Here is a 57,671-nt window from a genome sequence, read left to right as displayed (position 1 = left end):
TGATTCGGGTTCGTGCAGATCGTGCCCTCACAGGGGACCTCGGAGCCGTCACCGTTCGGATTCGGCATCATCGGGACCGTCGAACCCGGAGCCGCGGGGGCGGTGCGCTGCTGGGTCGGGGCGGCAGGTGCGGCGGGTTTCGCGGTGGACGACGACGTCGCCGGGCTGGTACTCGTCGGTGCCTGCTCGGTGGTCTGACTCCCGCACGCGGCCGCACTGCACACCACAAGCGCGGCCAGGGCTGTGACAATTCTCTGGCTGTAGCTCATGTCAGCCGACCCTAGCAACGTCCTCACGAAATTCTGGGATGTTGCTGAAGATGTTCGGCCGCAAGCGATTTCGCGGCCGGGAACTGAAAAGTTGTGGAGCCTAGGAGATTCGAACTCCTGACATCTGCCTTGCAAAGGCAGCGCTCTACCAACTGAGCTAAGGCCCCGTGCCTGGGATCAGGACGGCTCTGCCGCCTGGTGCCACACCTCTGCGCCGTGTCGGGATCGCCACACGATCACCGCCACAGCTGCCACCGCGAGTGCCAACACCAACTTCATGGTGGACCTCCGGTTGGGCAGTACCGACACGACCGGCAATGCCGGTTCCGTGGGCCTAGGAGGACTCGAACCTCCGACCTCTTCGTTATCAGCGAAGCGCTCTAACCGCCTGAGCTATAGGCCCTTATTGGGGACGACCGAGCGACGAGATTACCGTACCGATGCCCCGTCTCCCAAACCGGTTGATTCCGGCCGGTGAACCGGCCGTCAATCCCGGTCGGCGAGCGTCACCTCGATACCGCCGACGAGGTCGGTGGTCAGGTTGTAGATGAACGCGCCGATCGTGGCCATCGCCGTCAGCACGACGATGTTCACCAGGCCGATCAATGCCGCGCCGCCGAAGATCGTGCCGCTGGACACGAGTTCTCCGCCGGCGTTGCCGCCGCTGCTGGTGAGCAGGTCGCCCACGTTGCTGTTGAGCTTGCTCCACACGCCCATGCCGCCGAGCACGAGGTACAGGAACGCCACCGCGATCATCCACACGAAGAACAGCGCCGAGGACAGCACCAGGGCCACCTTCAGCACGGTCCACGGGTCCACGCGCCGGATCTGCATGCTGGCCCGGAGGGGCCCCTTGGTCGACGTGCGGCTGGCGACCTGGATGCGGCTGGTGGCACCCGAGGACGACGAGCGCGACGCCGCAGGCGCCTCAGCAGCCTTGCGCTGCGGAGGCCGTGGCGTGGGCCCTGACAAGTCAGGGAGCTCGCTGGCGTAGGCCTCGGTGCGTCCCGGTTCCGATCGTGACGCGTCGGAACGAGGAGCCTCCGTACGGGGTGGCTCCGGGCGTGACGGCTCGGGACGCGTCGGCTCAGGACGCTGCCGTGGCGGCTCGGCCTCGGTCGCCTCACCGCCCGACACGAAGCGCTGCAACCGCGCCTCGACGCCGGCGGAGTGGCTCCCAGAACTGCGGCCGCTGTCCTGACGAGGCTCGGCGGGCCGGGCAGCCTTGCCCCGCTGCCACGGTGGCACCTCACCCGTCTCGGTGATGTTGCCCGTCGGCCGGGGCACGTTACCGACGCCCCCGCCCTCGGATCCTGAGCCGTTGGTACCGCTGCCGGGCCGGTCGCCCGTACGCGGGTACCCCGGCTCGCTCGGTGAAGTCACCTAACAGCTCCTTAGCTCAGGCCGAGGGCCAGGTGCCTCGGCGGCTGCGTTACGTCTCAGAGGACTCGGCGGACTCGGTTTCTTCCGCATCGGGTTCCTCTTCGGCATTGCGCGCAATCGCAATCAGTGTGTCGCCCTCACCCAGGTTCATCAAGCGGACCCCCTTGGTTTGCCGCCCGGCCTTGCGAACCTGGCGGGCCGCGGTCCTGATGACGCCACCGCCTGAGGTGATGGCATACAGCTCCGTCTCGTCGTCGACGATCAGCGCTCCGACAAGGTTGCCACGACGACGGTCGTACTGGATCGTCAGGATGCCCTTGCCGCCGCGGCCCTGGACCGTGTACTCCTCGATCGCCGTGCGCTTTGCGTACCCGCCCGACGTCGCGACCAGCAGATATGTGTCCGGCTGGACCACGTTGAGCGACAGCAGGCGGTCATCCTCGTTGAACCGCATGCCCTGCACGCCGGACGTGGCCCGGCCCATCGGCCGCAGCGCCTCGTCGGTTGCCGAGAACCGGATCGACTGCCCGTTGGCGCTGACCAGCAGCAGGTCGTCCTCGGCCGAGCACAGCACCGCACCGACCAGCTCGTCGCCGTCACGCAGATTCACCGCGACGATGCCGCCCGACCGGTTGGAGTCGAAGTCGGTGAGCTTCGACTTCTTCACCAGACCGTTGCGGGTGGCCAGCACCAGATATGGCGCATCCTCGTAGCTCTTGAGCTGGATGACCTGAGCGATGCGCTCCTCCGGCTGGAAGGCCAGCAGGTTGGCGACGTGCTGGCCGCGCGCGGTGCGCGAGGCCTCCGGCAACTCGTAGGCCTTGGCCCGGTACACCCGGCCCTGCGTGGTGAAGAACAGGATCCAGTCGTGCGTGGAGCAGACGAAGAAGTGGTTGACGATGTCGTCGGCCTTGAGCCCGGCGCCCTGGACCCCCTTGCCGCCGCGCTTCTGGCTGCGGTACAGGTCGGTCTTCGTGCGCTTGGCGTACCCCGTCTCGGTGATCGTGACGACCACGTCCTCGCGGGCGATCAGATCCTCGTCGCTGACCTCGCCGTCGGCCGGAACGATCCGGGTCCGACGGTCGTCGCCGTGCTTCTCGACGATCTCGGCCAGCTCGTCGCGGACGATGGCCCGCTGCCGCTCGGGCTTGGCCAGGATGTCTTCCAGGTCCGCGATCTCGGCTTCGATCTTGGCGAGATCGTCGACGATGCGCTGGCGTTCCAGGGCAGCCAACCGACGCAACTGCATGTCCAAGATGGCCTGGGCCTGGATCTCGTCGACGTCGAGGAGCTCCATCAAGCCCGACCGGGCGACGTCGGCGTTGGCCGATGCCCGGATCAACGCGATGACCTCGTCGAGCGCGTCGAGCGCCTTGACCAAACCGCGCAGGATGTGGGCCCGCTCGTTGGCCTTGCGCAACCGGTAGCGGGTGCGCCGCACGATGACGTCGAGCTGATGGTCCACGTACAGCCGGATCAGCTGGTCCAGCCGCAGCGTGCGCGGCACGCCGTCGACGATCGACAGCATGTTGGCACCGAAGCTGGTCTGCAGCTGAGTGTGCTTGTAGAGATTGTTCAGCACGACCTTGGCGACGGCATCGCGCTTGAGCTCCACCACAATTCGGATGCCGACGCGGTCGCTGCCCTGGTCCTCGATATTCGAGATTCCGGCCAGCTTGCCGTCGCGCACCTGCTCGGCGATCGAGGTGATGAAGTTGTCGTGGTTGACCTGATACGGCAACTCGGTGATGACGATCGAGGTGCGCCCGCGGGAGTCTTCCTCGATCTCGACGACGCCACGCATCCGGACCGAACCACGGCCCGTCTTGTAGGTGTCCTCGATGCCCTGCGAGCCGACAATCAAACCGGCAGTGGGGAAGTCGGGACCCTTGACCCGCTCACACACCGCGGCCAGGGTGGCCTCTTCATCGGCCTCGTAGTTCTCCAGGCACCAGTACACCGCCTCGGCCAGCTCGCGCAGGTTGTGCGGCGGGATGTTGGTCGCCATACCGACGGCGATGCCGCCCGAACCGTTGGCCAGCAGGTTGGGGAACCGGCTCGGCAGAACCGTCGGCTCCTGCACGCGCCCGTCATAGTTCGGAATGAAATCGACTGTCTCCTCATCGATTTCACGCAGCATCTCCATGGCCAGCGGAGTCAGCCTGGCTTCTGTGTACCTCATCGCGGCCGGCGGGTCGTTACCCGGCGAGCCGAAGTTGCCCTGGCCGTCGACCAGCGGGTAGCGCAACGACCACGGCTGGGCCATCCGGACCAGGGTGTCGTAGATCGACGCGTCACCGTGCGGGTGATAGTTGCCCATCGTCTCGGCAACCGAACGCGCGGACTTCGCATGGCTGCGGTCCGGCCGGAACCCGGAGTCGTACATCGCGTAGAGCACCCGGCGGTGCACCGGCTTGAGACCGTCGCGCACCTCCGGCAGCGCGCGGCCGACGATCACGCTCATGGCGTAGTCGATGTAGCTGCGCTGCATCTCCTGCTGAATGTCGACCGGTTCGACGCGGTCTGAGGCGCCGTCGCCAGGCGGCAACGTGGTGTCTGTCATCTAATCCTCGTTCGTCAGGCACGCCCGGGCGACCAGAGCAACCTCGGGCAACCCCCAAAGTCTAGTTGGTCAGTAGCTCAGCACCTCCAGACGCGTCGGAGCAATCTCGTCAAAAGGTTTTCGGGTGCGGCCGACGGAAGGCCTGTGCACCTGCGCTAACAGCCGGTGTTACAGAAGTTGCACAAGTCACATCAGCCGGCTTGTGCGACGCGCGCGCGTTCGCGTACGGAGGCGACCACACCGCCGTCGTTGAGGATGTCGGTGCCCGTCAGATAGCCGGCCCGGTCACTGGCGCAGAACGCGAACAGCTCGGCCATCTCTTCGGGCTTGCCCCACCGCGGCACGGCGGCGTCGGCGACCATCGCGCCGGCACCGGCCTGCTCCTCGAGCCGGCCCATCTCGGTGTCCACGGATCCGGGGGACACCGAGACGATCCGCAACCCGCGGGAGTTGAACCGCTCGGCCTGCGACGAGCTGTACCACTTCACGAAGTTCTTGCTGACGGCGTAGGCGAGCCCGGCGCGGGCCTGCTCACCGCCGATCCCGCAGGCAGCGGCCATGCCGCTCATGAACTGCTCCTCGTCGCGCAGGGCCAGCGGGAATTGCGCGGCCGGGATCAACGCATCGGGCAGCAGGTGCGCGGCCATCGACGCCACGTTGACGATGGCGGCGCCTTCCGGAGCAGCGGCGTAGAAGACCTCGTTGACGTTGACCGTGCCGAGCGCATTGGTCCGCATCACGTAATCACCGTCGCCCATGCTGGGGCTCACGCCCGCGGCGTGGATCACCGAAGCGACGGGCCCGAGGCCGGAAGCGGTATCGAACAGCTCGTCGACCGCCTGCCGGTCGGTGACGTCGCAGTTGACGGCGGTGGCATCGATGCCGAGGTCACTGAGTTGAGACAGCGCGGTGTCGAGCCGGTCCTGCCGCACATCGCACAGAACGACGCTGTGATCGCGGCCGACGATCTTGGCGGTGGCAGTGCCCATGCCGCCCGCGCCACCGGTGATCACCGACACTCGAGTCATACCGCGGACCGTAACGAAATCGGCCCGATCTGTCACGCTTCGAGTTACCTGCCCGACTTGCTCTGGATCACCCCGGCGCGCGCCCCGACGTCGTACTCGTTGGTCCATTGCTCGAGGTCGATGCCGTAGGCGGCCTTCAACCGGTCCTTGAGCAGCTCCTGTTCGGTCAGGCCCTGAACCACAAGACGAACGTCACCGTCGGGCTCGGTCTCCCGCAGGGACGCCAGCGCCGGATCGTTGACGACGGCGGGGTCCCTGCTCTCCAACCCGTTGAGCACGTTCTGCATGGTCACGCTCGAGTCGACCTCGTTGGTCGCGTGCTGGTACGGCACGCCGTTCTGCGGATTGGTCACGGCCTGCTGATCGACAATGCCCATCAGCGCCAGCTTGGCCTGCGGGGCGATGATGTCGACGGCCCACTTCGCCGGTTTCATACCGGCTGCGTCAAATGCCGTGGTGGCCACGGATTTCGCGGTGTCGAAGTTCGCGGAGTTCACGGCGTACTGCCACTGCGCGTTGTAGACGTCGTTCTGGCCCATGGTCGTCTTCGCGTCGAGGGTGCCGTCGACCAGGGCGCTGTGCATCTGCCCGGCGAGCTGACCGTAGGTGCTCACGCCGTTGCCGCTGCCGTACTGCGCTGCGAGCGCATTCTCCTGCGCGTAGGTGTAACTGGCAGCCTTCACACCCGCCTCGGGGTCGCTGGCCAGCACCGCGTACATGTTGGCCAACTGGCTTTTCTGCTCGAAATGATGGACGCCCGGGATGGTTTCGGCACCGGCGAACGTGCTGTAGTACGGCGCCAGATCGTCGGCGAGGTTGCGCATCAGATCGGGATTGAGCTGACCGGCCGACATCTTGTCCTGATACCCCGGGACCCGCAGCAGGTCCTTTTTGTGATCGGCCATGTAATCGGCTGTGGCTTCGGCGATCTGGCCGTGCAGCTGAGCGTTCTTGGTGTCCACCGGATCACCTGGCTTGGCGACGGCATCGTCAGCGGTGGTGTGAAACAACTCGGACACGGTCTTGCCGTTGTCGGGCCATTCGTGCTGAAACACGTCGCCGACCAACCGCTGACCGGTGTGCGGATCGGTCACAGCCGCAGCGACGGCGAACTTGTCGTCGGCGACCGCGTGGAACATCGGCTCGGTGATCTGCTCCTTCTTCGGGTCCGCACCGTGACCGTCGATCGAGAACATCGTCGTATCCTTCGGGCCCGTCTCGGCACGCACCTGCGCGTCGAGATACTGCCCCGCGACATCCATCACCTTGCCGTCGAGGCTCGAGCCGGCCCGCATGTTGGCGTCGCCCATCCCCGCGATCCGGGCGATGGCCTGGTTGGTGCCGACCCCGTTGACGTTGACGGTGTTGAAGAGAATCGGGAACCCTGTGCTCTGGGTGCCTGCCATGGTGGATCCGTACTGCACCAGGTCTTTACGGGTCAGCGAGTCACGCATCTTCTGCGGCAACAGGTTGAAACCGCCGCTGGTCGGGACGTCGACGTTGCCTTCGACCGACGCCGTCACCCGCCCGTTGGACGCGATCTGGAACGTGTTGGCCATGCCCGTGCGGGCATCGGTGGGCAGCGAGTTGAGGAGCTTCTCGATGTCTTCGGGCGACTTGCCGTCCAGCGAGCGCATCAGGGCGTTGATGTACTCCATCTGCGAGGCAGGAATGTCCACGGGCTCACCGGATTGCAGCGCTTTGAGCTGTTCGGGAGTCAGCGATCCCGCTTCTTTGAGGCGCTGCAGCACATCCGGCGGGATCTTGCCGCTCTGCAACGCCTGTCCATCCGAGGTGCCCTGCTGGCCGCTCAGCGACGTCGGATTGGTGAACTTGGCGATCAAGTTGGCGGCCAGCCCGTTGATGGTCTTGGCCCCGTTGGAATCGGCGGTGACCAATGCGTTGACCAGCGTGGTGAGTTCCCCGGCGTACTGGCGGGCCAGCGCCGCACGCTGCCCGGTGTCCTGAATCCCGGACGTGTCGGTCACCGACCAGTTGTCCCAGACCGTGAACTGCTGGGCCGAGATCGCGACGACCTTGTTGAGGACATTGGTGCGGGCCGTACCGATGTCGGTGGCAACGCCGCGCGCGGTCTTGGCGGCGCCTTGCAGCTCGTCGACCAGTTTCACCGCGACCTTACGGTCGTCGCCAGCCCGGTTCTGCGCGGCCTCGGCAGCCTTGCCTTCCCAATAACCGCCACTGGCAGTGTTTTTCACCAGGGACACATACGAGTCGAACTTCTGCTCGAGCGTCGTACCGAGCTTGTCCCAGCCGGCGGCGATGTTGGAGACGACGTTGGGGTCCATGCTCTGGACCTGGGATTTGGTGAATCCCACTGTCATTCACCCCAATTGCCGGTGGCATTGGTGAACATGGTGACCATGTCCAGCGTCTTGGTGTCGTCGGCGTTCTTGAACTTGTCGGCACAGTTGACCATGATCTCGCCGGTCTCCGACAGACGCTCCGAGAACGACGGGATCAACGTGGTGTTCAGGACGTCGTACTGGATGTGCTGCATCGCGCCGACGGATTGCAGCGCCGCGGAATCGGTGCCCAGCATCATGGGCCCGAACTTGAGCCCCGTCACCTCGGCACCCAGTGTCGCCAGATGCCCGGCGACCGTACGCATTTGGTCCAAATCCGCTTTCAACGTCACAGCTGACCCCTACCGAGTCGAGTTGGTACTGAGTTGGGTTGGTCTTCGGACGGTCGCCGCGGGATCGCCCGGCACAGCGCTAGCGAAAACTGTAGTCTCCGAATCTTTTGGCATGCAACAGTCATGACGCCTCCGGTGCCTCATCTGGCAGGGGTTATCGGGACGAACTGGCCATGTTCGCGATAACTGAACGCGTCGGCCACCGTCGCCGCCAACTCGATGAACGCGTCCTGCGTCTTACGATTCATCAAGCTCAGGACCACTTCCGACCCCTCGGCCAGATGATCGTCGAACGGGATGAAATGAACAGCACGTGAACGACTTTGGAAATATTGCATCAGCTGCTCGATATCCATCGACGTGGCGCCGGGGCGAGCGGAACTGACGACGACGACAGCGTTCGCCACAAGATGTTCGTATCCCTGGTGGGCCAGCCAGTCCAGGGTGCCCGACGCGCTGCGGGCCCCGTCCATGGCCGGTGACGTCACCAGGATGATGGCGTTGGCCTCGTCGAGAACCCCGGTCATCGCCGAATGCATGAGTCCCGTACCGCAATCGGTGAGGATGATGTTGTAGAACCGCTGCAGCAGCGAGATCACCTGCCGGTAGTCATCTTCGGAGAACGCCTCCGACGCGGCAGGATCGCGTTCGGAAGCCATGATCTCCAGCCGGCTCTCACTCTGCGAGGTGTAGGCCCGCACATCGGAGTACCTCCGGATCGACGTGTCGGCAAGCAGATCGCGCACCGTGGCCCGGGTCTGATCCGGCCCACGCTGTGCCAGCGTCCCGAAGTCGGGGTTGGCGTCGACGGCGATCACGCGGTCCCCGCGAACCGACGCCAGCGTCGCACCCAAAGCGACCGTGGTGGTGGTCTTTCCGACACCACCCTTGAGAGACAGCACCGCGATGCGATAGTCCCCGCGCACCTGCCGGTTGACCCGGGCGACCAGCGCACGCCGATTGCGCTCGTACGGGGATTCACCCGGATTGACCGCCCCGCCGGTCAGGGCATACACCAGCCTGCGCCAGCCGCGCGTCGGCCGACGCTGCACCGGCGCGATCAGCCGCAGGTGCTCCGGGCCCGGAACGACCGGTTGGCCCATCATCGCCCCCGGATGGTGTCCGGTGACGAACGGCGTCTGCAACGGAACCGGCGGCGCCGGCACGTAGCGGACCGGAGGACCGGCGGGGCGCACGATGAACTGCGTCGGATCGTCCGGACTGAACGTGCCTGCCTGCTCGAGATTGCGCGGGATCAGCCGCGTCGGGTCGTCGTACTCGTGGCTCATGCGTCGGCCTTGTGCATCTCGAGGACGTTCTTGAGCGCCGCCCGCATGTCGGCGAGCTCGATGCGCATCAGGAGGTCTTCGCTGAGTGCCTCGAGATCCACGTCAGGATCCTCACTGAGCCGGAATGCCCGCTCCTCTTCGGCGGATTCGACCACGTTGCGCACGAAGCGCCCGTTGCCGGCGATGTCGATGGCGCGGCGGGCCACTCCGGTCTGGTCGATCGCCTCGGTGTCGCACAACTGCTGGCAGATCAGGATCAGCTCCTGGTAGGCATCGTCGGTGAGTTCGGAGTCGCGTGCCTTGGCGATCATCTGGGCGATATCGCCGAGTTCTGTGGCGCTGTACGAGCTGAACCGGATCCGGCGCGAAAAACGGGACGCCAGCCCCTCATTGGCCGCGAGGAAGCGATCGATCTCCCGGTCATAGCCGGCGATGATGACGACCAGTCGGTCTCGGTCGTCCTCCATCCTGGCCAGCAGCGTGTCGACGGCCTCCCGGCCGAACGCGTCGCCCCCGGCCAGACCGGACTGGATCAACGTGTAAGCCTCGTCGATGAACAACACCCCGTCGAGCGCCCGATCGATGAGTTCGGAGGTCTTGATGGCAGTGCTGCCGAGGTGCTGGCCGACGAAATCGGCACGCGTGGCCTCGACCACCGACGAGGTTTTCAGCAACCCCAGCCCGCAGTAGATCTTGGCGATCACGCGAGCGATGGTGGTCTTGCCGGTACCGGGCGGCCCTGTGAAAGCCAGGTGCAGGCTGCGCGGCACCGAGCTCAGTCCCTTGTCCTCACGGACTTTCGCCAGCTTGGCCGTCGACCGGAGTTTGGCGACCTGGGTCTTCACCTCGGCCAGCCCCACCTGGCGGTCCAGCTCGTCCTGGGCCTGGCGCAGGTAGTCGTGGTGGCGGTCGGCGGCCTCCTCGTCGGCGATCTCCACGCGGGTACGCGCAGACTTGGGATCCCACCTGTCGGTGCGCGAATCGATGGTCTCCTGATCGGTGATGACGAGCCGGTACTTCGGATCGCGCAGCGCGACGATGTTCGCGGTGAAGCTCGGATCCTCGCTGTAGATCCGTTCGAACACCGCCCTGGCGTCGTCCTCACGCCCCATCTCGCGCAGGGTGAGCGCGCGGCAGAACTCGGAGGCCTGGCGCGCGGCGGGGATCGGGCCTGCCGCTGCCAGCTCGAGCCGACGCACCGCTTCGCCGAACAATCCGAGCTGGGCACATGCGCTGCCCACCATCATGTTGGCGCCCGCCCCGATGTACTCGTCAGTGAAGCTGGCCGAATTCGCCAGTGTGACAAGCACATCCGGCCAGCGCTGGGTGAGAAAGTGTAGAACACCTCGAATGTAGGTGCAGATCTCCGTGGAATTCGCGTCGCCGCCGGGCATTCTGGCGCGGATGCGGTCCAGCTCGTCGAGCGTGCGCTCGGCTTCGCTGTAATCGTGGCCGGCGATCATGCTCGCGGCGTACGCCAGCCAGATCTCGGTGAACGAACTCAGGTCGTAGTCGATGTAGAGGTTGGTCTGGAAGCGGCCCGCCAGTGCCCGGCCGGGCAGTCCCAGCCTGCGCTGTTCCCGGAACAGCGTCAGGGTGCTGGTGCGGTAGAGGTGGTAGATGATCTCGGGATTCGATTCGCCCGCGGCAACGCGACCGAGCCAGGCGTCGCACATATCGGGGTCGTATTCGGTGGCCCGGGCGAATGCCAACTTCGCGTACTCGATGTCGCGGTCCGCCTCGACCCCGTTGATGGGAATCCCCAGCGAGAGAACCCCCGCGTCGAATACCCGCTGCGCGTCTCGGGTGCGTCCACTCATGGCGTCCTGACTGTGTCGTCGTTCAGACGTTCGGCCGAAGCAGGCCGAACTTCTCCGAAATAGCCCCGGCCAGTTCGACATACGCCTCGAAGGTCGCGGGCTTGAGCAAGTCCACGTCGATTTCTCCACCTTCGGCCAAATGGAAGTCGAACGGAATCAGGTGAACAGATCGGCACCTGGACTGGAAATGCTCGTAAACTTTCTCCATATGCACGGCCGAAGCGCCGGGCCGCGCCGCGCTGAGTACCAGGTGTGATTCCTGTGCCAAACCCGAATAGCCGTGCTGGGTCAGCCATTCCAGGGTTGCCGAAGCGCTGCGCGCAGCGTCGAGAGCCGGCGAACTCACCAGGACGACGGCGTGCGCCAGATCCAGAACCCCGGCCATCGCCGAATGCATGATGCCGGTGCCACAGTCGGTGAGCACGATGTTGTAGTAGCTCTGCAAGATGTCGATGGTCCGGCGGTAGTCAGCCTCGCAGAACGCTTCGGAGATCGCCGGGTCGATCGGACTGCCGAGTACCTCCAGCCGGCTCTCCGACATGCGCGTGTAGGCACGAACATCCGAATAACGCGTGATGTTCGGATCGCTCAGCAGGTCACGCACCGTGGCCCGGGACGGGTCGTCGACGCGCTGCGCCAGCGTGCCGCGATCGGGGTTCGCATCGACGGCGATGACCCGATCCGTGCGGATCCGGGCGAAGGCCGAACCGAGGCCCAAGGTGGTCGTCGTCTTGCCCACCCCACCTTTGATGGACAGCACCGCGATCCGGAAGTCACCGCGGACGGGTTGGCGGATGCGCGCGTACACCTCGTCGCGCCGACGGTCTCGCGGCGAATCACCTGGATTGACCCGACCCGCGCTCACGCGGTAGACGGCGCGACGCCACCCCGACCGGGGCGCGAACCGACCCCGGTTGGCGATGGCGGCCTCATCGAGGGGACGAAGCGTGTGATGCGGCGAATGCTGGGGGTAGGCCGCAGCGGCGGGGGTCTCCCATCGCGGCACGTCCCACTCAGGGACTGCACTGTGCTCGTGCACGGTGGCCGGCTGCTGGACCTCGACGCGCTGTTGCGGTTCCTCATCGACCGGTGCGTCAACCGCCGGCCGATTCTGACCCAGCAGTCTCAGCAGTTCCGCGGCTCGTGCCTCGACGGGGTCATGCGGGTCTGTAGATGAATCACTTTGTGATGCCACGGATTCAGAAGCCGCGTCAGTTTTGTCCCACTGCCCGTTATCCGAATTGACAGGTGTGTCAGCAACTTCCGAGTTCTGACAAGAATCGCCCCTGACCGGTATTTCCGACGGAAAGTCGTCAGCAGGCAACGACGGCAGCGACCCGTTGAAACGCGGCGGGTACCCCTGCAACCACGGCGGCTGGGCAGGCGCCCCATGGTGTTTGGCCAACGTCGTCCGGTCCTTCCACGTCGTAGATCGGCGCCCGATTGGTATCGTACTGAATCAACCGGGCCGGGAGCATCCGGCGCAAATCGCCGTTATCTGGCTGAGTAGCAAACTTTTTCACGAGGAGCCCGCTGGTGGATTTCCCGTCTGCACGCTCCCGCACGGGCGGGATCAGTGTCACCACAACCGAACGCGGCCTGCCACTGGCACTCAAAATTGACGCGCGCGAGATGACCAAGGATCCGCGACTGCTTGCCGAGGAAATCCTCGGGCTGTGCCGGCTGGCCGCTGCGCGCGCTCAGGTGGCCCGGCGCCGCGAGTTGTCTGCACACAATGTCGACCCCGTCGTGATCCGAAACCTGCAGCTGGCCACCGAAGATGACCTGCGCCGCGCCGAAGCTGCCGCCGATCGCGACGACGAGGTTCTTCCCGACAGCTGGCTGAGGTCCGTGTGACCGGGTTGGCCGACCGCGTCGTCGCCCGCATCGCGCGGCAACGCGATCTGCTGCACAGCCTCAACGAGCACTGCGATGCCATCCGAGTCCGGGCCACCACGCGCAACCGCGCGGTGTCGGTGGAAGTGGACGCCATGGGCGGACTGACCGACCTGACCCTGGGCAGCGCAGCAACGCAGTTGAGCCCCAACGATTTATCTGAATTGATTGTGAACATTGGGCAGACGGCGGCCAAAGCCGCGTTGTCCCGGCGTGATCAACTCGTCGCACAGTTCCGGGCCGAGTTCGACCAACTGCGGGCCGATCCGTCGGATGAGCCGCACGGAAACCCCACCTAGATCGCCTGCGAGCCCGCATGACAGTGGGCTTCCCCGGATAGCCTGCGCGCCGCGATCACTGCAGCTTCCGCTTCATCTGGCGCACAACGGGTTAACGGCGGTGTCTCGCCAAAGAGACTGGTGCGGGCTAGACTTCGAGTTCGGGTGTCACCCTGATACCGCCCTCTGCAACGGTGCGGCTGCACACAGAACGAAACAAAACTTGGGGAGTTTTGGCGTGAGTTCCGGTTTGACCGCTGTCCCAGCGGGGATGGATGCGTTCGCCGCGGCGAACGCCGTCGCGGGCGAGCTCATCAGTACGGCCGGGTCGGCCGACTCGGCGGCCATGCTGACGGCAGCGGCGGTGGCAATAGGCCCGATCGGGGCCACATACCTGGCCGCGTTCGGGCATGCGCAGGCCAACAACTTGGCCGGCACCCTGCTCGTCGGTGCGGTTCATGCCGGCATCAGCGGCACCACCTCGGCCGCCAAGACCGCCCTGACCGCTGCCGATTCAACGTCGTCGGCCTAGGACTCGCTGTGGGTGCCACTCCTGCGCCGATGGTCGCGGTCACCGCGCCCGACCACCCGACAGCTCAATTTGCCCAGCAGTTACCAGGTTTCGATGCGAGTGCCGCGATAGCAGCTCAGGAACAGAACCTGCGCGAGTACCTCAACCGCCCTGTGCACGAGATCCTTGCCCAGCTGGGTTACCCCGCACCGGATGCCGCATCCGCTCAGCCGCCGGCTCAACCCCCTGGCCCGATGGATCCGACCGCGCTCATCCAGCCCATCACCGACGCGCTCGGCACTCTGGGCACCGGCATGTTCCAGGCGCTCGACCCCACGACCATGTTCCAGGGCATATCTCAGGCCTTCGACGCGTCCTCGGGCAATCTCACCAGTGCCATGGGCAGTCTGGCGGGCAACTGGGAAGGCGCAGGCGCTACCTCCGCAGCCGCGAAGACCGTGGCGGCGATGAAGAACGGCACCGATCTCAGCACGCAGGCGCAGGCGCTGCGCAGTTCGCTGACGGCGGCGGCCGCGGCCGTCAGTCAGACCGAAGCCCGGCTGATCGCGATCATCAACCAGTTCATGGCGACGCTCGCCGCGATCGGCCCGAACATCATCTTCCCGTGGGGCTGGGCGGCGGTGGTGAGCGCCGCGACCGACGCTGTGACCCAGGCCGTCGAAGCCATGACCGAATTGCAATCGGAACTTTCCGGCCAGACCGCGCAGGTCACCGAAGCCGGCCGCGCGTTGCCGGTGACCGAGGCACCGACGACGGCCGCGACCAGCGCCGCGCAGTCGGCTGCGCCGGCTGCGGCATCGTCATCCGGTGGCTCCCAAGGTCTTTCCGCACTGATGAACAGCGTCAGCCAGGCCGCACAACAGGGCACTCAGACGGCCTCGCAATTGGCGTCCCAGCTGGCCGGTACCGGAGCCAAGCAGGGTGTCGGCGATCCGTTGGCGGCCGCGACACCGGCCATCACTCCGGCCGCCGCCGGGCTCGCCCACGCCTCCGGCGGTGGTGGAGCCGGTGGTGGCGGCGCGGCGCTGGGTGCGACAACGTTGGCCGCGCGGTCCACACCGCCGGTGCCGCCGGTCAGCGAGGACGCCGCACGCGCCATCGGACCGGCCCGGACCGGCGCGGGTCTGTCCGGAACGCCGATGATGGGCAGCCCGATGGCACCGATGGCCCACGGCGCCGGTGCCCGCCCCGGCGGGCATCACACCGCACCGGCGTTCCTGCACACCACCGACCACGGTGACGAGATCCTCGGCGACCTGGGGACCGCAGCGCCGCCGGTCATCGGTGAAGCCGAACCGGTGAGCACCAGGAGCTCGTGATCGACCGAAGCGCCCGGCTTCGAAACTGATTGGGGGATGACGATGTCCGGATTGTCCATCGAGACACAGCAATTGACGGAGGTCGGCGCAAGGCTGGATGCGATCGCAAGCCGCCTCGCCGATCTGCTGCAGGCCGAACGAGCCCACCTGGACACCGTGCCGGTGGGTCGTGACGAAGTGTCGACGCGGGTGTCGTCGACGTTGAACACCGTCCACGCGTCGTATTCGGAGTCCGCGGAGGCAGGCATCGCCGAACTCCGGGAGATCGCCGCAATCCTGCGGACCAATACCGGCAAGGTGATCGACGCCGACGCGGAGTTCACTGCCTGACCGGCAACCGATTCGAGGGGTTCCGCCAACGTGGGTTACACCGGTGTGGTGTGGGAGTCGCGCAGTGCCGAGCAGTTGGCACGCGACCTCACCGACGGCCCTGGTCCATCGTCGGTCGGCGACGCGGGCGCCGCGTGGCAACGCGTCGCGACCGGCTTTGCCGCGGCCGCCGACGAGTACACCGAACTCCTTGACCAGCTCCGCACGTCGTGGGACAGCGCGCACACGCCGACGGTGCTGAGCCGCCTGCAAGAGCTCGGGGATTGGTTGCGGGCCAAGGCACTCAATGCCGCGGCCAACGGGCAGCGCGCCGAGGAAGCCGCCGTCGCCGCCACCTCGGCCATCATGTCCATGCCCTCTGTCAGCGAGGCCGTGGAGGCGCGGGCGCAGCGCGACATGATGGCCTCGCTGGCGGCCTACAACGGCGCGGTCCTCAGCGGTCAGTTCGCCGAATTCGATGCCGCCGCCGCAGCCGCCCAGGCCGACGCGGCTGCAGTCATGCATCAGTACGAGGATGCCACCGCACCCCTGGCCACGGCGTGGGACGAACCACCACCGCCGCCGGTCGTCCACGGTGGCCATGCCGGCGCGGATCCAAAGTCCGACGCCGCATCCGGTTCGTCCGGAAGCGCTTCCGCACACGGCGGGGCGGCTGGCTTCGCGCCCATCACCCCCGTCCTGCCGCTGAGCCCCCGCACCGCGCGTGATGTCCCGGGCTCCAAAGAAGTTCAGCCATCGACTCGGGTGTCCGCAGTGAGCGCGGCGTCAGCATCCGGGTATGCCGGCGCGCCCTACGCCCCGATGGCGGGCATGGCCCGCGGGTACGACAGCGGTCGCGACTACGAGTCGCAGCGTCCACCGGAAGCTCTCGAGGGTGGCGGCGAAGCGGGCCTATCGGCCGCCCCGGCGTCGTGGTTACCCGCCGCGCAGGTCAACGACGAGCCGATTCTGCTGCAGACGACCGGCACCACGCTTTTCGACGGCCTCGTCGATCCGGCGCCGCAGCTCGACACACCTGACGAGACCCCGCCCGCCCCTGAGCAGATCGCCCACCGGTGGGTGGCGGTCATCGGCGGCGAGAGCCACGACTCATGAGCGCCCCGGCCACACCGCTTTTCGAGCTGAGCGACGACGAGCTCCACGCCGTCGGCACCCAGCTGGGTATCGCCGAGTTTCCGGTGGTGCTGGCAATGCGGCCACGGCATGACACCGTCGGCGCACTCGAACGGGCCCATCGGGCCGCCGGCCGCAGCCTCGCGTCCCGCGGTTTACTCGACACCGACGGCGTGCTGCCCGAGCTGGCCGACCTCGTGCAGATCCTGCGGCGGCCATCGTACGAACTGGCGCTGCGCCTGGTGACGCCCGCGGGCGTGGCCAGGGTGTGTATCGCCCGGGCCGGCAGCATGTGCGTATCTGCCCGCCGGATCGGCGACGCGGTGACGTTGCGCCCGCTCGCCTCCCGGGCCGGCCTGTCCGAGCTCATCCGTGCGGTGCTGGCCGAACTGCCCGCTGCCGAGCCGGCGTCGGTCGACGGATTCGGTGCGCCCACCGACGAACTCGCCGAGTGCCTGAACGGAGGGCACGACGCCACATATCTGACCGACCGGCTGCGTGCGCTCGGCGCGGGCCTGCAGGTAGCCATGACGCTCGGCGCCGCGTTCGCGTCCCGCCTGGCGTTCGGCGAGATCGTCTGCCACGCAGTGGATCCGTCGACTGATCGGGTGGTCCGGACGCCCGGAGCGGTTGCCGTCTATTACACCAAGCGCGGCAGGCTCGTCTGCGCGCCGAGCCTGTCGCCGACCAGTCAGTTGTGGACCACCATCAAGCCCGGATCGGACCACCGCGTGGCACAGGCGGTTTCCCAACTCGCCGAGCTGGTGCCGACCGGGTGGGGGGAGGCCGCCCAGTAGCCGACGAAAGAGTTGACACCACACAGACCTACGAAACCGCATCGGGTAGCACAACTCAGGAACCAGACAGGAGAACCATCACATGGTCGTTGCACTTACCCCTCAGGAAGCAGCAGCCAAGATCACCCAGATCGATGAGGCCATGGGCCGGGCCCGCAGCATCGTCGCCAAGATGACCGGCGAGACCGAGACCATGGTCAGCGGCCCGTGGAACGGCGTTGCGGCAGGCAAGTTCAGCAGCATGAAAACCCAGCAGCATGACGAGTACAACGCGCTGATCCAGACGCTCACCAACATCGCCGAAAAGGGCAAGACCCACATCCACAGCATCGCCAACGCCGATCAGGCCTAGACCGGAAAGCAGGAACTCCCATGTCATTCGACGGCAGCACCATCAAGTACGACTTCGGCCAGAACCACATGCACCTCGACAGCCTCGACTCGAGCCTGTCCGACGCCCGGGCCCTGCAGCAAGAGGTCGACACCGTGTTCAAGGTGCTTTACAGCGTGTACGAGGGTCAGGGTGCCCAGGCCCTGCAGAGTGCACACCAGCAACTCGCCAATGTGATGGAGTCTGCTGTGCAGGAGATGACCGCGGGCAACCACCGCGGCCGCGATCAGCAGGACCTCATGGCAGCGCTGGACCGCGCCAACGCCGCGGATTTCTGAGTCACCCCGAGCGGGGCGTTCGGTGATGGCCGAACGTCCCGTTCGTGCTATCTCCTGCGGTAGGCGACAGACACCGCCCACGCGAAAACCATTGCGGTCACGCATCCGCCTGCGACGATGAACGAAATCGTCCGAGCGCGGGTACTGACGCGATCAGGGGTCGGTGGCCCGGCGATCGGCGCTTCGGACCGTGGTGCCGGCGGCTCAGCGGGAAGGCTGGCGCTCAGCGCCGCAACCGGGTCGATCAATCCGTAGCCCGTCGCGATATTCGGTCCCGCGCCCGGAGTGTGAGCGGTCCGTCTGATCCGGTCCATCACCTCAGCCGCGGTCAGCTGTGGGAACCTGGCCCTGACCAACGCGGCCAGCCCCGCGACATACGGTGCCGCATAGCTGGTTCCGTTGAGCGGCGCCAAACCTTGCTGGCCCACAATGGCATTGGTCAGACCCGGGCCGACAGGATTGAGTGACACGACCTGCTCACCGGGAGCCGCCACCTGTATCCACGGCCCGTGGAGACTGAAATCCGACGGCTCACCGTAGGGGGAGAGGGCCGCCACGGTCAGCACGTAATCGGTGAACCACGCCGGGCTGGCCACCGTGCGCACAGTGCGCCACGCGGTCTGCACCGGCAGGTTCGGGTCCGTCATCGTGTTCTGGTTCGCGCACGGACCTTGTTTGTCGACGTTGCCGGCCGCCGCGACCACCACCACGTTGCGTTCGAAGGCGTATCTCAGCGCTCGCCCCAGGTCCGCGTCCTCGACGCCGACCGATGCAGGCGCACAGGCCAATTCGGACATGTTGATGACCGTGGCGCCGAGGTCGACCGCCCGTGCCACGGCCAATGCCAGGGTGTGGGTGTTGCCGTAACCGGCGGGCCCGGTGCCTGGGGACACCGCGTTGCGGTCCTCCTGCTGTCCGAATCCTTTGACCGCGAACGACGCGCTGTTCTGCCGGATCGACAGGATCGCGGCGTCGGGTGCCACCCCCGCGAACGCGTCGGAGGGGCTGGGCTTGGCCGCGATGATTCCCGCGATGAGCGTGCCGTGCGCATCGCAATCAGACAGACCGTCGCCGCCGGACACGTAGTCGCCCCCCGGCTCGAGCGTGGGCAGTCGAGGATTCGGGTTGACTCCGGTGTCGATGACCGCCACCTTCTGACCCGCACCCGTCGAGTACGCCCACGCGTCCCGGTAGCGCAGCATCGCCTCCGCGATCGGTGCCATCGCGTAGTCGGTGCCGGGGCGCGTTCCCGTGACCGCGCACACCGTCTTCTGTTCGGTGGGATCTTCGGGGGCGACCGGGCCGGCCGGCGGCGGTCCGGGGGGCACCACCGGGGGATCGACGGCGAATGCTGCTGGGACGTCGAAGGTTCCGATGATGACCAGCACTGCCAGCACACCGGCGATCCGTCGTCCCACGCTCAGCCCGCGCACTGCTACCGACCCGGCACTGCGTCGTACAAGCCGACCACGGCCAGCGCCACCGGGATGAGCGCACCCACCGCGACGTAGCCGAGATAGTCCAACAGCAGTTCTCGCCGGCGCCGGAGACCGGGTCTCGTCGGCAGCACGCCGGTCACCGCACCGCCGGCGAGAAGCGTCCCCAACGCGACCAGGCCGAGGATCGCCACAGGCAACGGTCCGAAGGCCGCCGCCACGACTGTCCGCAACACGACCGCGACACCGAAGGTGAGCAGCGCGGCTTGCTCGGCGGCGCTGCGCGCCGTGCGGAGCTGCAGCGCAAGCACAGTGCCGCACAGCATCGTAAAGACCAGTGCCACCACGCTTGTCGACGAATGCGCCAGCATCTCCGCGCCCAGCGCCAGTGTGGCCCCCGCTGCCGTGTACAACCCGCACCGCACCGCGGCCGCCTCATGCCCGCGCCGCATCACCTCTTCGGCGCTGGGCACGGTGTCGGCGAGCTCGCGGTTCGCCCCGCTGCGCTCGGTGTTGAAGGGGTCGGCGAACGCATCGGTCCGCGCCGAACCATCTGCGGTGGCGCGCACCACGAATCGGTCCCAACCGCGGGTGAGCCAGGGCACCGCGAAGGCCAAGACCAGCGCTGCCAGGCACACCGCCACCCCGAGTTGCCGGTCCGGGACGCCAAATCCGCTACGTAGCGCCCATGCCGTGCCTGCCAGCGCCGCGAAGCCTCCACCGGCGAGGAACCCCCACCGCCCCGTGCCGATCAACCGGTAACAGCCGTAGTTCAGTGCCATCATGGCCGCACAGCTCGCCACCAGACCCCAGCCGCCGGCGCCGGCCAAACCGGCCCGCAGCGCACCGAAGGCGAGCAGCATTGCCGCCCAACCGAAACCGGCCGCGATATGGTCCCGGCGGTAGATCCGGCAGGCCACCGTCGCGGCCGCCACCAGGGCCAGTGCGCCGGCCACATCCAGCCCGACGATGACGGCGTACCGCTCGGCGAACCGCGGATCGACCGCCATCCACACCAGAATCCCGACGCAGGCATAGAGGGCGACCATCGCCATCACGGCCGCCGACGCCGGTCCCCATGCCGCCGATGCGGCCCGATTGAGTTGCGCGGCGGCGTCGACCACATCGTCGTACAGCGCAGGCGGGTGCAACGTCCGCTGTGCGGTCAGGTACAGCATGTCTCCGTGCCGGACCCCGGCGTCCCGCAGGGTGACATCGGCCGGCAGCGGCGCCCCGGCCGCGGTATGCAGCACGGTACGCGACGTCAGCTCAGGGCCCGCCGCGGCCGGTTCGTCGTCCGTGCGTTCGCGCTCGGCGATCAGCCGCGCTAGATACGTTGCGACATCGGCGATCTTGACATCGGCCGGCAAGCTGATGTCGAGCTGGGTGCCCCCGCCCAACACTGCGACGCGGAGGTGCTCGGGCACCGGCGACACCATACGGATCGGCGTGAGTTCGTCGACGCCGGTCGGCCGGTTCCGCGGTGTGGTCACAGGTCGGCCATCCGGGACAACTGAATGACGCCGCCGGGCATGGTCCGTGAGACCAGGTAGCCGCGTCCGGGCGGCATGTCGGTCGGCTTGACCCCGCCGAACAACGTGCCCTCCTCACGCGAACCACTCATGATGAGCGCGTTGCAGGACAGGTCTTTGAGCCTGCCCAGGAAGGGATCGAAGATGGCGCGCCCGGCCCCGCCGCTGCGCCTGGTCACCACCACCCGCAAGCCGATATCGCGGGCCTGGGTGAGGAATTCGGCGATCGGCGCCAGGGAATGGTTCATGGTGCTGACGGCGACGAGATCGTAGTCGTCGATCAAGACGTAGAGATCCGGTCCTGACCACCACGACCGGTCCCGCAACTGCTGCTGGGTGATGTCCGCCGGTGGCAGCCGCTGCTGCAGTATCTCGGCGATGCTCATCATGAGTTCTCCACACGACTGTGCGGAGGTCGCGTAGCCCGCGAGGTGCTCGGTCTCCACAGCGCCGAGCAACGACCGGCGGTAGTCGACCAGATAGATCTTGGCCTGTTCGGGCGAACTGTTCTCCAGCACACCCTGTGCGACCGTGCGCAGGAAGTTGGTCTTACCGGACTGCACGTCGGCGAGGGCGACGAAGTGCGGCTGCGCCTCGAAATCGACCACCACGGGCGCCAACTCGGCTTCGTCGATACCGATCGCGACGCGACCGTGTCCGAGCAGACCGCGCTGCGCGGCCGCCCGGACCACCGGCGCACGCTCGAGGTCATGCGGCAACATCCGCACCTGTGGTGCCGACCGGTCGCCGTAGTGCGCCGCGATCGCATCCGCCGCACGGGCCACGCCGTCGGGCAGATCGTCGACCGCCGAGCTCGAGTCCAGTCGGGGCAGACCGATGAGCAGATGCAGCTTGTCTCGCGAGACACCTCGGCCCGGTACCCCGATCGGCACCAATTCGGCTACTTTACGGCCCATTTCACTGTCGACGGGGTCGCCGAGCCGCAGCTCCACGCGGGTGCCGAGCATGTCCTTGACCGCGGGCCGGATCTCCATCCAGCGGGTCGCCGATACCGCGAGGTGGATGCCGTACGAGAGACCCTGCACCGCCAGCGACTGCAACTGCGGTTCCAGGAATTCGAAGTCGCTGCGAATCGAACTCCAGCCGTCGACCACCAGGACCACGTCGCCGAACGGATCGGCCGCCACCGGGTCACGCGCGGCCTCGGCCGCCGGCACGTCAGCCAAAGCCGCTTTGCGCCTGCGATATTCACGCATCGACTCGATATTTGCCTCGCGGAACAGGGCCTCCCGCCGGCGAAGCAGACTGGTCATCTCAGCCACGGTGCGGCGGATCCGGTCGGCGTCGAGGCGGCCGGCAACCGAACCCACGTGCGGCAGCCGGGACAGGCCGGCCAGGGTCCCGCCACCGAAATCCAGGCAGTAGAACTGCAACTGCTCGGGGGTGTGAGTCGCCGCGGCGGCCATGATCAGGGTGCGCAGAGTCGTCGACTTCCCGGACTGTGGGCCACCCACCACCACGAAGTTGCCCTCGGCCCCGGACAGGTCGACCGTGAGGACGTCGCGGCGCTGATCGTAGGGCCGGTCGATGATGCCCAGTGGCATGCTCAACCGGCCGTTGACATTCAGTGGCGAGTTCCAGTCAGCGCTGGGCAGCAGCTCGTTGATCGCCGGGCTCTCATCCAGCGGCGGCAACCATACTTCGTGCGCCGGGCTGCCGCGCCCGGTGAGCCGGCCGACGACGACATCGAGCAGGGTCGCCTTGACCGGTGCCTGCTGTTCGCCGTCGTCGAGGGGCTCGAGTTCGGTGACCAGTGGTTGCGGGTCAGCGGCTACCGGTGCCGCGGTGAACAGCCGGGGGCGCTGGCCCTGCCCGACGCGCGGGCGGTGCGCTACCGCCCGCGGCTTGACGTATTCGCCTGACACATAACAGGTGTTGAAGCGTGTCGGCTCGTCGGCGTCGAACTTGAGAAACGCCGAACCGGGCACGCTGGGCAGATGGTAGGCGTCCGGTACGCCGAGGACACTGCGGGATTCGCCCGCCGAGAACGTCTTGAGGCCGATGCGATAGGAGAGATGCGAATCCAGCCCGCGCAGCTTGCCCTCCTCGAGGCGTTGCGAGGCCAGCAGCAGGTGGATGTGCAGGGACCGGCCCAGCCGGCCGATCATCACGAACAGCTCCGCGAAATCGGGTTTTTGGGACAGCAGCTCGGAGAACTCGTCGACCACGATGAACAGCGCAGGCAGCGGATCCAGGTCAGCCCCGTTGGCGCGGGCCCGCTCGTACTCGGTGACATTGGGGAAGTTGCCCGCCGCACGCAGCAGCTCCTGGCGGCGGTTCATCTCGCCTGCCAGGGCGTCCTGCATCCGGTCGACCATGGTCAGCTCGTCCTCGAGGTTGGTGATCACGGCCGCGACGTGCGGTGCCGCGTCCAATCCGAGAAACGTTGCGCCACCTTTGAAGTCGACAAGCACGAGGTTGAGCACCTCGGGTGAGTGCGACGTGATCATCGCCAGCACCAGGGTGCGCAGGAACTCAGACTTTCCCGACCCGGTAGCACCGATGCACAGGCCGTGCGGCCCCATGCCGCCCTCGGCGGACTCCTTGATGTCGAGTTCCAGCGGCTGCCCGTTGGGCGTGTACCCGATCGGTACCCGCAGCCGCTCCCGGGGCGAACGTTTCCGCCATACCTCTTCCGGCACGATGTCGGCCGCGTCGGGAATGTTGAGCAGCGTCATCAGGCCCGGGTCGGTGGCCCGGTTCTCCGACTCCAGGCTGACGATGTGGGCGGCGTTGGCCGGTCGGTACCGACCGATACCCCGCGCGACGGCCTCCGCTTCGGCGACGGTCAAACGGTCGGGGGTTGCGAACCGTTCGACATCGGCCGCGGTACGAGCGGCAATCCACTCCGGCTCGACCACGAGGTGCAAGCCGCCCTTGGCCGAGATCTGCTGAGCGGGCGCGTTGAGGTCCAGCAGGGTGGTGTTCTCCATGCCCGCCTCGGTGGCCAGCCGCTCATCGCCTGCGACGTAGCCGTCGTCGAGCACCACCACGAGATGTTTGGTGCCCTGGTTCAACGGCATGGTGCGGCTGAACCTGCCGCGTTGGGCCAATTCGGGCGCCAACACGTGCTCGAGCTCGCGCAGCGAGGAGAACAGCATGCGGCACGTGCCGAGTCCGTCGGTCGCGGTGGCGTGCTGGGTGTGTGGCAACCACTTCATCCACTGCCAGTTCTCGCCGTCCGGATTGGCGGTCACCACAGCGATCATCACGTGCTCCGGTCCGTGGAATGCGGCCAGTTCCAACAGCATCGACCGGACCAGTTGGCGCGTGAGTCCCAGCTCCCCGTCGAAGTCCACGACCGGGAACGCCCGCAGCGAGACCGCCGTCGGCATGGCATGTGCCACCGAATGCGTCCGGACGAAGCGGCGCAGTGCCACTGTGGACACCGGCTCGAGGTCCTCTGCGGGGCCCGTCTCGGGTGCCAGCAGCCGGGTCGCCAGCCGGTGGGTGCCGATGCCGAGCCGAACATGGCAGAAGTCGCTGTCGGCCGGGCGCCGCTCCCACATGCGCCTGGTGCCGACGACCTCCGGCAGTGAGCGGGGATCCGGGTGGCTCCATTCGAGCGCCCGCCGCTGTTCGTCGGCAGTCCGCTCGGCATCGTCGCGCAGATTCGCCAGATACCGGAAATAATCCTTGCGCTCCTCGTTGAGTTCTGCCGCGGCCTTGCCCGAGCGCCCGCCGCCGCCCATGAACATCCCGACCATGGACAGCACCATCATCATCGGGAACATCATCATCATCGGGTTGGTGGCCATGCTGCGGCCGCCAACGGTGAACATCAACGCGATCATGCCGACCACCGCGATGACCATGACCACGGGCAACAGCCGCATCAGCACATTGCCCGGTATGACGCGCGGTACCTCGGGCGGCGCCTGAAGGTTGACCTCGCCACCCGGCATCCGCGGCGCGGCGACGCGCGCACGACGAACGAAACCCTGTGTCCCCACCAACGTCCCCTGCTGCCAAGCCAAATTCTGCAGCTGCTAGTTTCCAGACATCACCATACTGACCGCGCGAAGAATGGGTCGCCTCTGATGACCTCACCGTCCCCACTTCCGCTGCCGCCGGCGGATCTGGAGTTTCCGCCGGGCGCCGAGCACTCCGGTCTGCTCCGGGTTACGGTTCTGGTCGGTAGTTTGAGACTCGACGTGGGACTGCCCGGTGACATCGAAATCGCCAGCTACATAGGCGATCTGCTGGGCATCGCATCGGGCGAACTATCGGCGCGCGGCACCGGTGACACACGGTTCGACGTGGCCGCCGACCGGTGGAGTCTGGCCCCCCTCGGCGGCGCGTTGATCGACCCGGAACACTCCTTGGCCTCGGCTGATGTGTACGACGGCGACGTTCTGGTCGTCCGCGGCACGTCGACGGTGCCGGCGCCGATGTTGTTCGACGATGTCGGATACGACGAGTCTTCGCCTGCCGCGCTGCGGTGGCTGTCGACGCACCGAACACCGTTGTCGGCGTTCGGTATTGCGTTTTCCGCAGCGGTGGTGTGGGCTTGCCTGCTGCCCCGGCTGGGCCTGGGCCCGGGTGCCGCCGCGGTAACTTTGGGTGTCGGGTTGATGTTCGTCGCCGTAGGTTGCGTGGCGTTTCGTCGTACGGATGCGCAGGTGCCGTCGATCGCGTTGCCGCTCATCGCAATTCCATTGTTGTTCATCGGATCGTTGTGCATTGTTCCCAATGGTTTTGCCGTTCCGGCACTTCCGATGGCGTTCGCGGTGATCGCCCTGGCCGCGCAGCTGGCCCTGCAGATCTGTCGGACCGGTCACGTGTTTCACAGCTTCGTGATCGCCCTGGCGGCGCTCGGCGGGCTCATCTCGGTGGTGGCCAACGTATGGCACCCGCAGGCCCGCGTGCTCGGCGCCGCGGTGGCCACGGTCGCGGTGGTGGCGTTCTATCTCGCGCCGCGAGTCACCATACTGCTGGCCCGGTTGCCACTGCCGCGCGTCCCGACGGCCGGAGAACCACTGGACGACATCGAAACCCACGGGGGCATCACCGTCGAGGGCGTCGGGGCGGTGGGTTTACAGACGATTCCCACCGAAGAGCATCTGCTCGAGCGGGTCAGGCTCGCCAACGACTATCTCACCGGAATTCTCATCAGCGCCGGGCTGACGGCCGCCTTCGGGTGCTACCTGGCACTCGATACCGCCGACGGATTCTCCTGGCAGAGCACCGTATTCGCGGTGGCGGTGGCGACGGCGTTGTGCCTGCGCGGTCGCACCCACCATGACCTCGTCCAATCCGCCACCCTGATCGCCTCCGGGCTGGGCATCGCCGTGTTGCTGATCGTCAAGACCGCGGCGCACGTGCCCAACTGGCAGATCCAGAGCGGCTTCGCCGCAATGGCATTGGCATCGCTGTCCGTGCTGTGCGGAATCATCGCGCCGCGGCTGGAATTCTCGCCGGTCATGCGACGCTGGGTGGAACTGCTCGAGTACCTGGCGATCGCGATGGTGTTTCCGCTGTGCTTCTGGATCGTGGGCTTGTACTCGCATGTGCGGGAGTTGCGGCTCTGAGCCTCAAGACGACGGCACTGCGACGGCACTGCCCGCCGCGTCGGCCGGCATACCGTCGTGAGCGATCAGGGCCCCGTCGCGAGACAGTTCCGGGCCGGCCGGCAACAACGAGATCACCGACCACGGCGCCAATTGTGGTGTGGCGCCCTGTACTCCGTCGGGGCCATCCGAACCGTGCACGCCGAGTGCCGACGCCGCGGCCGCGTCCTTGATGTGGAACCGCTGGCCGGTATCGGCGATGTAGAACAGTTGCCCCATGGCTTCGGCGGTGGGCTGCATGCCCACCGCGCGCACGTACTCACCGGTGCCCGGCTTGAAGTACACGGCATCAAGCGCCGGGCCGTTGCCATCCGCACCGGCCAGCGGCACCGTCGCGGCGTCCTGCGCTACGGGCAGCCTGCGGCCCACGATCAGCTGGGTCGCGGCCGTCGTGTCGGTGGTGCTGCGTCGCCAGGTGAAGCACACCACCGGATCAGCGCGCACGCCGGCCACTGTCGGGACAACGGTCGGGTAGTGGTCGACGGCGAGTCGCTTGACCTTGGGCACAGCGGTAAGCACTGCGGGGGAGAGGCTTTCGGGATCCAGCTGCGCGGAGCGGTCACCGTACCGGATGATGTCTGCGGTCGCTGCGCTGACGGGCTGTACACCGTCGGATAGCACGACGTACAACTGTTCACCCGCAGTATCCGAAGTTTTCACGATCGAACCGACGTGCACGGTGTCGGGCAGGGGTGCAGGCGCCGGCGCGCCCGCATCAGGCACGGTGATCGCAGTTATGGGCGCTACCAACGGAAAAGCGTTGAGTAGTCCGACGGATACGTCGCGCACTTCGGCGGTGGTGAGGTGCAGCGCGTTCATCAGCACCGGGTCGGTGACGTCGATGGGCGCCCGCACACCGTCGAAGAGCAGGTAGTGCTTGTTGTCGGCGCGCACCAGCACGACCTCCGACGCGGCCGCGGCATGCGTATCGCCGCTCAATGCGGTGGGACCCGCGAGGACCGTCGTGCGCACCACCCGGCTGCCGATGCCCTGTACCGCCGCCGGGAATTCCGTTGTGTCACAAACAGTCCAAGTGGAGTTCACCGGATCGACACCTGGTGCGATCGCCAGGGGTGCACCGACGATGCCCACTACCGGACCACGGTCGAGCGCAGCGAGTTTCTTGTCATCGACCACCACGGGCGACTCACTGCTACCGGTGATGAGGCGCGCCGACGCCAGATTGAGCACCGGATATGCGCGGTCACCCATGCGGACGAACATGGCGCCGTTCGATTTACTGAGCAGGATGTGCGCGTTGCCGACAGCCGGCGCGGGTTTTAAAAATGCCAGCACACCGCACCCGCCGACGATGACCATCGCGATAACCAAACCGACCAGAAGAGAACGGGTTTGGCCCCGCATCGGATCATGGATCATCCGGGAATCACCGCGGATCAGCGCATGCTCGAGCCGTCGCAACAGAAAGCGGTACCCGTTTACCTGCGCTCTGGTGGTGATTTGCGCCGGCACTCGCGTTCCCCCCGTCGGATCGGCGACCGGAGCCGACTTTACACTGGGCTCAACTACTTCTCACGGTGCTTCCCGACCCTGAAGACAGGACTCGTCACTGTGGCCGCAACCGTTGCGTCATCCCGTCAGAAGACGTCAAACCACCTGCCGCCGAGCTCTTTTGCCACATCGACGCGGATCCTTCCGCATCGCATCCTGCCGCTGAAAGAGCTGATGCTGCTGGAAATCGTGCTGGCTCTCGGTGTCGCGGCGTACTTCTGGGTCCCGTGGTGGGCATGCGTCGGTGTGTGTGTACTGGTGATGTTGTTGCTGACGGTGCGCCGGCACGGTACCGGCTTGGTGCAGGCGGCGACGGCCCGGTGGGAGTATCGCCGGGGCCGTGGCCACCGATCGACCTATGTCGATGTTCCGGAAGCATTCGACTGCCCCGGCGACGACGACATCGCGTACGGATTCCGCTGGGACGGGCGGACTGCCATCACCGTCATCGGTATCGAGGACGACCCCGAGGATCTGACAGTCCTCGAGCCGGGGGCGACTGTCTCCGGGGACGTGGTCCGGTTGGACGTCGTGGCGGAATGCCTGCGGCAGTTCGATGTCGAACTTGATGCGGTCGACGTGATCAGTCACGGTTCGCGTTCACAGGGCCACACCCAGGTCGCGCATGTCTATGACGCGGTGCTCGGGCCGCTACCCGCGATCGCACATCGCTCGGTGTGGGTGGTCATCCGGTTCGATCCGACCCGATGCCCGCAGGCGGTGGGACTGCGCGGTGGCGGTCAATCCGGGATTTTGCGCACCGCGGCGGTGGCCACCCGCCGCGTCGCGAACCGGCTGACCGAATGCGGTCTCCGTGCTCGAGTGCTCACAGCTGCCGAGGTCGGCCAGGCGGTGAGTCAACTGTGCGGTGGCGCGAACCTCGCGAATCTGCACGAGGATTGGCAGTACTGCTCGGACGGCAATTTCCGGATGACCAGCTTCGGGCTGTCCCGTGACATGTTGACGACACAGGCGCTCGGCGAACTGTGGACCGTGCCCAGCTACGCCACCACGCTGGCGATCTCGCTGCGCAACGTCTCGGCCGAGCGGGTGGGCGTCACCGGAACCGTGCGGTTCGATTCGTTCGGGCCGATTGCCGGTAGCGGTATTTCGGCGCTGACCCCGCTGCCCGGACGGCAGTTTCTTGCGCTCATGTCCAGCCTGCCGATGCCCCGGCCGGAACGTGACATCACGCCGTGGAGCTTCGCCGGCTCGAGCGCCGACTTCATCGGCCTGCACGTCCCGGCTGCGGGTTGTGGTCAGGTGATCGGCGCCGATCACGCGGGCCGCGCGGTCGCCCTTCCGGTGTTCGGGCCCCGGATCGGCCGTGTCGAGATCCGTGGTTCATTGCACCTGGCACAGCAGGTGGTGCTGCGGGCGCTGGCGTTGGGCGCGCGAATCCTGGTGCGCACCAATCGCTCCGGACAGTGGCGCGACATGGTGGGCAATGTCGACGACGACCGGCTGCTGTGGGTCACCGATTTCAACCGGGGATCGCTGCAGGCCGGGGCGGACCGGAACTACACGCTCGCGGTGTTCGACGGTGTCATCGAATCCGGCGTCCGCAGCGGCGTGACCGCGATGGTGATCGCGCCGCCGACGGCACCTGCGACGACTCTGCCTGCTGGAACGGACGTCTTGCTCGACGAACTGCAGGACGGCTCGGACCGCGTCGTCGTGCGAACCCGCTCGACCTCGACGGTGGTCGCGATGGTCGCGACGGCCGACGAGCTCCGGTATATCGGGCGCTCCTTACAGACCAGGTAGCCGACCCTCGCCGCCGCGCGGGTAGTTGCGGCTCGGATCCGGTCCGGCACCACCGCTCTGCCCTCGATCCGGCTGCACCGGCATGGTCTGTCCCCAGCCGCCGGGAGATTCGTGCGACGGGCCCTGCCGCGCAGGTTGGGCTCCGCTTCCGGCGGGGGATGCGGGCGGGACGAAGTCCGGGTGGTCGCGGTACCCGGGTGGCGGTCCTTGTTGCGGCGCATGCTGCTGCGACGGCTGGGACTGCTGCGGCGCGTTCTGTCCGGTCTGATAGCCCTGTCCGTAGGACATGCTCCGTGGCGACGGGCTGCCGACGCCGAATCGCGTTGTCACCTCACCGAAATCGCGGTGCGCCGGTGGGTGTTGTTCGTGCGGGCCGGGATCCGGATGTGCCGGTTGGTCGGGCAGTGTCTTGGTGGCCCGCACCGCGAGGACCGCCACCACGGTCTGCGCCAGGGCCAGCACGACGATGACGTAGAGCGCCCAACCGACCACGGTCTCCGGCGGTGGATTCAGCAGCCCTATCACCAGGCCCATCACGACCGCCAGGAACCCGAAGGCCGACAGCACCGCGGCGATGATGCGGTAGTGGTGCGCGGGCACCTTGGTGCCGGGGATCGCCAGCAAGCCGGCCAGAAGCAGGGCAAGCCCACCCGCACCGGACCAGGTGGCGATCGGCTGTGCAGCCAGCACGTCGGCACTCCTGCCGGTGTACACCGGACCCGCCTGCATGCCGAAACCGATGACCGCCAACGCGGTGACGCCCAGAACGCCCGGGGCCGTCAGGTCACGTGCTACCGGCTGGACGGTTATCGGATCGCCGATGCCCATTGGTTGGCCCGGGTACGCCATGGTGGTCCTCCTCGCGGCAGCTATCCACTGGGATCGAACCTAGCGCACCAGGCTGTGACTCCTGGGAAAACGTCGCCGGTCATCTGGTGTCGGTTCTGACTTACACGTCGAGGAAGCGGACGTCCTTGGCGTTACGGGTGATGAAGCTGCGCCGGGCCTCGACATCCTCGCCCATGAGGATCGAGAAGAGTTCGTCGGCCGCTGCCGCGTCGTCGAGGGTCACCTGACGCAAAACCCGCACGCTCGGATCCATGGTGGTCTCCCACAGTTCCTTGGCGTCCATCTCACCAAGACCCTTGTAGCGCTGGATGCCGTCGTCCTTGTTGATCTTCTTGCCCGCTGCCAGACCCGCCTCGAGCAGACCGTCGCGCTCGCGGTCCGAGTAGGCGAACTCGGGTTCTTGGCGCTGCCACTTCAGTTTGTACAGCGGGGGCTGGGCCAGGAAGATGTGCCCGTTTTCCACCAGCGGCTTCATGAACCGGAACAGCAGCGTCAGCAGCAGCGTCGAGATGTGCTGGCCGTCCACGTCGGCGTCGGCCATCAGCACGATCTTGTGGTACCGCAGCTTGGAGATGTCGAATTCGTCGTGGATGCCCGTGCCCAGCGCGGTGATGATGGCCTGGACTTCGGTGTTCTTCAAAACCCGGTCGATGCGGGCCTTTTCGACATTGATGATCTTTCCGCGCAACGGCAGGATCGCCTGGAACATCGAGTCACGGCCGCTCTTTGCCGAACCGCCTGCTGAATCGCCCTCCACCACATACAGTTCCGACTTGCTCGGATCGGTGGAGCGGCAGTCGGCCAGCTTGCCGGGCAGCCCGCCGATGTCGGTGGCGCTCTTGCGCCGGACCAGCTCACGCGCCTTGCGCGCGGCGATCCGGGCCTGAGCCGACGAAACCGCTTTGTTCACAACAGTTTTCGCCTCAGCGGGATTGGCCTCGAACCAGTGCGTCAGCTGCTCGTTACAGATTTTCTGCACGAACGACTTGACCTCGGTGTTGCCGAGCTTGGTCTTGGTCTGGCCTTCGAACTGCGGCTGGGCGACCTTCACCGAGATCACCGCGGCCAACCCTTCGCGGATGTCGTCACCGGTGAGGTTCGGATCCTTGTCCTTGAGGAGCTTCTTGTCCTTGGCGTACTTGTTCACCACGCTGGTCAACGCCGAGCGGAATCCCTCTTCGTGGGTACCGCCCTCGTGGGTGTTGATGGTGTTGGCGAAGGTGTGCACCGATTCGGAATAGCCGGCGTTCCACTGCATCGCGATCTCGACCTCGTGACCCTCACCCTTGCCGTCGAAGTCGATGACGCTGGGCTGGATGGCGGTCTTGGTCCGGTTGATGTGCTTGACGAAGTCCACCAGGCCACCGGGGTAGTGGAAGGTGCGGTGCTTGACCTTGTGCGGGGCGGCTGCCTCTGCCGCCTTCTCGTCGGCGGTCTTGGGAGCAGCGGCCGTATCGGAAACGACCTCGTCGACGACCTGCTCGGGGGTGACCCGCTCATCGGTGAGTTCGATGGTCAGGCCCTTGTTGAGGAATGCCATTTCCTGCAGGCGCCGGGCGATGGTCTCGAAGTCGTAGTCGGTGGTCTCGAACACATCGGGATCCGCCCAGAAGCGGATGGTGGTTCCGGTCTGCTTGGTTTTTTCACCCTGCTTGAGCGTTCCGGGCACCGAATTCTCGTAGGTCTGGAACCACTCGAAGCCGTCGCGCCGAATGTCGGCTTCCAACCGGGTCGACAGGGCGTTGACCACCGAGACGCCCACGCCGTGCAGACCACCGGACACCTGATAGGCGCCCTCTTCGAACTTTCCGCCCGCGTGCAGCACGGTCATCACGACGTCGACGGTCGGGACGCCCGTGGCGTGCATCGCGACGGGGATACCACGGCCGTCGTCGGTGACCTGGACCCCGCCGTCCTCGAGAATGCGCACGTCAACCTTGGTTGCGAAGCCGGCCATCGCCTCGTCGACCGCGTTGTCCACGACTTCCCACACCAGGTGGTGCAGACCGCGCTCACCGGTGGAACCGATATACATACCGGGCCGTTTGCGGACCGCTTCGAGGCCCTCGAGCACCTTGATCGAATCGGCACCGTACTGATCTTGGGCAGCCACGTCGGACGCGTCTCCTTGGGGTTCACGGGAGGCGGTGGATGCACCGCCTCAGATCCTCGAACAGTCTACCGTCATCCGACGCCAGCACCGATCCTACGGCGACGTTTTCACCTAGCTATATGCGCCGTGCGCTGAATTTCACGGCATCGGGTGCGTGAGGACGCCCCCGGCGGCGGTCGCGCACCGCCTCGGCGCTCTCAGCGGAACCCGCCGTGAGCCCTCAGCCATAGGTGTCACGCGGCCCGCGGCCAGGAACGCTGCGTGGGCCTTTCCGCCACGACGGACCGACGGGCCCGACGATCTTCAACGACTTCACCACACCGTCACCGACCGCGGCGGCGATCTTGGCCAGCAACTGGGCCTGCACCATCCGCAGCTGCGTCGCCCACGCCGTCGACTCCGCCGACACCGTCAAGACGCCGTCGTTGAGCCCGGTGGGGTTGGCATGGTCGGCGATCTGGTCCCCGACCACCGCACGCCAGCGGCCGAACACCGCACCCTCGGACACTCGCGTCGACCAGCCCCGCGACTTGGCGAGATCCTGTGACGCGACCCCCAGCAGCTGAGGGTCGCGGCGGTCCGGCCCTGGGCCCGACCAGCTCCGGCGCGACCTGGCACCACCGGCCACGCGACGCACCGGCGCCGCACGGCCTCGGCCGACATCCTTGCCCTGGCTGCGGGCTGCTCCGCGGGCCTCCTCGAGCGTGCGCCGCACCAGGTCCATGCCCCGCAGGCCGGCCAGATGTTCTGGCGGGAACGGGGTTGCTTCTTCGGGCGTGTCGTCGTCAGTCACTGCTGCACCACCGAAATTCGTCCGTTTTCACCATCGATCATCCGAATCTCGACACGGCGGGCATCCCAGTCGTCGGGGATGTCCTCACCGACCGCGGCCGTGACGAGCACCTGCTCGGCAGTGGCGGCCACTCCGGCGAGCGCGCGCCGCCGCGACACATCCAACTCGGCGAACACATCGTCGAGCAGCAGTACCGGCTCCGCACCGTCGGCGCGCAGCAGTTCGTAGGCCCCGAGCCGCAATGCCAACGCCATCGACCACGATTCACCATGGCTGGCAAAGCCTTTCGCAGGCTGGTCACCGAGCCGCAACTCGAGATCGTCGCGGTGCGGACCGACCAGGCACACGCCGCGCTCGAGTTCGGCGTCGCGCCGGCGGGCCAGCGCGTCGAGCAGTGCGGCCTCGTAGAACTCCACCGATTCCGGACCGGGCGCGTTCTCGATCGCCTCGACCGAACTGCGGTAGCGGATGGCGGCAGGCCGCGACGCGGGAGCCAGCAGCTGGTAGGCCTTCTGCACTTCCGGGTGCAGTTGCTCGACGAGTTTGATGCGGGCCGCGATCAGCGCCGCACCGTGCGCGGCCAGGTGACCGTCCCACACCTCGAGGGTGCTCAGAACGCTGCTGTCGCCCCGATAGCGGGCTCCCGCAGCGGTTTTCAGCAACGCGGTGCGCTGGCGCACCACCTTGTCGTAGTCGGCGCGCACGCCCGCGATCGCCGGGCGACAGGTGGTCGCGAGTTCGTCGAGGTAACGACGTCGTTCTCCGGGATCGCCACGGACCAGCGCGAGATCCTCCGGGCTGAACAGCACCGCGCGCAACACCCCGAGCACCTCACGCGGGCTGCGGACCGGGGACCGGTTGAGCCGGGCCTTGTTGGCCCGGCCCGTGGTGATCTCGAGGTCCACGGCGAGCTCGCGGCCATCGTTGACGACGATGGTCGAGACCACGGCACGCTCGGCACCGGCCCGGATCAACGGTGCGTCGGTGGCCACCCGGTGGGATCCGAGCGTCGCCGAATACCACAGGGCTTCAACCAGATTCGTCTTTCCGAACCCGTTGGGACCCACGAATACGGTCCGGCCGGGCTCGAGGTCCACGTCGGCGTGCGCCCACGATCGGAAATCGGTCAGCGTCAGATGGCGGGCATACACGGCCATACCTCCCGTGCCACTTCGCCCGCACTCCTGCGCGCCACGTGCGCCCCGTCGGGCAGGATCACCCGGACTCGCTGATCCTCTGTACGGCGTGTCCACCGAACTGGTTACGCAGCGCCGCCACCGCTTTCATGGTGGGGGAGTCCTCTTGCCTCGAGGCGAACCGCGCGAACAGCGACGCGGCGATCACCGGCATCGGTACGCGGTGGTGGATCGCCTCTTCGACAGTCCACCGTCCTTCGCCCGAATCCTCTGTGTAGCCGGTGATCTCGTCGAAACCGGGATCTTCCTTGAGCGCCTTGGCCAACAGTTCTTGCAGCCACGACCGCACCACGGTGCCGTTGGTCCAGGCCTGGATCACCGCCTGCGGGCTCTTGATGAGGTCCTCGGCCGCCAGCAACTCATAACCCTCGGCGTAGGCGTGCATCAAGCCGTATTCGATGCCGTTGTGCACCATCTTGGCGTAATGCCCGGCACCCACCGGCCCGGCATGTACGAATCCGTCGGCGAGTTCACCGGCCGGGCGCAGGGTGTCGAAGATCGGCATGGCCCTGGCCACGTCCTCGTCGCTACCGCCGACCATCAGGCCGTAGCCCTCGGTCAGGCCCCACACGCCACCGGACACACCCGCGTCGATGTAAGCAATACCCTTCTCGCCCAACAGTTTTGCGTGCGGGCCATCCTCGGTGTAACGGGAGTTGCCGCCGTCGATCACCAGGTCACCCGGGCTGAGCACATCGGCCAGCGACACGATGGTCTGATCGGTGATGGTTCCCGACGGCACCATCACCCAGACCACTCGAGGCGCGGTGAGCGCCGCTGCCAGGTCCGCGAGGCTGGCCACATCGCTGACCTCGGGGCGAGGATCGTAGCCGATGACCTCGTGACCGCCCTTGCGGAGGCGCTCACGCATGTTGTAGCCCATCTTGCCCAGGCCGATCAGCCCCAGTTGCATGTGGGTTCCTCTTTCGCCGGGCCGGTCAGCCAGGAAGGCGCACCGGCATCAACAAGTACACGTAATCGGTGTGTGCGGCCGGGAACGGCCCACCTCCACCGGTCCCATCATCGTCGCCCGCCGGCCGCAACACTGCGGGACGGCTGGGTGTCGTGAAACCGAATGTCACGCGTTCGGAGCGCAACGAGCCCAACCCGTCGGTCAGATACGTCGGGTTGAACGCGATGGTGAGCGGCTCACCCGCGAATGAGACCGGGAGATCTTCCTCGGCCCGGCCGACATCGTCCGCTCCGGCCGACAGCCGCAGGACGTCCTCGGCGAATTCCATGCGGATCTGCGCGCCGCGATCGGCGACCAGAGCGACACGCTTGATGGCCTCGGTCAGCTCCGCGACGCCGATGGTGGCCACCGCGGTGTGTTCGGTGGGCAGCAGCTGGCGGAACTTGGGGAATTCCGCGTCCAGCAGACGCGTGGTGCTGCGCTTGCCATTGCTGCGGATACCCAGCAGACCGTCCTTGCCGACCGACGGACCCGACCCGAGGGACAGGTGAACTTCGGTGCCGTCGGTGCCGGCTTTCGCCGCCTCGGCCAGCGTCTTCGCCGGCACCAGTACCGCAGCCTCGACGTCAGCGGCGGTAGCCACCCAGGTGAGCTCCCGAACTGCCAACCGGAACCGGTCCGTCGCGGCCAAAACCACTGATTCCCCGGAGATTTCGACGCGGATGCCGGTCAGCATCGGCAGCGTGTCATCCCGTCCGGCCGCGACGGCGACCTGGCCGATGGCCTCGGCGAACAGGTCGGCGGCGACAACCCCGGTCTCGTCCGGCAGGGCGGGCAGAGCCGGGTAATCCTCCACCGCCAGGGTGGGCAGCGAGAACCGGGCACTTCCGCAGGTCAGCGCGACGCGGGTGCCTTCCACGCTGATGTCCACCGGCTTGCCCGGCAGGGCCTTGGTGATGTCCGAGAGCAGCCGACCGGACACCAAAACGCTTCCGGGAGAAGCGATTTCAGCTGCAACCCGCACCTCTGCGGAGACTTCGTAGTCGAAGCCAGAGATGGTCAGCCCGTCATCGGTGCCCGTGAGAAGCACACCGGCCAGTACCGGGATGGTGGGCCGGCTCGGCAGGTTACGGGCCACCCAGGCCACCGCATCCGCGAAGTCCTCGCGTACCACGCGAAACTTCAAGTCGGTCAGCCCAGCCGTCGTCGTCGACACGTCTTATGCGCCCCTTCGAATAATCCCCACAATGAGCTCTACCAGCGGTTTCTCATCGATGCTGCGCAGCATCATGCCACGCGAGCACGCTGGAGAAACCGTCGTCGAAGAACCACCGTAGAGCTTTCCGCATGAACTTGAAAGCTAATCGATCGGGGTGACCTCGAAGGACACCGGGGATGCGAGGCGGGGCTCGAGCCGAGATGTCCCCAACAGGCTTCTTCTAAGAAGAATTATGAGTAGATATTTGAGTAACAGTAATAGGGACTGTGGAATCTGGGGATGAAGCGGTGTAAGCCCAGCACCGTCGGTGTGTCGCGGTGTGCGTCGGCTGTGGACAGCGGGGTGCGGGGTTCCGGGCGGCTGTGGAGAACTCGAGCCGTGTGGATTGTTCCCCCGATAATCCTGTGATTCGCCCGCAGGTTGTGCACAGTGCTGTGCACAGGGATTTTGGGCGTGCGACTGTGACCGCTGACGCAGCTGTGACAAAAGTTGTTCTGCAAATCGGTCGCATCCTGAGCAGGCGTGACCACGATGTGAGACACCATTTGACGCCACAAAGACCCCGCGGGCGTCGGGGGAGGGTTGCGCAGCTGGGCGTCAGCGCTTGGCGCGCTGGCGGATCCGGGTGGTGAGTTCCTTCACGTGGTCGAAAACCTCGCGTCGCTCGGCCATCTCACCGCGGATCTTCTTCTCGGCGTACATCACCGTCGTGTGATCGCGTCCGAAGGCCTGCCCGATCTTGGGCAGGGAGAGGTCCGTGAGTTCACGGCACAGGTACATGGCGATCTGCCGGGACTGCGCCAGCGCCCGCGTCTTGCCGGGCCCGCGCAATTCCTCCACGGTGGTCTCGAAGTACTCCGCTGTGGCCGCCATGATGGCCGCTGTGCTGATCTGCATGGTGGTCGCGTCGGCGATGAGGTCACGCAGGACCACCTCGGCCAGTGACTTGTCGATGCGCGTCTTGTTCAGCGAGGCGAACGCCGTCACGCGGATCAGGGCACCCTCGAGCTCGCGGATGTTGCGTTCGATGCTGCTGGCGATGAGTTCGAGCACATCGCCGGGCACGTCGAGCCGATCCATCTGAGCTTTCTTGCGCAGAATCGCGATTCGGGTTTCCAGCTCGGGCGGCTGGACGTCGGTGATCAGGCCCCACTCGAAGCGGGTGCGGAGCCGATCCTCGAGCGTGGCGAGCTGTTTGGGCGGCCGGTCGGAGGAGATGACGATCTGCTTGTTCGCGTTGTGCAGCGTGTTGAAGGTATGGAAGAACTCTTCCTGGATACCTTCCTTGCCCTCGATGAACTGGATGTCGTCGACCAGCAGGATGTCGATGTCGCGGTAACTGCGTTTGAACGACGCCTTGCGGTCATCGCGCAGGGAGTTGATGAAATCGTTGGTGAATTCCTCGGTGGACACGTATTTCACGCGCATGCCGGGGAAGAGACGCTGGGCATAGTTGCCGGCCGCGTGCAGCAGGTGGGTCTTGCCCAGCCCGGACTCACCCCAGATGAACAACGGGTTGTACGCCCGCGCGGGGGCCTCGGCGATGGCGAGGGTCGCGGCATGGGCGAACCGGTTGGACGCCCCGATGACGAAGGTGTCGAACGTGTAGCGCCGGTTCAGGTTGACCGCGTTGGCGTCGGGCGGGGCCGCGCTCGGCTGCGGGTTGCTGAAGTAGGTCGGCCAGCTCTCCTCGACGTTCACGCGGGCCGCGCGGTCGTCGTCGACCTCGTCGATGTCCGGCGGCGCGGGCTCGAGGTGGCTGTCGGAAAGGTCGGCGTCGTCCGACGGGCTCGGTGTGGCGATGCGGACGCCGAGCTCGACGCGTTGGCCGAGTCGCCGGCTGAGCGCCGAGACGATGGGTTCCCGCAGGTGACGCTCGATTTCGTTCTGGACGAACGGCGTGGGCACCGACAGCAGAGCAAACCCCTCAGTGATGACCAACGGCTGTACGAGCTTCAGCCAGGCTCTTTGCTGAGGGGTGGTGTCGCCATTGAGTTCGGCGACGACGTCGTTCCAGATGGAGACGAAGGGTGGGTCGGGGTCAGCGGTCATCGACGGTTACCCCCTTTACTGTCCTGGAGGTCCAGCCACGGACGACCAATAGAACGAAGACGAACTGTCCACATATTTATCCACAGGTTGTGGAAAAAGGACAGTCGTCGTCGTTTCTGTTGACTTGTGCGGAGGATGTCGCAGCCGTGGCTCACATAGTGTGGGATGTGGCGGCTGGGTGACGTCCTCGGTTCCTGTCTGGGCCAGTCCCGGTGCGGGCCGGCTACGAACGGTATGGGCAGAAGCTAACAGTTTTCGTTCGACGTGCCAACCGTTCTGCAACATTGGGGCCGACCGCTTGCTCGCAGGTTTGACCCAGCGAAAACTCGTCAGTACCCTCGAGCAGTCGCCCGCACGTGGCGATACGGCTGCGATCCTGGTCCGCCCGGAGTCTGCGCCGGTAAGTAGAACACGACGCACCACAAGCTTATTAGGGGCAGTCGCGTCCTCTCCGACACACTTCGGGTCGGCGAGTCGCGGGCGCCACATAGAAACAAGGAGAGATTGCCGTGGCCAAGGGCAAGCGGACCTTCCAGCCGAACAACCGTCGCCGTGCGCGGGTTCATGGGTTCCGGCTGCGTATGCGGACCCGTGCCGGTCGCGCCATCGTGTCCAGCCGTCGTAGCAAGGGCCGTCGCTCGCTCACTGCGTGATTCGACGCAGGATCTAGCGCGGTGCTTCCGGCTCAGAACCGGATGAGGCGGTCCGCGGAATTCAGTGTCACCGTCAGCCGTGGCGTGCGCGCAGTACAACCCGATGTGGTGGTTCACGCGTTGCGCGACGAGCTGGACCCCAGTGGGCCACGTGTCGGTTTGGTGGTCTCCAAGTCCGTCGGTAACGCCGTCGAACGTCACCGGGTGGCGCGTCGTCTCAGGCACGCCGCCCGCACAGTGCTGCCCCGCCTCGAGCCCACGGACCGGCTGGTGATCCGCGCTCGGCCGAGTTGCCGGGACGCGCTCTCGTCACGCTTGGAACGGCAACTCACTGCCGCGCTCGAGCGGGTGGCGCGGCACGGAACTGCTTCATGATTCGGCAAGCAGGGGCGGGTGCAGCCCGCGCTGTGATCTTCTTGATCCAGCTGTATCGGCACATGATCTCCCCACTGCGTCTGCCCACGTGTCGATTCACTCCGACGTGCAGTCAGTACGCCGTGGACGCGCTCACCGAGTACGGCCTTCTCTACGGTGGCTGGCTGGCCACGGTTCGGCTGCTGAAGTGTGGCCCGTGGCATCGGGGAGGATGGGATCCGATACCTGAGCGCCGCAACGCTGATGCCGTCGGAGATGGCAGAAACGAGTCCTATGTTTAACTTCTTCAGCCTCGACATCATCTATTACCCGGTGTCGGCGATCATGTGGGTTTGGTACAAGGCGTTCGCCTTCATCCTCGGCCCGCAGAACTTCTTCGCCTGGGCGCTGTCGGTGATGTTCCTGGTGTTCACCCTGCGCGCCATCCTCTACAAGCCGTTCGTCAAGCAGATCCGCACGACGCGGCAGATGCAGGAGCTGCAACCGCAGATCAAGGCGCTGCAGAAGAAGTACGGCAAGGACCGCCAGCGCATGGCGCTGGAGATGCAGAAGCTGCAGCGCGAGCACGGGTTCAACCCCATCCTCGGCTGTCTGCCGATGCTGGCGCAGGTGCCGGTCTTCCTCGGACTGTTCCACGTGCTCCGATCCTTCAACCGGACCCAGGGTGGCTTCGGTCAGGTGCACATGACCGTCGCCGAGAACCGGGCCACCGGCAACTACGTGTTCAGCCCGACCGACGTGGCGAACTTCCTCGACGCCAACCTGTTCGGTGCGCCGTTGGGCGCGACCATGATCCAGAAGACGGGTCTGGACGCCTTTACAGAGTTCAACCGGATCTCGGTGATCGCGGTGGGCGTGCCGATCATGATCCTCGCCGGCATCGCGACCTACTTCAACAGCCGGGCGTCGGTTGCGCGGCAGAGCCCTGAGGCCGCTGCCAACCCGCAGACGGCGATGATGAACAAGCTGGCGCTCTACGTGTTCCCGTTCGGCGTCGTGGCCGGCGGACCGTTCCTGCCGCTCGCGATCATCCTGTACTGGTTCGCGAACAACATCTGGACGTTCGGTCAGCAGCACTACGTGTTCGGCATGATCGAGAAGGAAGAGGAAGCCAAGAAGGTCGAGGCCATGGAGAGGCGGGCGGCCAATGCGCCGGCGCCAGGGGCCAAGCCCAACCGGCCGCGCAAGGCATCGTCGAATCCTGGCGATCAGGACGAAGCGGACAGCGCGTCTGCCGAATCGACCGAGGGCACCGGGGACAGCAGCGCCGCGGAGGGATCGGGGGATACCGCCGGTCGTACCCCGAAGCCCGGCGCGCGCCCCAAGAAGCGGAAGCGTTGACCAGCTCCGGCTGGCGAGTAGTAGGGAGAGACTGACATGACGGACGCACAGACCACCGACGCCGGCGTCGAGCCGGAGGCCTCGAAGGCGACGACAGCGGCGGACGATCTGGAAGAGCGGTTGGTCGCCGAGGGCGAGATCGCCGGCGACTATCTCGAGGAGCTGCTCGATCTGCTCGACTTCGACGGCGACATCGATCTGGATGTCGAAGGTGACCGCGCGGTCGTCAGCATCGACGGGGGCGGGGATCTGAGCAAGCTGGTCGGCCGCAAGGGCGAGGTGCTCGACGCGCTCCAGGAGCTGACCCGGCTGGCTGTTCATCAGAAGACCGGCGAGCGCAGCCGGCTGATGCTCGACATCGCCCGGTGGCGTCGTCGGCGCCGCGATGAGCTGGCGGCGCTCGGCGACAAGGTGGCCCGCCGCGTGCTGGAGTCCGGGGTGCGCGAAGAGCTGGCCCCCATGACTCCCTTTGAACGCAAGATCGTGCACGACGCGGTGGCGGCCGTCGAAGGCGTCCGCAGCGAGAGCGAGGGTGTGGAGCCTTCGCGTCGCGTCGTTGTATTGCTTGGCTGATTCGTTAGTTACATCGGTGTAGTTCGTGTGTAGTAGCCCGTCGCCGCGGGAGTGCGGAGGATGTTTCACGTGAAACATGGCCCGGTTCCCGCGGCGCCGGAAGTCGCCGCCGAGGTATTCGGCGACCGGCTGGAGTTGGCGGAGCGATACACCGCCATCCTCGCCGGGGCAGGTGTCGAATGGGGTTTGATCGGTCCCCGTGAAATCGATCGTCTCTGGGAACGCCACGTCCTGAACAGCTCAGCGGTAGGCGAGCTTGTGACAGCCGGTGAGCGCGTCGCCGATATCGGTAGCGGAGCCGGATTGCCGGGGATACCGTTGGCTCTGGCTCGGCAGGACGTGACGGTCACGCTCATCGAACCCTTGTTGCGCCGGAGTGAGTTTCTTCGCGAAGTCATCGCCGAGCTTGATCTCGATGTCGCGGTAGTTCGTGGCCGTGCCGAGGATCGGGTCGTCCGCGACGAGGTGGGGGAGATGGATGTGGTGACGTCCCGCGCAGTTGCCTCGCTCGACAAGTTGAGTCGGTGGGGCATGCCGCTGCTGCGACAAGATGGCCGCATGCTGGCCATCAAAGGCGAGCGCGCCGAACTCGAGATCGAGGAGCATCGGCGTGTGATGAGGTCGGTCGGTGCAGTGGATGCCAGGGTAGTGAGATGTGGCGCGAGCTATTTGAACCCACCCGCAACCGTCGTCGTCGCACGGCGCGGAGCGCGGGGGAAAGCGGGCAGGAAATGAAGTTGGGTTCTGGTCAGAACAAGGCCGCGGCCGCCAAGGCCGCCGTTGTTTCACGTGAAACACTCGGTGGCGCCGACCGCTCCGATTGGGCAGCGGACACCAGCATGGACACCCCGATCGCGGTCGAGGCCGAGCGGGCCACCCGCCTGCTGCACATCCCGCACGGACAGCTCCCACGCCCCGCGCGTCAGCGAGTCTTCACGATCGCCAATCAGAAGGGCGGCGTCGGCAAGACCACGACCGCCGTCAACGTCGCAGCGGCGCTCGCGCGGCAGGGGCTGCGGACCCTGGTGATCGATCTCGATCCCCAGGGCAATGCCAGCACTGCACTCAGCATCGAACACCGCCCGGGCACGCCGTCGTCGTACGAGGTGTTGATCGGCGACATTCCTGTCAACGAGGCACTGCAGCAGAGTCCGCACAATGAGCGCCTCTTCTGCATTCCCGCGACTATCGACCTGGCGGGCGCCGAGATCGAGCTCGTCAGCATGGTCGCTCGCGAGGGGCGACTGCGGTCCGCACTCGCCGAGCTCAAGCAGCACAACTTCGACTACGTGTTCATCGACTGCCCTCCGTCGCTCGGCCTGCTGACCATCAATGCGTTGGTCGCAGCCCCGGAGGTGCTGATCCCCATCCAGTGCGAGTACTACGCGCTCGAAGGTGTGGGCCAGTTGCTCCGCAACATCGAAATGGTCAAGGCGCACCTGAATCCAGAACTGTCGGTGTCCACGGTGATACTGACCATGTACGACGGCCGGACCAAGTTGGCGGACCAGGTCGCCGAGGACGTTCGAGAGCACTTCGGCGACAAGGTTCTCAAGACGGTGATTCCGCGCAGCGTCAAGGTGTCCGAAGCGCCGGGCTACGGCATGACGATCCTCGACTATGACCCGGGCTCGCGGGGAGCGTTGAGCTACCTCGACGCGAGCCGCGAGATCGCGGAACGAGGGGCGCCGTCCAACGCACAATAGGGCGGCAACGCGAGAAGTCGGGAAGTTGGCAGCGATGAGCAGGAGACGATGATGAATCAGCAGGCGAAAAAGCGCAGTGGACTCGGGCGGGGTCTGGCGTCGCTGATTCCGACCGGACCGGCCGACGACGGCACCGACAATCTGAGTCCCCGGATGGGCGCGACGGCCGCCGACGTTCTGCTCGGGCCGCCGGCTTCGTCGCCGTCGCCGTCGCCCGAAGCATCACCGGCTGAGGTCGATGGCGTCGGCGCCACGTACCGCGAGATCGACCCCGCCCTCATCGATCCCAACCCCCGCCAGCCCCGCCAGGTCTTCGACGAAGAAGCGCTCAACGAGCTGGTGCACTCCATCCGCGAGTTCGGCCTCATGCAGCCGATCGTCGTGCGCGCCGTGCAAACCGACGGGGCAACCCGCTACCAGCTGGTGATGGGGGAGCGGCGCTGGCGCGCGGCACAGATCGCCGAGCTTCCGGCCATTCCCGCGATCGTCCGCGAGACCGCCGACGACAGCATGCTGCGCGACGCGCTGCTGGAGAACATCCACCGCGTACAGCTCAACCCGTTGGAAGAGGCCGCGGCCTACCAACAGCTGCTCGATGAATTCGGCGTCACCCACGATGAACTGGCAGCCAGGATCGGGCGGTCCCGTCCGCTGATCTCCAACATGATCCGCCTGCTGCGACTGCCGATCGCCGTGCAGCGTCGGGTGGCCGCCGGCGTACTCTCGGCCGGTCATGCCCGCGCACTGCTCGCGCTTGAGGGCGGTCCGGAAAAGCAGGAGGAACTCGCCGCGCGCATTGTGGCCGAGGGCTTGTCGGTGCGTGCCACTGAAGAGGCCGTCACCCTCGCCAACCGCGATGGTGCCGCGCCTCCCGCGCCGCGCCGCAAGCCGATCCAGATGCCCGGCCTTCAGGATGTTGCCGACCGGCTGTCGACGACCTTCGACTCCCGCGTCACCGTGAGTCTCGGCAAACGCAAGGGCAAGATCGTCGTGGAGTTCGGGTCGGTCGACGATTTGCAGCGGATTGTCGAACTCATGAGCACCGAGCAGCACTGAAACTCGACGACCAACCACACGCGGCCGTTCCGTCACTGTGACACATGGTGTCGACGCCGTGGCCGCGCGAATGGGTGCGATCGGGAAAGCAATTGAGCTGCATCAGAATTCGTTCGAAAGGCCGCGAAAGATGAAAGATTCGTCGCGGACTACGCCGTGGCCGTCAAGCTCTCCTATCCTTGAGGGTGCGCCGCGCACACCGGCATCGTGTGAAACCCGGGGAGTCTAGTGTCAGCACGTATCACGCCGCTCCGGCTCGAGGGATTCGAGCAGCTGCCGAAGCACGCGCGGCGGTGCGTCTTCTGGGAGGTCGATCCGTCGACGCTTCGCGGCGATGACCATCTCAGCGATCCCGAGTTCGAGAAAGAAGCGTGGCTGTCCATGGTCATGCTGGAGTGGGGATCGTGCGGCCAGCTCGCCGTCGAGTCACCGCCCGATGACGGCAGTGAGTTCGGACCTCCGATCACCGGCGACGAACCGTGTCTGGGCTATGCGTTCTATGCACCGCCCGGCGCGGTGCCGCGGGCGCGGCTGTTTCCCACGGCGCCCGTCAGTGCGGATGCGGTGTTGTTGACCGCGGTCGCGGTCGAATCCGGCACGGGCACCGAAGGTCTGCCGGCGAGTCTCCTCGCTGCCGTGGTGAGCGACCTTGTGCGACGCGGTGTTCGGGCGCTGGAAGCGTTCGGTTACACCCAGGCTGTCACCGAATTGGGCGACTGTAGCTCGCTACCCGACGAGTTGGCTCCCGTCGTCGAGGTGCTGGGGGACTGCGCGGTTGACCAATGCATGATCGAATCCGACTTCCTGCTCGATGTCGGCTTCTCGGTCATCGCGCCCCACCCATACTTCCCGCGGCTGCGGCTGGAACTCGACAAGGGCCTGGGGTGGAAGGCCGAAGTTGAGGCCGCACTGGAGCGGTTGCTCGAGAATGCCCGCATCGAATTGCCTATCGGTGCCGGGATGTCCGGCGCCACGATGAAGACCGCCCCGCCGGCGTCGCCCAAAAGGTTGTTCTGACCAGACGGTCGCGGATCGTGGTTTCACGTGGCGCGGCCAACGGCACCTGTGACCGATGAGTTCGGTGCGTCTGCGTTGTCTACCTGATATGCCGAGCATGCAGGACTTCAGCGGAGAGGTGCGCGCGTGATCATCGTTTCCGGGCACATCGTCGTCGAACCCGGACAGCGGGAGTCGTATCTGGCGGGATGTGCCGGTGTTGTCGAGCAAGCCCGTCGCGCGGACGGGTGTCTGGACTATGCCATCTCAGCCGATTTGATCGACCCCGGTCGCATCAACATCTACGAGAGGTGGGTGTCGCAGTCAGCGGTCGAAACCTTCCGGGGTGAAGGCCAGAGCGATGATCAAAGGGCGGCAATGGTTTCGGCGGCGGTCGCGGAGTATGACGTCGCGGCGGCGCGGTCGCTGTCAGACGGCTAGCTCCGACCGGGCTAGGTCCCGATCTGGTTCGCCGATGCGGGCAGGCGTCGGCCCAGGCGGGTGGCCCACACTGCGCCCAACAGGCTTGCGACGATCAGCACCGCCATCAGTGCCGTGCCATGGTTTGTGCCGAAGGCCAAACCGCTCAACGCTGGGCCGACGAAGAACCCCGTGGTCCAGCCGAGTGCTGATACCGCGTTGTACCGCCCGCGAAGATCCTCGGGTGCAAGGTCATTCACGATCGCTGTCAGCGTCGGAGCCAAGGTGGTCTCGGCGATACCGAACACCACCATGGTGGCGATGAAGCCCCCGATCGCCGACCAACCGCTGCCTGCGTGGCCGGATACCAATGCCAACATCCACGCGAACGCCCAACACGAACACGCGATGCAGACCGCCGCCGTGCGGGTACGGCCGGCGAGGGCGCGCAGTACCGGCAGCTGCAGCACCACGACGGTCGCAGCGTTGGCCGCGAAACAGATCCCGAGCGCGCTCGCCGGAATACCGTGATCACGGGTGGCCCAGCCGGGAAACGCGGCGTGATACTGCGAGAACCCGATGGTCACCACCAACGCAGACAGTCCGACCACGGACAGGAACAACCGATCCCGCAGCACGGCACCAAAGCCGGGGCGACCGTTCTCCGTCGGTGGGGATGCCGTGCGGCGGGGGACCGAGACGAGCAGCAAGAGCGGGACGAACAGCAAGAATGTCGCGGCGTCGATGACGTAAATGACTTGGAAAGTCACCGGGCGAGTGACGTCGACGATGAGACCGGCGACCAGGGCACCGACCGCGATACCTGCGTTGAGGGTGGCGTGGCGCACCGCGAACACCGCCGATCGCTGCGTGGATGCCACGACGGTGGCCAGGAGCGCGTCGAAAGCCGGCCACGAGATCGAGTTGCCGAGCCCGAGCAGCACCGCGGCCAGGAACGCCATCGGTGCGCACGTGACCCACCCGAGTGTGGCCGCACCGGTCGCGGAGAACGCCAGGCCGGCGACCAGTGCGGTCCGTGGTCCGAGACGGTCGCTGAGGCATCCGCCGATCGGATTGCCGGCGAACGACGCAAGCGCGACCGTGGACAGCGCCAGCGCGGCGGTGGCGATGCCGATGCCGCGCACTTGGTGCAGATAGACCAGCATGAACGGCAGGGACATGCCGGATCCCAACGCGGACAAGGCATCACCGGCAAGGACGATCGCCGCCGGCCGTGGCAGCCGGGGGATCAGATGGCTGCCGTGAACGGGGTCGAGAGTCTGGGTCACTGTTTATTCCTTTGCAGCGCAAGTTCTTTGAGCGTTGCCTGCAGCTCGAGCCGTCGTGGGTGCTCGGACGCCACGCCGGTGGCCAGGGCCAGCTCAGCTTGGTCCAGCAGGTCCTGTGCAGCGTCCACGTCACCCTCACCGGCCAGCAGCACCGCCAGATTGTGCTGTACGAGCGCGACATCGGGATGGCCGGCCCCGAGGGCGGAACGCAAGATCCGCAGCGCACGTTCGTAGAGTCGCCGAGCCTCGACGGGATCAGTCGCCGCGGTGCTGACCGCGAGATTCGCACACGTCATCCCGACTTCGTAATGCTCAGCGCCCAAGGACTTTTCGAAGATCCGCAAGGCGCGTCGGTAACACGATACGGCCGCCGTCGGATCACCGGAGTCATGGTGGAGCGCGCCGATGGCAGTCAGATCGCAAGCCACGTCGGGATGGTCCGAGCCGACGGCAGCGATGCGCAGCTCGAGACCACGCCGCGCGTGGACCAAACCCTCGACCACCCGTCCGCGAGCGTGGGCGAGCCCGCCGAGGTTGTGCAGCAACACCGCCAGTGCCTGCTTGTCGACGACGGGTTCGATATCCAACACGGCTCGAACATGCTCGTAATGTGTTGCGGCGGCGTCGAAGTGTCCACGGTATTTCGCGGTGACACCGCGCATGTTGTGGATCGAGAGCACGGCGGGATCGTCGGCACCCAGAATCCGACGTGAAATACTCAGAGCGGTAGCCAGTCTCGCATTGGCCAGCTCAAAAGACCCAAGGGTCAACAGTATTCGAGCGCACGCAACTTCGATGTCGACCCACAACGACATCAGTGCCGGGTCGCACGTATGGGCCAGCGGTTGCGCGATCGCAGCGGCCCGCTCCGCCAGCGCCTGGGCGGCCACGAAATCCCCTGCCGCTTCCTCGATGTCGGCGCACGTCAGGATCACGTTCGCGACATCAGGTGAATCCGGGCCGAAAGCCGCGATGGCGGTGTCGACCGCACTGGCGCCCAGCGAGCGAGCGCGGTCCAGTCGCCCACTCGCCAGCGCAGCCAGTGCGGCGTCATGCCGCGCTACCGCCAGACCGACCGGCCCGGATTCAGTCATCGGTCTCGTCCGTCAGATACGAGCGGTGACGAGGGTGTGGTTGTTGACGAGTGCCCGTGTCGGGCGGGTGGTGACCAGGCTGTGGTTCTGGGTCAGTGACCGACGTGGGCGAGCGGTGGTCAGGCTGTGGTTGTTGACGAGGGCCCGCTTGGGCCTGGTGGTGTTCATCGTTGCTGCTCCTTGGTTGTTGTCGTCTGCCACCCCGGGGTGCCCGAGGCGACGGCACCCACGATTGCGCAGAGATCTCAAGGACTCCTCAAATGAATGGGCCGGTAGCCAAGGTCAATGCCCATGCGCGGGGCAGGGACCTGGGTGATCATTGATGTCTGACTCAAGAGGCAGGTCGTGCAGGCGATGGTGGGTGATCTGTTTACGACGCAGCGTGACGAGGGTGATGCGCTGCCCGCTTTGCTGGCTGCGGCGGGATTCGAGCGGGCCAGGGAAATCGGCCGCGGCGGGTTCGGGGTGGTGTACCGCTGCGTGCAGTCCGAGTTGGACCGGGTCGTGGCGGTCAAGGTGCTAACCGCTGATCTCGAGGACAACCGCCCTCGGTTCATCCGTGAGCAGCAGGCGATGGCCCGGCTCACGGGCCATCCCAACATCGTGCCGGTGCTGCAGGTGGGCCAGACTGCGAAGGGCCAGCCGTTCCTGGTGATGCCCTTCTACCCGCGGGGCTCACTGCACACCCGGATCTTTCAGGACGGGGTCGTGGGCCTCGACGAGGTGCTGCACATCGGGGTGAAGCTGGCAGGGGCGCTCGATTGCGCACACCGGCAGGACATCGTCCACCGTGACGTGAAACCGGCCAACATCCTGCTCACCGACTACGGAGAGCCGGCGTTGACCGATTTCGGCATCGCCCACTTCGCCGGCGGGTTCGAGACGGCCACCGGCGTATTCACCGGGTCGCCGGCCTACACCGCACCCGAGGTGCTGGCCGGTGAAAGTGCCGGTGCGGCTTCCGATGTGTACGGGCTCGGCGCGACATTGTTCACGGCGCTGACGGGCCATGCCGCATTCGAACGGCTCGATGGTGAACAGGTCGTGGCGCAGTTTGTCCGGATCACCACCGGGCCGCAGCCTGATCTGGGTAGGCATGGCGTGCCCGCGGAGGTCGCCGAGGTGGTGGCGCGGGCGATGGCCCGCGACCCAGGGTCGAGGCCTACCGCGTCCGAGCTGGGGGAGCAGTTGCGGCGGCTGCAGGCACGTCGTAGCGCAGAACAACGGCCCGAGCCCGAGCCCCGGACGAGTCCCGTCCGGCGCCGCGTCCTGATCGCGGCAGCTGCCGTGTTGTTGGTGTCGGCCAGCGTGTTCGGCGTCCTGCACTGGTGGGGCGGGCCGGGCAGGGCCAACGGTGGAACTCCGCCGAATCTCGCGGCCGCGCCCGGTGGGGTTGTGCCGGAAATCGCGGCGACGCTGCCCGCGGGAATCAAGAGTGCGGGCAAATTGGTGATCGGGGTGGAGGTTCCCTACGCGCCGCTGGAGTTCAAGAACTCGGCCGGACAGATCGTCGGTTTCGATGTCGACCTGATGAACGCGGTCGCCCGGACACTCGGCGTGATTCCGGAGTACCGGGATGTGGCCGCCTTCGAGGACATCATTCCCGAGGTGCAGCGCGGGGACCTCATGGTGGGGGCCTCGGCGATCTCCGACACCCGCGAGCGTGAGAAGGTGGTCGACTTCGTCACGTACTTCCAGGCAGGCACCCTGTGGGCGCAACGGCCCGGCCCACCGATCGATCCGAACGCCGCCTGCGGGCTCAAAGTCGGCGTGCAGTCGGGCAGTCTCCAGGCGACCGAACAGATTCCGGCGAAGAGCGACGCGTGCGTGGCGACCGGACTCAAACCGATTCAGGAAGTGGTCTTCACGCTTCACAACGAGCTCACCGAGGCGCTGATCAACGGTCAAATCGATGCGATGGCCACGGATTCGCCCGCGACCGGGTTCGCGATCAAGCTCAGCACCGGCAGGCTCGTGGCCGCCGGTGACGTGTTCGACGTCGCTCCGTACGGCTGGACGACGGCCAAAGGCTCAGCCCTGTCGGAACCGCTTTTGCGGGCGCTCGAGCACGTCATGCAGACCGGTGAGTACCGGGCCATCGCCACGAAGTGGGGGATCGAGAACGGCATGATCGACAAGCCGGTGATCGACGGTGCCACGGCATGACCGAGCACTCCGTCACTCAAGAGCTTGTGCCGGGAAAAGTTCTGGTGCAGAACAGGATTCAGGTCGGCATCCTAGGACCGTGCGAGATGAATGTCGACGGCAGGATGGTGCCGCTCGGCTCGCACAAGCAGCGCGCAGTGCTCGCGATGCTGGTTATTCATCGCAACCGGGCAGTGGGAATCGATGAACTGATCAGCGCGGTGTGGGGGGCCGCCGCGCACGCAGGCGCGCGGGCGGCACTGCACACCTACGTGTCCAACCTGCGTGGCCTGATGACAGGCCCGGGGATCGACACCCACGCCGTGCTGACCAGGACACCGCCGGGCTATCGCATGTCAGTTCTCGACGAAGACTGCGATGTCGGGCGTTTCACCATCGCGCGGGGCAGGGGAGTGCGCGCCCTTGCCGGCGGGCATTTCGAGCAGGCCGGCGAACACCTGTCAGGCGCGCTGTCGCAGTGGCGTGGGCCGGTGCTCGACGATTTGCGGGCGTTCACCTTCTTCGACGCTTTCGCGACCGCGCTCGCCGAAGAGAAACTGATGACGCACATCGCCCGTGCCGAGGCCGAAATCGCCTGCGGTCGTGCCAGTTCGGTCATCAGTGAGCTCGAAGCCCTGGCTTGTGAGCATCCCTATCGCGAGCCGTTGTGGGCGCAGCTCATCACGGCTTACTATCTGGCCCAACGACAATCCGATGCGCTCGCCGCCTACCACCGACTGAGGACGGCACTCGACGAAGACCTCGGCATCGATCCCGGCCCCGTCGTCCAGGCACTGTATGTGCAAGTGCTACGCCAACAACCGCTCGATCCGGCGAAGGCTGCTCAGTTGCATGCAGACGAGACCATCGAGGCCTTATACGAACAGGACGCCGCGGTGACCGAACGTCCGAACGGTCCGGTGCTGCGGGGTGCTGACGGGTGTGTGCATCCGTTGTGTGCGTTGAGCACTCGGATCGGGCGCAGCCCCGACAACAACATCGTTCTCGCCGATGGCAGGGTCAGCCGCCACCACGCCGCGATCATCGAGACGGGCAACAGCTTCGTGATCGCCGACCTGAACTCGAAAAACGGTGTGTACGTGCGGGATCGACGGATCCACCCCAGCGAGACCCTGGTCAGCGGAGACGTCATCCGAATCGGTGACCAACAATTCACGTTCGATATCGCGCCCGAAGACCCGCGCTGACGAGCCCTTCGGTTACGCGCCGCGCGGGGTCTGCTCGACCGACAGCTCGTGGGCCAGCAGCTCTGCGAACGTGAAAGTACCTGTGGGACGGTCGTTCTTGCCCAGCAGATAGAGACGCTTGACCGCAGCGAGGATGCCCTCTGCGATGGCGTCGCGGGTGACGGTGGAGACCAGCAGACTTCGGTCGCGCGGGTTGGTGATGTAACCGACATCCACCTGGACCGTGGGCATCCGGGTCAGCCGCAGCAGATCCCACGTCCGCCCGTGCGTGCGGCAGTCGCGTAACCCGGTGCGCGCCACAACTTCTCGCTGGATGAAGTCGGCGAGGTTGCGGCCGATGGTCGACACCGAACCGTGTGAGTTCCCGAAATGGAAGGACGCCACGCCGTTGGCGGAGGGACTCGGCTGGGTGGCGCAACGCAGGCTGATCATCAGATCGGCGCCGACGGTGTTGGCGGTCGCCGCGCGCTCCGCATCGAGCGGGCTGTGCCCGGCCGGACGGGACGTGAAGGTGTCCATGCCGATGGCCGTCATCCGGCCTTCGAGCCGACTTGCCAAGTCCCACAGGATGTCTGCTTCGCTGATCGGCCCTTCGGGACCATTCATGATCAGGCCGTGGTCAGAGCCCCCGCGGCCCGGATCGATGATGACCCGCTTGCCGGACAGCCGTGGCCCCGACCGGCGGACCAGCTCCTCCTCGCGGATCGCGTGCGGGGAGCCACCGGTGACCCGCGACCCCAGGAAGTACAGCGAGCGAAGGGTTTCCGGTCCGCAGATGCCGTCCGGATACAACCCGTACTCACGCTGGTAGGACGACAGGGCGTTGTGGGTCTGCAGACCGAAGTGGCCGTCGACCATCCCGGTGTAGAACCCGAGGTCCTGCAACCGGGCCTGCAGCGTGGCGACATCGTCGCCGTACATCGGCGCACCGAACTGGTGCGTGAGTGTGCGCGCGCCAAGCCGGTAGGACGCCTCCCGCAGGGCGCGGTAGGTCGCCTCACCGACGATGCCGTCCACCAGAAGACCACGATGCTGCTGGAAGGCACGCACCGCTTGGTCGAGTTCGTCATCGAACACATCCAGTGCGACGTGCCTGCCGGTGTTCAGATCGGCGTCAGGGTTGTCGATGAGACCCAGCGACGTGAGCGCTTCCCGGATCTCGGTGACCGCACCGCCACGATCGCCGTGACGCAGACTCGACATACGGGCCCCTCCAGGCTGGTTTTCGGCGGGTTGCCGAAACTGACCAGCCAGCATTGTCTCAGATTTCGACCACATACCGGAAAACGCCAGGCGAATCCGGTGCGGGTCTAACCATCCGTTAACGCAGCGTCAGAGCGCGTCGGCGAGCTCACGCAACAGCGCGGCCTTGCCCTTGGCGCCCACGATGCGCTTCACCGGGGCACCGTCCTTGAACAGGATCATGGTCGGGATCGAGACGACCTGGAAGTCCCTCGCGGTGGCCGGGTTGGCGTCCACGTCGAGCTTGGCGACCGTCAGCTCACCGGCCTTCTCCGCCGCGATCTCCTCGAGCACCGGCGCGACCATCTTGCACGGCCCGCACCAGGTCGCCCAGAAATCCACCAGCACCGGCGTGCTGCTGGTCAGGACGTCGTCGGAGAACGAATCGTCGGTGACCGCTACGGTCGCGTTGTCCTCACTCATGGTCTCTCTCCTGTCGATCGAAAGGTGTTCGGGCTCAGTCGTTGTCAGCCAGCCAGCGTTCGGTGTCGATGGCCGCCGAACAGCCGCTGCCCGCGGCCGTGATGGCCTGGCGGTAGGTGTGGTCGACAAGGTCACCGGCGGCGAACACGCCGTCGAGCGACGTCGCCGTGGTGCGACCGACGGTCAGCACGTAACCCTCGTCGTCGAGGTCGACCTGCCCGCGCACCAACTCCGATCGCGGATCGTGTCCGATGGCCACGAACACGCCGGTGACGGCGAGCTTGGACTCTTCGCCGGTCACGGTGTCGCGCAGGCGCACGCCGGTGACCTTCGGCGAACCTTCGATCTCGGTGATCTCGGTGTTCGTCAAGAACGTGATCTTCTCGTTGGCCCGGGCACGCTCGAGCATGATCTTGGACGCGCGGAACTCGTCGCGGCGGTGGATCAGGGTGACGCTGCGGGCGAACCGGGTGAGGAACGTCGCCTCCTCCATCGCCGAATCGCCGCCGCCGACCACCACGATGTCCTCGTCACGGAAGAAGAAGCCGTCGCACGTCGCACAGGTGCTCACGCCCATGCCCGTCAGAGCCTCCTCGCCGGGCACTCCGAGGTGGCGCGCTGCGGCACCCATGGCCAGGATCACCGAACGGGCCTGGTGGGTCTCGTCGCCGACGGTGACCGTCTTGACGGGACCGGTGAGGTCGACCGCGTCGACGTCCTCCATCCGCAGATCGGCCCCGAAACGCAGGGCCTGCTCACGCATCTGGTCCATCAGCTCGGGTCCGGTGATGCCCTCGCGGAAGCCGGGATAGTTCTCCACCTCGGTGGTGGTCATCAGCGCCCCGCCGAACTGCGTGCCCTCGAACACCAGCGGCTTGAGCTGGGCGCGGGCCGCGTACACGGCGGCGGTGTAACCGGCAGGGCCCGATCCGATGATGATGACGTCGTGGACGGTCTCTGAGGTGGTCATATCGGCCTTTCTGCCGGATCTTGGCTCGGCATGCGTGTAACGCCAGCCTAGGCCGGGCTGTTCCCGGCGAACTCGTGGGACAGACTACGGCCGTTTGACCATGGTGTCCGCGAGCAACCCGGCGTGGGCGCCGTCGCAATCGGGAGGTACCACCAGGCCGACGACCGTGCCGGGGACGTCGGAGGGGACGAGGATCAGCACACCGCGCCGGCCTCCGACATCCTGAGGCCGGCCACCCAGCACCTTGATTCCCGGCGGGTAACCCAGGGCCGCCAGGCACTGGGCGCGGCGCTCGGGGTCGGTCAGCGGTCCGAGATCGGGCCGGGCCGCCAGCAGGCCGAGCAACTGAGGCTCGGGTAGATCGACCGTGGGCTGCGACGGGGACACCGTGATCCGTTCGAACCGGGCCGTGGTTGCCGCAGAGGGCGGATCCGGACGCATCAGCATGACGGTGCCCAGGCCGACAGCGAGCAACGCCGCACAGGCGCCCGCGACGGCGGCGGCCCGGCGTACCCGTCGCGCCCCCGGGTTCATGGCGTGTTCCGGCGGGGGAGCGGCACGCAGCGCCGAGGTGAGACGCGCGGTGACGTCGGGCGGCACCGGCGGTGCGGTGCGCCCGTCATCGGCCAAACCCGCCACGTCGCGTCGCACCCGGTCCAGGGCGGCCAGCATGGCCGCCGCCTCGGGTTCGGTGCGCACGCGGTGGCGCAGACGGGCCGCGGTGGCGTCGTCGAGCAGCCCGGCCTGTAGTTCGGCGAGCCGGTCAGGTGTGATCGGCTCGTCTGACGGCGCTGGGTGCGTGCTGCCGTTCATCGGGATCAAAGTATCGCAGCGAACGGGCGAGTTTGGCCCGGCCGCGCGCACAACGGCTCTTCACGGTGCCTTCGGCCACCCCGAGCAATTGGGCGGTCTCGGCCACCGAGTAGCCCTGCATGTCCACCGCGACGATCGCGGCCCGCTGTTCGACGGGGAGCATCAGCAGTGCGCGTTCCACCACGATCGCAGTGTCGACGCGGTGTGCCGGGTCGCCGGCTGGGTCCCGCAGGTGGCCGAGTTCCGCATCGTAGGGCGTCGCGGCCGGCTGGGCCTTGGCACGCCGCAGCCGGTCCAGGCAGGCGTTGACCACGATCCGGTACAGCCAGCTGCTCACCGCGGAGTCGTACCGGAACGATGCCGCGGTGCGATGCGCCGACAGCAGGGCGTCCTGCACGGCATCATCGGCGTCGTCGTCATGGCGGCTGGTCAGGTACGCCAGCCGGCGCAGCTGCCGGTGATAGCGATGGACCAATTCCTCGAATGCGTAGCGATCCCCGGAGACGTGGGCCGCGAGCAGCTCGGCATCCGTACGCGTACCGGCGCCCGCCGACGCTGGTGCTGCCGGATCCCCGGTCCCCCCGAACCTTCCCACAGCCGAACACTAAGGGCTGCCGAACGCCACTCCCGACACTTCTTTGCCGCAGTGCGCATCAGGCATGGTCAGCGCGGCGGCCGCCCTGTGGATGGCCGATCAGGACGCCGCGCGGACGGTGATCTCGGAGATGTCGGTGCGGTTCTTGCCGTCGACGGTGCCCAGCGTGGTGATCCACACCAGGACGTTGGACGTCGCTGCCGACTTGTTCACCGTGATGGTGTTGGACCCCGGCTTGAGCGGGGTCGGAGGACTCAGCTCGGTGGTGTCGTTGAGTGACGACGGCGACGAGCTCTGCGCCGACCGGATCTGCACGGCCGTCCCGGTGCTGTCGAGGTTCACGGTCACCGAGCCGACGACCGTGGGCTGCGGCAACTGCAGCAGCAGCCCGACCCCGTTCTTGAAGTTCGGGAACGGTGTCGAATCGGTGTAGGCGTCGGTGGACCACGCCGTGCCCGGATTACCGTCGATGGCCTGCCCGGCCTGACTCGGGTTGTCCGCTTCGCCCTCGGGCGAGAAGACCGTCGCCTTGCTGGGTTTCACGACACTGCCCGAGGGCGCCGAGCCTGCCGTCGCGGTGGTCGAGGACGAGGGCGCGTTGAGGCCGAGCTCATCCTTGTTCAGCCCACCGCCTACGTCGCCGAAGATGTGGTTGAGGACCGACGCCAGCACGATGAGCGCGATAACGATGACGGCGCCGCCTGCGGCCAGCCCGATCATCAGGCCTTTACGCCTGCGAGCGGCGGCCGCCTCGGCATCACCCGTGGCGGCGTACGGCCGGGCCGGCTCCGGTGTCGGTGGCTCCGGCGGGGCTTCCATCAGCTCCGTGCGGTCGGCGATGGCGGTGGCCTGCTGCAACAGGTTGAGCAGCGTGGGGGCGCTGCGGATGCCGCCGCCCTCCTGCACCGCGCGGGCCGCCGCCGCGGAAATCTGGAACGGAATGTCGCGGTCCACGGCGCGAGGTTCGACCGGCTGGCCCGTCGCGTCCCGCGCGGCGGGCTCCAGTCCACTGCGGACGCCGGACTCGGGCAGCGGCCACCGGTCGATCAGCAGCGCGTACAACGCCGCGCCGATACCGCGGATGTCGTCGTCGGGTGTGGCCTCCGGAAGGGTGGCCGGGAAGGCCAGCGCCACGTCACCCTCGATGCTCACGCGCACCCGGCTGGGGTGGTCGATGGACAGCGCCACCCCGGCGCGGTGCGCGGCCTCGGCGGCAGCGGCCAGCGACTGGATGGCCCTGGCGCCGCCGATCGGTGACGGCGACGTCGCGGCCACCTCGGCCAGCGAGCCGCCGCGGATCCACTCGGACACGACCAGGCCACCCGACCCGCTGTGGGCGACGTCGAGCACCCGGGCGATACCCGGCACGTCCAGGCGGCTGAGCTTGAGGGTGCGCGCCAGGATCTCCTGCACCTGCTCGCGCGGCATGACGGTGTCGGGGTCGACGAACGTCAGCGCCACCTGGCGGTCGAGCGCGGTGTCCAGCGCCTGCCAGAACTGCAGGTGGGGCGGGCCGCCGTGGAACACGAGCAGCCGATAGCGGCCGTCGGCGATGGTCGCGCCCGGGATCAGCTGGACGTCGTCGTCGGTGGTGGCGGCTTCGACCTGCTCGCGCGGCGGGGCGAACGACATCGGTTCGCGGGTCGGGTCGCCGCCGTAGTCGGCCGGGATCCGGGTGGTGGTGCCGTTGGCCGACGGGTCGATGACGGCGGTGACGCCGTTGGTCGGACCGCCCGACGAGGTGTCGTGTTCGCGCGTCTCGGCTGCTTCGGGCGCGTCCGAGTCGTCGGGCACATCAGGCCGGAAGTCATCGGGAGTCGGCCGCGGCAGCTTCGTCGTCGCCATGCCCTCAGGGCC

50 protein-coding genes, 2 tRNA genes and 2 pseudogenes (2 of these 54 running past the window's edge) are annotated in these 57,671 nt (G+C 66.6%); 23 read left to right on the top strand and 31 right to left on the bottom strand.

The window, feature by feature from the left end; all coding sequences use genetic code 11:
* The 11 genes and pseudogenes from RMCB_RS35815 to RMCB_RS36520 all read right to left on the bottom strand — a co-directional run.
* A protein-coding gene (locus tag RMCB_RS35815) for a hypothetical protein (RefSeq protein WP_131805513.1) crosses the window boundary here: on the bottom strand, positions 1-269 show its 5' portion. Its footprint begins 136 nt before the window's first position; only the first 269 of its 405 coding nucleotides appear in the window; its start codon is at positions 267-269; its stop codon lies off the left edge, out of view.
* A gap of 94 nt (positions 270-363) precedes the next feature.
* A tRNA-Ala gene (locus tag RMCB_RS11950) sits at positions 364-436 on the bottom strand.
* 162 nt (positions 437-598) lie between these two features.
* Positions 599-672: transfer RNA gene (locus tag RMCB_RS11940), tRNA-Ile, on the bottom strand.
* An 83-nt stretch (positions 673-755) separates the two neighbouring features.
* Positions 756-1,652, bottom strand: a complete 897-nt coding sequence (locus RMCB_RS11935) for a DUF3566 domain-containing protein (protein ID WP_062828908.1) — start codon at positions 1,650-1,652, stop codon at positions 756-758.
* A 49-nt stretch (positions 1,653-1,701) separates the two neighbouring features.
* Entirely contained in the window at positions 1,702-4,215 is a 2,514-nt protein-coding gene (gene gyrA / locus RMCB_RS11930; RefSeq protein WP_062828907.1) for a DNA gyrase subunit A, read from the bottom strand.
* Between the two features lie 191 nt (positions 4,216-4,406).
* Positions 4,407-5,243, bottom strand: coding sequence for an SDR family oxidoreductase (locus RMCB_RS11925; protein ID WP_062828906.1), 837 nt, complete (start codon positions 5,241-5,243; stop codon positions 4,407-4,409).
* 44 nt (positions 5,244-5,287) lie between these two features.
* Positions 5,288-7,579, bottom strand: a complete 2,292-nt coding sequence (locus RMCB_RS11920; RefSeq protein ID WP_062828905.1) for a TPR repeat domain-containing protein — start codon at positions 7,577-7,579, stop codon at positions 5,288-5,290.
* 2 nt (positions 7,580-7,581) lie between these two features.
* Complete coding sequence (locus RMCB_RS11915) at positions 7,582-7,872, bottom strand: hypothetical protein (RefSeq protein WP_029371115.1); 291 nt, start codon at positions 7,870-7,872, stop codon at positions 7,582-7,584.
* A 167-nt stretch (positions 7,873-8,039) separates the two neighbouring features.
* Positions 8,040-9,173: pseudogene (locus RMCB_RS11910) on the bottom strand (nucleotide-binding protein); the annotation flags it as partial.
* Positions 9,174-9,184: 11 nt separating this feature from the next.
* The gene (eccA, locus tag RMCB_RS11905) at positions 9,185-11,008 is read right to left on the bottom strand and encodes a type VII secretion AAA-ATPase EccA (protein ID WP_062828903.1); all 1,824 of its coding nucleotides are present in this window, start codon (positions 11,006-11,008) and stop codon (positions 9,185-9,187) included.
* 22 nt (positions 11,009-11,030) lie between these two features.
* Positions 11,031-12,083, bottom strand: a pseudogene (locus RMCB_RS36520) (nucleotide-binding protein); the annotation flags it as partial.
* A 461-nt stretch (positions 12,084-12,544) separates the two neighbouring features.
* Between RMCB_RS36520 and RMCB_RS11895 the strand changes: the two are divergent.
* The 9 genes from RMCB_RS11895 (at position 12,545) to RMCB_RS11855 (ending at position 17,942) form a co-directional block, all read left to right on the top strand.
* On the top strand, positions 12,545-12,865 hold the full coding sequence (locus tag RMCB_RS11895; RefSeq protein ID WP_234792075.1) for a hypothetical protein: 321 nt from the start codon (positions 12,545-12,547) through the stop codon (positions 12,863-12,865).
* Positions 12,862-13,203 carry a YbaB/EbfC family nucleoid-associated protein gene (locus tag RMCB_RS11890; protein WP_062828901.1) on the top strand — a complete coding sequence of 114 codons (342 nt, stop codon included), beginning with the start codon at positions 12,862-12,864 and terminating at the stop codon, positions 13,201-13,203. The genes RMCB_RS11895 and RMCB_RS11890 overlap by 4 nt, the downstream gene beginning before the upstream one ends.
* 217 nt (positions 13,204-13,420) lie before the next feature.
* Positions 13,421-13,714, top strand: coding sequence for a hypothetical protein (locus tag RMCB_RS11885; RefSeq protein WP_062828900.1), 294 nt, complete (start codon positions 13,421-13,423; stop codon positions 13,712-13,714).
* An 8-nt stretch (positions 13,715-13,722) separates the two neighbouring features.
* Positions 13,723-15,033: a WXG100 family type VII secretion target gene (locus tag RMCB_RS11880; RefSeq protein ID WP_131805512.1), complete on the top strand. Its 1,311-nt coding sequence runs from the start codon at positions 13,723-13,725 to the stop codon at positions 15,031-15,033.
* Between the two features lie 36 nt (positions 15,034-15,069).
* A complete protein-coding gene (locus RMCB_RS11875; RefSeq protein WP_062828898.1) occupies positions 15,070-15,363 on the top strand; it encodes a PE family protein in 294 nt (97 codons plus the stop codon).
* 30 nt (positions 15,364-15,393) lie between these two features.
* A complete protein-coding gene (locus tag RMCB_RS11870; RefSeq protein ID WP_062828897.1) occupies positions 15,394-16,458 on the top strand; it encodes a PPE domain-containing protein in 1,065 nt (354 codons plus the stop codon).
* The gene (locus tag RMCB_RS11865; RefSeq protein ID WP_062828896.1) at positions 16,455-17,273 is read left to right on the top strand and encodes an ESX secretion-associated protein EspG; all 819 of its coding nucleotides are present in this window, start codon (positions 16,455-16,457) and stop codon (positions 17,271-17,273) included. The genes RMCB_RS11870 and RMCB_RS11865 overlap by 4 nt, the downstream gene beginning before the upstream one ends.
* 82 nt (positions 17,274-17,355) lie before the next feature.
* Positions 17,356-17,625, top strand: coding sequence for a WXG100 family type VII secretion target (locus tag RMCB_RS11860; RefSeq protein ID WP_036424881.1), 270 nt, complete (start codon positions 17,356-17,358; stop codon positions 17,623-17,625).
* 20 nt (positions 17,626-17,645) lie between these two features.
* A complete protein-coding gene (locus RMCB_RS11855) occupies positions 17,646-17,942 on the top strand; it encodes a hypothetical protein (RefSeq protein WP_029371103.1) in 297 nt (98 codons plus the stop codon).
* Between the two features lie 47 nt (positions 17,943-17,989).
* Here RMCB_RS11855 and mycP read toward each other — a convergent pair whose 3' ends face one another.
* The 3 genes from mycP to eccCa are packed head-to-tail and all read right to left on the bottom strand — an operon-like array spanning position 17,990 to position 24,884.
* Positions 17,990-19,366 (bottom strand): type VII secretion-associated serine protease mycosin, encoded by a 1,377-nt coding sequence (gene mycP, locus RMCB_RS11850; RefSeq protein WP_062828941.1) that lies wholly within the window; start codon positions 19,364-19,366, stop codon positions 17,990-17,992.
* 11 nt (positions 19,367-19,377) lie between these two features.
* The gene (gene eccD, locus RMCB_RS11845) at positions 19,378-20,871 is read right to left on the bottom strand and encodes a type VII secretion integral membrane protein EccD (protein ID WP_062828895.1); all 1,494 of its coding nucleotides are present in this window, start codon (positions 20,869-20,871) and stop codon (positions 19,378-19,380) included.
* On the bottom strand, positions 20,868-24,884 hold the full coding sequence (gene eccCa, locus RMCB_RS11840; RefSeq protein ID WP_062828894.1) for a type VII secretion protein EccCa: 4,017 nt from the start codon (positions 24,882-24,884) through the stop codon (positions 20,868-20,870). The genes eccD (RMCB_RS11845) and eccCa overlap by 4 nt, the downstream gene beginning before the upstream one ends.
* 87 nt (positions 24,885-24,971) lie before the next feature.
* Here eccCa and eccD (RMCB_RS11835) point away from each other — a divergent pair, with 87 nt between their 5' ends.
* Positions 24,972-26,462 carry a type VII secretion integral membrane protein EccD gene (gene eccD, locus RMCB_RS11835; protein ID WP_062828893.1) on the top strand — a complete coding sequence of 497 codons (1,491 nt, stop codon included), beginning with the start codon at positions 24,972-24,974 and terminating at the stop codon, positions 26,460-26,462.
* Between the two features lie 3 nt (positions 26,463-26,465).
* On the opposite strand, the gene eccB is transcribed toward eccD (RMCB_RS11835), so the two are convergent.
* On the bottom strand, positions 26,466-27,974 hold the full coding sequence (gene eccB, locus RMCB_RS11830) for a type VII secretion protein EccB (protein ID WP_062828892.1): 1,509 nt from the start codon (positions 27,972-27,974) through the stop codon (positions 26,466-26,468).
* Positions 27,975-28,073: 99 nt separating this feature from the next.
* On the opposite strand from eccB, the gene eccE reads away from it, so the two are divergent.
* Positions 28,074-29,780, top strand: coding sequence for a type VII secretion protein EccE (gene eccE / locus RMCB_RS11825; protein ID WP_234792074.1), 1,707 nt, complete (start codon positions 28,074-28,076; stop codon positions 29,778-29,780).
* On the opposite strand, the gene RMCB_RS11820 is transcribed toward eccE, so the two are convergent.
* The 7 genes from RMCB_RS11820 to dnaA all read right to left on the bottom strand — a co-directional run bounded on the left by RMCB_RS11820 (position 29,766) and on the right by dnaA (position 38,915).
* Positions 29,766-30,629 (bottom strand): DUF5336 domain-containing protein, encoded by an 864-nt coding sequence (locus RMCB_RS11820; protein WP_062828890.1) that lies wholly within the window; start codon positions 30,627-30,629, stop codon positions 29,766-29,768. The two genes, eccE and RMCB_RS11820, sit on opposite strands and share 15 nt — an antisense overlap.
* A gap of 100 nt (positions 30,630-30,729) precedes the next feature.
* On the bottom strand, positions 30,730-32,742 hold the full coding sequence (gene gyrB, locus RMCB_RS11815; protein WP_029371096.1) for a DNA topoisomerase (ATP-hydrolyzing) subunit B: 2,013 nt from the start codon (positions 32,740-32,742) through the stop codon (positions 30,730-30,732).
* A 220-nt stretch (positions 32,743-32,962) separates the two neighbouring features.
* On the bottom strand, positions 32,963-33,535 hold the full coding sequence (locus tag RMCB_RS11810; protein ID WP_029371095.1) for a DUF721 family protein: 573 nt from the start codon (positions 33,533-33,535) through the stop codon (positions 32,963-32,965).
* Positions 33,532-34,686: a DNA replication/repair protein RecF gene (gene recF / locus RMCB_RS11805; RefSeq protein WP_062828940.1), complete on the bottom strand. Its 1,155-nt coding sequence runs from the start codon at positions 34,684-34,686 to the stop codon at positions 33,532-33,534. The genes RMCB_RS11810 and recF overlap by 4 nt, the downstream gene beginning before the upstream one ends.
* 64 nt (positions 34,687-34,750) lie before the next feature.
* A complete protein-coding gene (gene gnd / locus RMCB_RS11800) occupies positions 34,751-35,677 on the bottom strand; it encodes a phosphogluconate dehydrogenase (NAD(+)-dependent, decarboxylating) (RefSeq protein WP_264028888.1) in 927 nt (308 codons plus the stop codon).
* Positions 35,670-36,860 carry a DNA polymerase III subunit beta gene (gene dnaN / locus RMCB_RS11795; RefSeq protein ID WP_029371092.1) on the bottom strand — a complete coding sequence of 397 codons (1,191 nt, stop codon included), beginning with the start codon at positions 36,858-36,860 and terminating at the stop codon, positions 35,670-35,672. Before dnaN ends, gnd begins: the two co-directional genes overlap by 8 nt.
* Positions 36,861-37,460: 600 nt before the next feature.
* Positions 37,461-38,915 carry a chromosomal replication initiator protein DnaA gene (gene dnaA, locus RMCB_RS11790; protein ID WP_029371091.1) on the bottom strand — a complete coding sequence of 485 codons (1,455 nt, stop codon included), beginning with the start codon at positions 38,913-38,915 and terminating at the stop codon, positions 37,461-37,463.
* A gap of 509 nt (positions 38,916-39,424) precedes the next feature.
* Between dnaA and rpmH the strand changes: the two genes are divergently transcribed.
* From rpmH to RMCB_RS11740, 10 genes are all read left to right on the top strand, one after another.
* The gene (gene rpmH, locus RMCB_RS11785; RefSeq protein WP_070355130.1) at positions 39,425-39,568 is read left to right on the top strand and encodes a 50S ribosomal protein L34; all 144 of its coding nucleotides are present in this window, start codon (positions 39,425-39,427) and stop codon (positions 39,566-39,568) included.
* 21 nt (positions 39,569-39,589) lie between these two features.
* On the top strand, positions 39,590-39,943 hold the full coding sequence (gene rnpA, locus RMCB_RS11780; protein WP_029371090.1) for a ribonuclease P protein component: 354 nt from the start codon (positions 39,590-39,592) through the stop codon (positions 39,941-39,943).
* Positions 39,940-40,224 (top strand): membrane protein insertion efficiency factor YidD, encoded by a 285-nt coding sequence (yidD, locus tag RMCB_RS11775; RefSeq protein ID WP_072278451.1) that lies wholly within the window; start codon positions 39,940-39,942, stop codon positions 40,222-40,224. Before rnpA ends, yidD begins: the two co-directional genes overlap by 4 nt.
* Positions 40,217-41,284: a membrane protein insertase YidC gene (gene yidC / locus RMCB_RS11770; RefSeq protein WP_029371089.1), complete on the top strand. Its 1,068-nt coding sequence runs from the start codon at positions 40,217-40,219 to the stop codon at positions 41,282-41,284. The genes yidD and yidC overlap by 8 nt, the downstream gene beginning before the upstream one ends.
* Before the next feature lie 36 nt (positions 41,285-41,320).
* Positions 41,321-41,857: a Jag family protein gene (locus RMCB_RS11765; RefSeq protein ID WP_029371088.1), complete on the top strand. Its 537-nt coding sequence runs from the start codon at positions 41,321-41,323 to the stop codon at positions 41,855-41,857.
* A gap of 60 nt (positions 41,858-41,917) precedes the next feature.
* Positions 41,918-42,592, top strand: coding sequence for a 16S rRNA (guanine(527)-N(7))-methyltransferase RsmG (rsmG, locus tag RMCB_RS11760; RefSeq protein WP_029371087.1), 675 nt, complete (start codon positions 41,918-41,920; stop codon positions 42,590-42,592).
* 2 nt (positions 42,593-42,594) lie between these two features.
* On the top strand, positions 42,595-43,563 hold the full coding sequence (locus RMCB_RS11755; RefSeq protein ID WP_109784257.1) for a ParA family protein: 969 nt from the start codon (positions 42,595-42,597) through the stop codon (positions 43,561-43,563).
* A 51-nt stretch (positions 43,564-43,614) separates the two neighbouring features.
* A complete protein-coding gene (locus tag RMCB_RS11750; protein ID WP_062828939.1) occupies positions 43,615-44,619 on the top strand; it encodes a ParB/RepB/Spo0J family partition protein in 1,005 nt (334 codons plus the stop codon).
* A 228-nt stretch (positions 44,620-44,847) separates the two neighbouring features.
* Positions 44,848-45,636 carry a hypothetical protein gene (locus RMCB_RS11745; RefSeq protein ID WP_029371084.1) on the top strand — a complete coding sequence of 263 codons (789 nt, stop codon included), beginning with the start codon at positions 44,848-44,850 and terminating at the stop codon, positions 45,634-45,636.
* Positions 45,637-45,762: 126 nt separating this feature from the next.
* Positions 45,763-46,056 (top strand): putative quinol monooxygenase, encoded by a 294-nt coding sequence (locus RMCB_RS11740; protein WP_062828888.1) that lies wholly within the window; start codon positions 45,763-45,765, stop codon positions 46,054-46,056.
* 11 nt (positions 46,057-46,067) lie between these two features.
* On the opposite strand, the gene RMCB_RS11735 is transcribed toward RMCB_RS11740, so the two are convergent.
* From RMCB_RS11735 to RMCB_RS36030, 3 genes are read right to left on the bottom strand one after another with little or no spacing between them, the layout of a single operon-like run.
* A complete protein-coding gene (locus RMCB_RS11735) occupies positions 46,068-47,324 on the bottom strand; it encodes an MFS transporter (protein WP_062828887.1) in 1,257 nt (418 codons plus the stop codon).
* Complete coding sequence (locus tag RMCB_RS11730) at positions 47,321-48,418, bottom strand: tetratricopeptide repeat protein (protein WP_062828886.1); 1,098 nt, start codon at positions 48,416-48,418, stop codon at positions 47,321-47,323. Before RMCB_RS11730 ends, RMCB_RS11735 begins: the two co-directional genes overlap by 4 nt.
* Positions 48,419-48,430: 12 nt before the next feature.
* Entirely contained in the window at positions 48,431-48,586 is a 156-nt protein-coding gene (locus tag RMCB_RS36030; RefSeq protein ID WP_165606279.1) for a hypothetical protein, read from the bottom strand.
* Positions 48,587-48,772: 186 nt separating this feature from the next.
* Here RMCB_RS36030 and RMCB_RS36965 point away from each other — a divergent pair, with 186 nt between their 5' ends.
* Positions 48,773-50,584 (top strand): bifunctional serine/threonine-protein kinase/transporter substrate-binding domain-containing protein, encoded by a 1,812-nt coding sequence (locus tag RMCB_RS36965; protein ID WP_084388437.1) that lies wholly within the window; start codon positions 48,773-48,775, stop codon positions 50,582-50,584.
* Positions 50,581-51,771: a BTAD domain-containing putative transcriptional regulator gene (locus tag RMCB_RS11715; RefSeq protein ID WP_084388428.1), complete on the top strand. Its 1,191-nt coding sequence runs from the start codon at positions 50,581-50,583 to the stop codon at positions 51,769-51,771. The genes RMCB_RS36965 and RMCB_RS11715 overlap by 4 nt, the downstream gene beginning before the upstream one ends.
* A 12-nt stretch (positions 51,772-51,783) precedes the next feature.
* On the opposite strand, the gene RMCB_RS11710 is transcribed toward RMCB_RS11715, so the two are convergent.
* From RMCB_RS11710 to murJ, 6 genes are all read right to left on the bottom strand, one after another.
* Positions 51,784-52,974: an N-acetylmuramoyl-L-alanine amidase gene (locus RMCB_RS11710; protein ID WP_029371077.1), complete on the bottom strand. Its 1,191-nt coding sequence runs from the start codon at positions 52,972-52,974 to the stop codon at positions 51,784-51,786.
* 129 nt (positions 52,975-53,103) lie between these two features.
* On the bottom strand, positions 53,104-53,436 hold the full coding sequence (gene trxA, locus RMCB_RS11705) for a thioredoxin (protein WP_029371076.1): 333 nt from the start codon (positions 53,434-53,436) through the stop codon (positions 53,104-53,106).
* 34 nt (positions 53,437-53,470) lie between these two features.
* Positions 53,471-54,406 carry a thioredoxin-disulfide reductase gene (gene trxB, locus RMCB_RS11700; RefSeq protein ID WP_029371075.1) on the bottom strand — a complete coding sequence of 312 codons (936 nt, stop codon included), beginning with the start codon at positions 54,404-54,406 and terminating at the stop codon, positions 53,471-53,473.
* A gap of 84 nt (positions 54,407-54,490) precedes the next feature.
* Entirely contained in the window at positions 54,491-55,219 is a 729-nt protein-coding gene (locus RMCB_RS11695; protein WP_062828883.1) for an RsmA family anti-sigma factor, read from the bottom strand.
* Positions 55,170-55,814 (bottom strand): RNA polymerase sigma factor SigM, encoded by a 645-nt coding sequence (gene sigM / locus RMCB_RS11690; RefSeq protein WP_029371073.1) that lies wholly within the window; start codon positions 55,812-55,814, stop codon positions 55,170-55,172. The genes RMCB_RS11695 and sigM overlap by 50 nt, the downstream gene beginning before the upstream one ends.
* A gap of 99 nt (positions 55,815-55,913) precedes the next feature.
* Positions 55,914-57,671: the end of a murein biosynthesis integral membrane protein MurJ gene (gene murJ, locus RMCB_RS11685; RefSeq protein ID WP_062828882.1), read on the bottom strand. It continues 1,884 nt past the right edge of the window; 1,758 of the gene's 3,642 nt are visible here — the last part of the coding sequence; its start codon lies off the right edge, out of view — the gene reads right to left on this strand; its stop codon occupies positions 55,914-55,916.

It is taken from the genome of Mycolicibacterium brisbanense (assembly GCF_001570425.1).
Lineage (GTDB): Bacteria > Actinomycetota > Actinomycetes > Mycobacteriales > Mycobacteriaceae > Mycobacterium > Mycobacterium brisbanense.
This window is presented reverse-complemented; position numbering and strand designations above follow the sequence as displayed.

What these genes read in the sequence shown, in the direction of transcription:
- yidC (WP_029371089.1), top strand. Translation starts at nt 40,217, where the DNA reads ATGTTTAACTTCTTCAGCCTCGACATCATCTATTACCCGGTGTCGGCG.
- yidD (WP_072278451.1), top strand. Translation starts at nt 39,940, where the DNA reads ATGATTCGGCAAGCAGGGGCGGGTGCAGCCCGCGCTGTGATCTTCTTG.
- RMCB_RS11715 (WP_084388428.1), top strand. Translation starts at nt 50,581, where the DNA reads ATGACCGAGCACTCCGTCACTCAAGAGCTTGTGCCGGGAAAAGTTCTG.
- dnaA (WP_029371091.1), bottom strand. Translation starts at nt 38,915, where the DNA reads ATGACCGCTGACCCCGACCCACCCTTCGTCTCCATCTGGAACGACGTC.
- RMCB_RS11730 (WP_062828886.1), bottom strand. Translation starts at nt 48,418, where the DNA reads ATGACTGAATCCGGGCCGGTCGGTCTGGCGGTAGCGCGGCATGACGCC.
- RMCB_RS36030 (WP_165606279.1), bottom strand. Translation starts at nt 48,586, where the DNA reads ATGAACACCACCAGGCCCAAGCGGGCCCTCGTCAACAACCACAGCCTG.
- gyrA (WP_062828907.1), bottom strand. Translation starts at nt 4,215, where the DNA reads ATGACAGACACCACGTTGCCGCCTGGCGACGGCGCCTCAGACCGCGTC.
- RMCB_RS11865 (WP_062828896.1), top strand. Translation starts at nt 16,455, where the DNA reads ATGAGCGCCCCGGCCACACCGCTTTTCGAGCTGAGCGACGACGAGCTC.
- RMCB_RS11820 (WP_062828890.1), bottom strand. Translation starts at nt 30,629, where the DNA reads ATGGCGTACCCGGGCCAACCAATGGGCATCGGCGATCCGATAACCGTC.
- eccD (WP_062828893.1), top strand. Translation starts at nt 24,972, where the DNA reads ATGACCTCACCGTCCCCACTTCCGCTGCCGCCGGCGGATCTGGAGTTT.
- rsmG (WP_029371087.1), top strand. Translation starts at nt 41,918, where the DNA reads ATGTTTCACGTGAAACATGGCCCGGTTCCCGCGGCGCCGGAAGTCGCC.
- RMCB_RS11710 (WP_029371077.1), bottom strand. Translation starts at nt 52,974, where the DNA reads ATGTCGAGTCTGCGTCACGGCGATCGTGGCGGTGCGGTCACCGAGATC.
- RMCB_RS11750 (WP_062828939.1), top strand. Translation starts at nt 43,615, where the DNA reads ATGAATCAGCAGGCGAAAAAGCGCAGTGGACTCGGGCGGGGTCTGGCG.
- RMCB_RS11875 (WP_062828898.1), top strand. Translation starts at nt 15,070, where the DNA reads ATGACGATGTCCGGATTGTCCATCGAGACACAGCAATTGACGGAGGTC.
- trxB (WP_029371075.1), bottom strand. Translation starts at nt 54,406, where the DNA reads ATGACCACCTCAGAGACCGTCCACGACGTCATCATCATCGGATCGGGC.
- RMCB_RS11855 (WP_029371103.1), top strand. Translation starts at nt 17,646, where the DNA reads ATGTCATTCGACGGCAGCACCATCAAGTACGACTTCGGCCAGAACCAC.
- RMCB_RS36965 (WP_084388437.1), top strand. Translation starts at nt 48,773, where the DNA reads ATGGTGGGTGATCTGTTTACGACGCAGCGTGACGAGGGTGATGCGCTG.
- RMCB_RS11860 (WP_036424881.1), top strand. Translation starts at nt 17,356, where the DNA reads ATGGTCGTTGCACTTACCCCTCAGGAAGCAGCAGCCAAGATCACCCAG.
- RMCB_RS11695 (WP_062828883.1), bottom strand. Translation starts at nt 55,219, where the DNA reads ATGAACGGCAGCACGCACCCAGCGCCGTCAGACGAGCCGATCACACCT.
- RMCB_RS11925 (WP_062828906.1), bottom strand. Translation starts at nt 5,243, where the DNA reads ATGACTCGAGTGTCGGTGATCACCGGTGGCGCGGGCGGCATGGGCACT.
- trxA (WP_029371076.1), bottom strand. Translation starts at nt 53,436, where the DNA reads ATGAGTGAGGACAACGCGACCGTAGCGGTCACCGACGATTCGTTCTCC.
- eccA (WP_062828903.1), bottom strand. Translation starts at nt 11,008, where the DNA reads ATGAGTGGACGCACCCGAGACGCGCAGCGGGTATTCGACGCGGGGGTT.
- RMCB_RS11915 (WP_029371115.1), bottom strand. Translation starts at nt 7,872, where the DNA reads ATGCGTACGGTCGCCGGGCATCTGGCGACACTGGGTGCCGAGGTGACG.
- RMCB_RS11765 (WP_029371088.1), top strand. Translation starts at nt 41,321, where the DNA reads ATGACGGACGCACAGACCACCGACGCCGGCGTCGAGCCGGAGGCCTCG.